A 56,322-nucleotide genomic window follows, 5' to 3' on the forward strand; every position below is an offset into this window, starting at 1 on the left:
GACGACGTCATTTTCGGTCAGGCGTACCCCTCAGCCGAGGCCGCGCCGGTAGCCCGCGTCGCTGCGTTGAATGCTGGCCTGCCCGTCACGGTCGGCGGTCTGCAGGTCGACCGGCGCTGCGGCAGTGGTCTGCAGGCTGTTCTCGACGCCGCCATGCAGGTACAGACCGGCGTGAGCGACCTGCTGATCGCTGGCGGCGTCGATGTGATGAGCCAGGCTCCGCTGTACACCGTCGATTCCCGTTGGGGCTTGGCCGGAACCGCCGGCGTGCTGCTGCGCGACGCCCTCGGCCGAGGCCGCGAAACGGCCGGCGGCCGCAACTATCCGGTGCCAGGCGGCATGCTCGAAACCGCCGAGAACCTGCGCCGCGACTATTCCCTCGACCGGGTCGAGCAAGACGAGCTCGCCGCCCGATCACAGCGCCGCGCCCTCGTCGCCGTCGCCGACGGCCGCTTCCTCGACGAGATCGTGCCGGTCACCGTGCCGGGACGCAAGGGCCCCGTGGTCGTCTCCGCCGACGAGACCCCCCGCGAAACGACGCTCGAGGCCCTCGCCGGCCTGAAGCCGATCATGGGAAGATCGGATGCCGCAGCCACCGTCACCGCCGGAAACGCCAGTGGGCAAAACGACGCGGCCGCCGCGTGCATCGTGACTACCCCGGAGCGGGCCGCCGCGCTCGGCCTGGTGCCGCTGGTGCGCCTCGCGGCATGGGCCCGCGCCGGCGTCGGACCCTCGCGCATGGGCCTCGGCCCGGTGCCCGCCACGAAACTCGCGCTCGAACGCGCCGGGCTCACCCTCGCCGACATGGACCTGATCGAACTCAACGAGGCCTTCGCCGCGCAGGTGCTCGCCGTCTCCCGGGAGTGGAACTTCACCCCGGAAGACTGGGCCCGCACCAACGTCAACGGCTCCGGGATCTCGCTCGGTCACCCGGTTGGCGCGACGGGCGCTCGCATCCTCGCCACCGCCAGCCGCCACCTGCAGCGCACCAACGGCCGGTACCTGCTCGAAACCATGTGTATCGGCGGCGGGCAGGGTCTCGCAGCGGTCTTCGAGCGCGCATAACAGCATCCGTCGCGAGGGCGGTGCCAGCTTCTCCCCATCCCGAGAGTTTGCACTACCGACCCGAGACTCTCGGCCCGAAAATCGCGAAGAATAACCTGAATCTCACGGCTCGGCGAAGAACGGGTACCCAGACGCACGGCTCGGCGAGCGGATGGCCGAGGACGAACGCTATTGAAACGCGGAGATGCCGGTGATGGCCCGGCCGACCACGAGGGTGTTGACCTCGTAGCTGCCCTCATAGGTATAGAGCGCTTCGGCGTCGGCGAAGACGCGGGCCATTCCGTAGTCTGTGGAGATGCCGTTGCCGCCGAGCACCGAGCGGCCGAGCGCCACGGACTCCCGCATGCGGGCGCTGCAGGAGGCTTTCGCCATCGCGGCGTGCTCAGGCCGCAGCGTGCCGGCCTGCTGCAACTGGGCGATGCGCACCATCAGGCCCAGCGAGGTGGTCGCGTTCTCCAGGATGCGCACGAGCTTCTCCTGCACCAGTTGAAACGACGCGATCGGCTTGCCGAACTGCCGGCGTTCGAGCGCGTAGCGCAACGCGTAGTCGTAAGCGGCGAACTGCAGCCCAACGCTCTGCCAACCGACCCAGACCCTCGAATTCGTGAGCAGACGGTTCGTGTCGCGAAAGCTCGTGGCGCCGGGCAGGCGATCGCGCTCGGCGACCACGACGTTGTCGAGGGTGATCGTGGCGTTCTGCACGATGCGCAGGGCGATCTTGTTCTCGATCGCCTCGGCGGTGAACCCAGCCAGGGCCGCACTGACGATGAAGCCCTTAATCTGGTCGTCGGCGGTGTCGCGCGCCCAGATGAGTACGTTGGCGGCGAAGGTTCCGCTGCCGATCCACCGTTTGACGCCGTTCAGGGTCCACGAGGAGCCGGTGCGGGTGGCCGTCGTCTCCATGTTGCGCGAGACATCGGAGCCGTGGTTTGGCTCGGTGAGCGCGAAAGCGCCGATTTTGCGCAGGGAGAGGGCATCGGCCAGGTAGCGTTCACGCTGATCGTCGGTGCCGAGCTGCGCAATGGCCGCCGCGAACAAGCCGCTGTGCACGCCGACGAAGGTGGAGATGGAGGCATCCACTCGGGAAAGTTCGAGGGTCATAAACCCGTGCAGCAGGTAGTTATTGCCGCGCGCGCACAGGTCAACGAGGTTGAGGGCGGCGAGAGCGGGGATGACCTCGAACGGAAACGTGGCGTTGTTCCAGTGTTCGGCGATGATGGGGCGCACGTCGCGCTCGAACACCGTGCGAGCGTTGGTGAGTAACTGCTGCTCCTCGGGAGTGAGGAGGTCCTGGTAGGAGAGGAAGTCGGCCGTGGGCCCGGTGAAGAATTCGGGGCTCGGTGCGTCCATATCGGTGCTGCCGGTTTGCGTGCTGTCAACGACAATGCTCATGGCTGGTCCTCTCTGACCTGGTACCCCTGAATTCTGCGCCAATGCGTGGAATTGCGCAATCTCTTGCAATAAAATCGTGCATAGTGCGGGTCGTGGGGTAAGGGTTACCTCCCAGATTGCTCTCAATGCACAAATGGGTTCGCGCTATCTGCCGAGGTAACGTCAGGCCTCAACTCGGCGAAGGCGGGTCGGAGAGTGAGCGCAGGCGGGTGCGGGGCTAACGCGTGGCGGACGTGTTCATGGTGAGCACGTCGGTTCCGTCCAGGTCATGCAGGGCGAGGGCTACGGTCACGACGCCGAGCGTGCCGAGCGATTCAACGTGGGTGCCGCCGCACGGGATACCTACGCTCGCTCCCGGCAGTTCGCAGACCCAGTAACGGCGATCGGTGAGCCGGTCGCCGTCGCGCTCGATCCGCACCGCGGCATCCCCTGTTGTCCATTCGAAGAGGGTTGCGTTGACGGTCGCGGTGATTGACTCGATCGCCTGGGCGAAGCCCTCGACGGAGAAGCCCTTCTTACGCAGCGACTTGCCGAGACGGTAGGTGTCGACGGAGGCGTTCTGGCCGATCAGCGACTCGTGGATGGCGAGAGCGTCGAAGTCGGGGTGGCCGAGGGCGTCGGGCCGTATCTCTTTCTTCCAGCGGTCGGCAAGGGCGCCGTTGAGGGCGAGCGCGGCCAGGTGGCAGCTGGTGTGCCCGGCGCTCGTGGCATCGCGCAGGCTTTCGTCGACCTCGACGGTGACCGTGTCGCCGGCGGAGAGTCCTGCCGCATCGACCACGTGCACCACGACGAAGGCCCAGCCGGGCGTTCCCTTGGCCACCGGAATGTCGTCGCCGATGTACAGCGCCGACCCATCGGTGGCTCCCACGATGCAATCCTCGACCGGCCAGAACGCGGCGCCGTGGTGCAGCAGGGCCAGATCGGGGCCCTGGTCGGGCCAGCCCGCATCGACCGGATGCACGCAGGTCACGTCGAGCAGCACGGCGAAGCGTCCGTCGCGCAGCGGCTCGGAGTGCACCACGATCGCCTGGGTGTCGACGGCGCCGCTCGGGTAGAGCACGCGGGTGTCGTCGGTGGGCAGGGTCATGGCTGGTCCTTTCAAACGGATGTTCTGTGGCGAGAAAAAAGGTGCCGCCACGATCGTGGCGGCACCTCACGTGCTTGCTGCTCCAGTGCATGGTACTGAATCAGTACCGAGAAGATGCAGAACCTAGCTCTTGCGGGCCCGAGAAGCGGTCTCTTCAGACTTGGCCTTCTTGTCGGCCCTCTTTTCCTTGAGGGACTTGTCGGCAACCTTCTTGGTTGCATCCTTTTTCGGTGATTTGTCAGCCATTATGTACTCCTTTGCGCCGAGCCGTAGGGCCCCGTCACCTTGAGAATACGCGGGTTTAGTGCAAACGGCATCTCCGTCCCCGACCGGGGAGCTGAACTGCAGAACACGGCACGAGTCGCCCTGTGCATGACAGCCGGTGTGTCGTATGCTGTCGCTGCACTGAACCCCTACCTCGTCGAAAGGTCACCGTCATGAGCCACAGCGCCACCTACCGGGCAGTACTCTTTGGTCCGAACCCGATTGCCGCCGGAACAGAGGTAGAGCTGGAATATACCGACGGTGCCTACCAGGACGTGATCGTGCTCGAGGCGGTCGAAGACACCGAGACCATCAGCCGCACCTACAAGCGCGGTCGCGAGACCGAAGAGCCCATCCCGTACCGCTTCGTCGAAGAAGACGTGGCCGAAGTCGACGGCGAGGCCGACGTTCCCAACTGACCGGTCGCATTGACCTCGGTACGTCGCGGCGGCGTCCGTTCGCCACCGTACCGAGGTCCGTATCGGGGTCCGTACCGAGGGCCCTGGCCAGGGCTGTTAGATGCGCTTGGTGGAATCCCGGCCGAGCCGCACCGGCAGAGCCATGAGCGGGCCGACGAAGCGTCGCTGCAGCCGGCGGGCCGGTCCCCACACGATCTGAACGACGTACTGTGACAGCAGGGCACCGGCCGCCAGGGCCATCGCGATACCCGCCGCTGTGAGCAGGGAGAGCAACCCGTTGATGTCGCCCTCCGAGAGCATGAGCAGCCCACGGAACAGGGTGAGTCCCGGCACCAGCGGCACGAGAGCCGTGACCATGATGACCAGCGGCGGGGTGCGCACGATGCGGGCGGTGACTGCGGCCAGCAGCCCGACGCCGAGGGCGCTCGCCGCCGAGGCCCACACCAGTCCGAATCCGCCGGCCAAGGCCGCGACGAACAGAAATTCGGCGAGGGCACCGAGCACGCAGACCACCCAGACCGCGCGCCACGGCACCTGCACGGCGAGCGCAAAGCCGATCACGATCACAATCGCTGCCACGAGCAGCACCGGCAGAACGCCCAGCGTCACAATCGGGTTCGAATCGATTTCAAGCAGCAGCCCGAACCGGGCCAAAAAGAGCGCGGAGCCGGACACCCCGGTGACCAGACCGGCAGTGATGAGCAGGGCCTCCACCATTCGGGCGGTGCCGGTGAGGTAAAACCCCGAGAGTGTGTCATGCACGGCGCCGAACGTGGTCACGCCGGCCAGGAGCATGATGATGGTCGCGACGACCACGAGCGAGGGATTCGCCGTGGGGTCGATCAGCCCGACGATCGCGGCGACGATCGGGCCGATCGCGCCCCCGACGACGGTCTGATAGAACAGCGGAACCTGGCGGTGGTCCAGCACCGAGGTGATCCAGTCGATGATCCAGGTGGCGATGAACGCGGCGATGATCACGGTGGGTCCGGCGCCGATGAGCACGGCGGCGCCCGTTCCGACCAGGCTCCAGCCGATGCGGCGCCACTGCTTGGGCACCTGCGGCTTCGAGCTCACGATCGTCGCCAGAATTTTTCGGGCTTCGGCGACCTCGATCGGCTTCTCGATGATGTCGGCGATGAGCTCCGACGTCGCGGTGAGCTTGGAATAGTCGAGAGTGCGGTACTTCACGTTGCGGCTGCGGATGATCGACTCGTGTGTAAACGCATCTTCCTGCGTCAGCGTGATGGTCGTGTGCGTGATATTCGCGTCGGTGCCCTTGAGCCCATACGCGCGGGTCAGCGCGATCATGGCGGCGGTCGCATCTTCGGCGCCGGCGCCGGCGGTGAAGATCACCTCGGCGAGGCGCATGGTGAGGTCGAGCACCGCCCGGGTGTAGCCGGCGTGGTCGAGGGAGATGGCGGTGGTTTTGCTAAAACTCATGAGGTGCGCACATCGAGGGGTCCCAAAACGGATGCTGCGGCGGTTGCGTGCGCGGAGTCCGCGTCGGAGGGGTGGAAGAAGCCCGCGAGCACGTCGCGGTAGAGCCGCGCCAGTTCGGAGCTTGCGGTGTAGGCGGAGCCGCCGACGACCTGCACGGCGGTGTCGACGACAAACTTGGCGTTCTGGATGGCCCGATACTTGAGCCCGGACAGCTGGGCGAACCAGGCGGGCCCGACTTCCCAGGTCTGCTCGTCGACCGCGCGCGCGAGGGCGTCGATCTGCGGGTAGATGCCGTCCATCGCGATGACGAGGTCGCCCACGCGCCAGCGTGCCACCGGATCCTGTGCGTGCGTGCGCCCGTCGTTCTTGCGTGACGTGCGCTGATGCGCCGCCAGGGCCGCGAGTTCGAGCGCGCGCTGGCCGATTCCGGTATAGACGGCACTGAGCAGAATTTCAAAGTTGGCGAAGATGCCGGCCACCAGCGGGTCGCCGTTCGGGCCAACCGGCAGCCGCCGCACGACCCGATCGGGGCCCGCCAGCGCACCGTCGAGCAGGGTGCTCTGGCTCTGGCTGGCACGCATGCCGAGGGTGTCCCAGTCATCTTTCGAGCGGATGCCGGCATCCGCTCGGTCGAGAAAAGCCCAGACGATCAAGGGTGCGGTCGGGTCCGAGCAGTCCAGACCGAGGGTGCCGAGCCTGGTCCAGACGGGGGAGAGGGAGGTGAAAACCTTGGTGCCGGTGAACCGGTAGCCGCCGCCGGGCTGGGGTCGGGCATCCGTGGTTGAACCGAACAGAACGAGGTCGTTGCCGGGTTCGCTCACGCCGAAGCCGAAGATTTCGCCGCGGCCGGCTTCCTCGAGCAGAAAATCGAGCGAGTGGTCGCCCTGAGCGTGCAGGCTCGCGGCGACGCCGGTCCAGATGAGGTGCATGTTCACGGCGAGGGCGGTGGCCGGGGCGTGCGCGGCGAGCCGCGTCTGCGCGCGCGCGGTCTGCTGCAGGGTGCGGCCGAGCCCGCCGAATTCTGCGGGCACGAGGGAGCGCAGGTAACCGGCCGCGACGAGCTCGTCGAGGTCGTCGGTGAAGAAAGTGTTGGCCTGGTCGTACCCGGCGGCCCGCGAGCGGATGCCCGCCAGCAGCTCCGCCGGCAGGAGATGGTCGGTCTGTGCCGGTGTTCTCACCGCCGCCTTTTCGTCGCCTCTGGGTACAAGAACGGACGCCGCCGGAAGCGTTTCGGGCAGGGCTGGGGCAGGGGAAAACTCGGTCACGTGGACAAGCCTATGCAGCCTTGCGCCGGCGCGCGAACACCCGAACGATCAGAGACACAATTGCTCCCAAAATCGCCAGCACGACTAGCCAGGGCAGCGCCACGCCGAGGGCAACCAGCACGCCGCCGAGCGCGGTCACGAGCGCGGTCCAGCCGGTGACGATTCCACTCCAGAAGTTATCGGGGCCGCCCGGCGCGACGGTGCCCTCCGCGACCAGCTCCAGCTGCACGGTCGAGTAGTCGATCTGGTCGGCAAGGAGGTCGCGCTGGGACTGCAGACTTTCACGCTCACCCTGCCGACTCGACAGCGCACTTTCGATGCTGATCAGGTCGGTCGTGCTCGTGGCTGAGGCCATCAACGCGAGCAGTCGGTCGACCGAGGTTGTCAGCGCGGTGATCCGGGCGTCGAGGTCCTGGCTTTGCTGGGTGACGTCCTGCGCGGTGAGCGTGACGAAGTTGAGCCGGCCGAGCGTCTTCAACTCGGCGAGGGTGCGGTCGAGTTCGTCAGAGGGAATGCGCAGGGAGAGATTCGCGCTCGCCGGTTGAATCCCGGTGGCCGGGTTCTCGCTGCGACTGTCCACCCGTCCGCCGGCTTGTTCGGTGATCGTGACGGCCGACTCGCTCGCCGCGACCGGGTCGGTGGCCGTGATCGAGAGGGATCCGGTGGTGACGACGTCGCGGTTCGCGGTGTTCACGTCGCTGGTGGTGCCGGTGACGCGGTCCTCGGCAACGCGGTCGCCCTCGGCCGGAACGACGCCGCCGGAGCTGCTCCCCGACGAATCGGTGCTCACCGAGTCGCTGGAACCCGTGCACCCGGCCAACAGCACAGCCGTCAGCACAGCCGTCAGCAGAACCGCGGTCACACCCCAAGTTCGTCTCATGACTCACCGTACCGGCGCGCATGCGGCCACTGTCTGGAGGCAGTCTGGGAGTCGGATCACAATTGAGACTCGATGGCTGACCGCACAGTGCGGGTCGACGGTTCACCCCGCCGATCCGGTGCAGCAGACGATAATTACGTATGACCTGGTGGATGGAGCGGATGCGCAAGGCGCGTCGGTCGCGCCCGCCGCTGTTGCATATCGCAACGGATTCCGGCACCGGCCCGGTCGTGATTCTGGTGCACGGTATCGCGTCGTCGTCGGTCACCTTTTACGCGGTCATCCCGCTGCTGACTCCGCACCACCGGGTGATCGCGGTCGACATTCTCGGGTTCGGGCAGTCGCCGGCACCGGACGGATGCGAATACCGGCTGGAGGATCACGTCGGGGCCTTGGCCGCGACCATCCGCTCTCTGAAGTTGCGCGAGCCGTTTGTGCTCGTCGGCCACTCGCTTGGCAGCCTGATCAGCACGCGCTACGCGGCGATGGAGCGACAGGGCCTCGTCGCGACATTCTGGCGGCGTCTGGCCGGGCGCGGCGCGGTGTCGCGCATGGTCTTGGTCGGTCCGCCGGTCTACGTCTCACCGGGCGACATCGGCGATCCGCGGGTCAAGGCGCGGGTCAGCGCATACCTGCGCGCCTGCGACTTTCTGCGCGCGAACAAGGAATTCACGCTCGCCAACGCCGCGATCCTGTCGCGCCTGCTGCCCAAGGGCATCTTCGAACTGACCGAGAAGACCTGGACGCCGTTCATCAGGTCGATGGAGCACTGCATTGAATCGCAGACCGTGGTGAGCGACATTGCGAGCCTCACGGTGCCGGTCGACGTGATCTACGGAGCGCTCGACGCGTTCATCGCGCAGGGCAGCATGACCATTATCGAGCGGATGCGCCACGTCACCATGCACCGCGTCGAGGCCAACGACCACATCATTCGCAAACGGCTGGCCCGCGTGCTCGTGAAGGTCATCGACAGCTGATCTACCCGGTCGGGTACGTCATGTTCGTGAGTTCCTCCGAGATCGACCAGAGGCGGCGGCCATCCGCTTCATCGAGCGATCGCGGCGGCAACTTGGCGGGAGCGGGGGCGCCGGTGAGTTCGCCGAATCCGCCGGGTCCGTAATAGCCGCCGCCGGCCGCCGCCGGGCTCGTGGCCGCGTAGAGGGCCGGCAGGATGCCCTGGTCGATCTGCTGCCAGATCCAGCCGATACGGTGCGAGGCCGCGTTAGCGGCGAGAAAAACCCGGGCCGACGCGCCTTTGTGTGTGGGGCCGGTGATCTGCAGGTTGGTGACGGTCGCGCCCGGGTGTGCGGCGACGCTGCGCACGCCCCAAGCGCCGGCGATGCTGCGCCGGTTGAGTTCCCGAGCGAACATGAGCGTGGCGAGTTTGGAGAGTCCGTAGGCGCGGTGCGCCCGGTAGCGCAGGCCTTGCAGATCGTCGAAGTCGAGGCGCCCGGTGCGGGCGATCAGGCTCGAGAGGCTCACGACCCGGCTCGTTCCGGCTGCGCGCAGCAGCGGTAGGAGGTGGGCGGTGAGCGCGAAATGGCCGAGGTGGTTGGTGCCGAATTGCAGCTCAAACCCGTCTTCGGTTTCGTCGCGAACCGGCGGCATCATGAGTCCGGCGTTGTTGAGCAGAATGTCGATCGGGCGCGCCTCGCGCACGAGCTCGTCGCTGAAATCGGTGACGCTGGAGAGCGAGGCCAGATCGAGATGACGGATGGTGAGGGTCGACTCCGGGGTCTGCTCGCGAATGCGCGCCACGGCCTCGGCGCCCTTCTCCTCGTTGCGCACGGCGAGAATGACCTCGGCGCCCGCCCGCGCGAGGCGCCCGGTGAGACCGAATCCGAGGCCGCTGTTGGCCCCGGTGACGACGGCGACCTTGCCGTGCAGGTCGGGAATCTGGATGTCGGGGAGCGGTCTGTTGGTTCTGGCTCGGGTGGTCTTCGGCATGGGGCTCCCGGTTTGTCGTGGTGCTCCATCCAACCCGGTCGGCTTGGGGAAGTCACGCGGCGTCCCGCGGTCCGGGGCGGATTCACGGTTGTGGTGTGGCGCCCTCGCCAGCGGGTCGATCACAGGGGCGACCGTGTCCGGGCGGTGCAGCCAGACGTTTGCCGGGTTTCTCACGGTCCGTTCAGAGCGGCTCCGATATGCTGGGCGGGCGGTTGTAGTTCACACCCGCTACCGGCATCGAGGAGCTTGTTCGTATGACTTTAATCGAGGAATTCCTTATGCCTGGCGGCGGCACGAGCATAAACACCCTGCCCAAGGTGTCGCTGCACGACCATCTGGACGGCGGCCTGCGCCCGCAGTCCATCATCGAACTAGCCGATGCCATCGGGTTCGGGCTGCCCACAACGGATGCCGACGCGCTCGGTGAATGGTTTTCCGACCAGTCCAATGCCGGCTCGCTCGTGGAATACCTCAAGACCTTTGACGTCACCACCGCTGTTATGCAAACCCGCGAGGGCCTCAGCCGGGTCGCCCGCGAATTCGTCGAGGACCTCGCCGACGACGGCGTCATCTACGGCGAGATTCGTTGGGCTCCCGAGCAGCATCTGGCCCGCGGCCTCACCCTCAACGAGGTCGTCGAGGCCGTGCAGGACGGCATCGAAGCGGGCATCGAGAACGTCGAGCAGTCGGGCCGCAGCATCCGCATCGGCCAGCTCATCACCGCCATGCGCCATGCGAACCGCGGCCTCGAAATCGCCGAACTCGCCGTGCGTTACCGTTTCGACGGTGTCGTCGGCTTCGACATCGCCGGCGCTGAGGCCGGCTTCCCTGCCGGCAATCACAGCGCCGCCTTCGACCTGCTGGCGCGCGAATTCATGCCGGTCACCGTGCATGCCGGCGAGGCGGACGGCCTCGACAGTATCCGCGGCGCCCTGTTCGACGGCCGCGCGCTGCGCCTCGGCCACGGTGTACGTCTGGCTGAAGACGTCACCATCGAACGCCAGGACGACGACAACACCTTCGTCACCCTGGGCCCGGTGGCCCAGTGGGTGCGTGACCGCGAGATCACGCTCGAACTGAGCCCCTCCTCGAACCTGCAGACCGGAGCGGTCGCCGCCTGGGGCGAGGAACTCTTCGACCACCCGTTCGACCTGCTCTACCAGCTCGGGTTCAAGGTCACAGTCAACACCGACAATCGTCTGATGAGCGACACGACCCTCACCCAGGAACTCGCCCTGCTCTCCGACGCCTTCGGCTACGACCTCGGCGACCTCGAGACCTTCCAGCTCAACGCGGCCCACGCTGCGTTCCTGCCGCTGGAAGACCGCGAAGAACTCGTCGAGGCCATCGAAGCGGGCTTTGGCGAGGCCTGATCTCACCAGCACGACCCCACTTATCCGAAAGTGATCATGCCACTCCCGCACCTCCCGCTTGACGCCATCACAATCGGCGCGCACGTCGACGACTGGCCGACCGCCATTTCGGCCGCCGGTGACGCCCTCGTGCGCTCCGGTGCTGCGACCTCCGCGTACACCGAACGCATGATCGCGGTGATTCGCGAATTTGGCGCCTACATCGTCATCGCGCCCGGACTGGCGCTGGCCCATGCCCGCCCCGGAGCGGATGTCCTCGCCGACGGCCTCTGCGTGGTCACCCTCGCCGAGCCGGTCGCCTTCGGGCACCCACACAACGACCCGGTCAGCGTGATCGTCGGCCTGGCCGTGGCCGGCGCAGACGACCACCTGCAGTTCGTCGCCGAACTCGCCAACGTGTTCAACGACCCCGCGGTGATTCCAGCCCTGGTCGGCGCGACCACCGCCGAGTTCGTGCAGAGCGTGTTCGGACAGACCGCCTGATGAAGATCGTCGTGATGTGCGGCGTCGGCCTGGGTACCTCGGCCATCCTCAAGGTCAACGCCGAGCGCGCCCTGGAACGCCTCGACATCCAGGCGAGCGTGCAGGCCACGGATGTCGCCGGCGTGCGTGCCGCCGCGGCCGACGCCCAGGTCATTCTGACGTCGTCGGAGCTCGTCGACGCGATCGGCAAGACCAATGCCGACGTCATCGTCATCAACAACTACTTCGACCTCGACGAACTCGTCGCCAAACTTGAGATCTCGCTCGGATCCTAACCGCGTCGCCGGGCCGTGGGCCCGCCCGCCCGTGCGGAAGCGCGCTCCAGAGTCGCGCCAACTCACCGGTCCGCGCAGGGGACGGCCAGCCCCTACGCGATCAGGGCGCGCATGCCACGGTCGAGTTCGTCGAGGGCGGCCTGCGCGGCTGAACGACGCTCCACCAGGGTACCGACCGTGCAGCGGGTGTCGATGTACACCTTGAGCTTGGGTTCGGTTCCGCTCGGGCGCACCATCACACGTGATCCGTCGGTCAGGCGGATGCGCAAGACGTCACTCGGGGGCAGGTCACCAAACCCCCACCGAAAGTCATCGATCTCGTCAACCCGAATGCGGCCCACGTGCGTCGGCGGGGACTCCCGCAGCCGAGTCATGACCAGCGCAATGGTCGACAGTTCACTCACCCGCACCGAGATCTGCCCCGACGCGAAGTGTCCGAACTTCTCACTGAACAGGTCGAGATAGCCGGCGAGGGTCTTCCCCTCCGACTTGAGGTCGCTCACGAGCGAGAGCAGCACGACGGCGGCCGAGATGCCGTCCTTGTCGCGCACGGTGTCCGGGTTGACCAGGTAGCCGAGGGCCTCTTCGAAGCCGTAGATGAGGTCCGGCACCCGGGACACCCATTTGAACCCGGTGAGGGTTTCTACGAAACGCAGGCCGTAGGCATCCGCTACCGCGTGCAGCGCCGGCGACGACACGATCGAGCAGGCGAGCGTGCCGGTGTTCTCCGCGCGGCCGCCGTCGGTGTCGCCGTCGGGCGATGCGGCCAGCGCGGCGGCGCGCCAGCCGAGGATGGCGCCGACCTCGTTGCCGCTGAGGCGGCGGTATCCGCTCGCGCTGGACAGGTCGGGGATGGCGACGGCGAGGCGGTCGGCATCCGGATCATTGGCGATGATGAGCTCGGCGCTCACCTCGCGCGCGGTCTCGTAGGCGAGATCCATCGCGCCGGGTTCTTCCGGGTTCGGAAATGCCACGGTGGGGAAGGCGGCGTCCGGGGCGATCTGCGCGTCGACGAGGGTCGGCAGGTCGAATCCGGCCTTTTCGAGCACCCGGCGGGTGGTGTCCCAGCCGACGCCGTGCATGGCGGTGTACACCGCATTCACCTGCGCACGCGGTGTGTGGGCGAGGCCCGCGGTCTGAATGATGTAGGCCTGCACGACGTCTTCGTCGGCTGTTTCGTAACTGCCACGCGGCAGGTGCGGCACGTGCTCGTCGGCAGCCACACGCAGAATCTCGTCCGAGATGGCCTTATCGTCGGGGGAGACGATCTGGGCGCCGTTATTCGCGCCGCCCAGATAGACCTTGTATCCGTTGTCGTTGGGCGGGTTGTGCGAGGCCGTCACCATCACGCCGCAGCTCGCGTCAAGGTGTCGCACCGCGAAGGCAAGTACCGGCGTGGGAAGCAGACGCGGCAGGAGGATGGCGCGCACCCCGGCGCCGGCCATGAGCGCCGCCGTGTCCGTCGCAAAGATCTGCGAGTTCTTGCGTCCGTCGTAGCCGATGACCACCGACGGCGTCACGCCCGGCGCGGCATGACGCCGCAGGTAGGTGGCCAGGCCGGCCGCAGTCTGCGAGACCAGCACGCGGTTCATCCGGTTCGGTCCGGCAGCGATTTCGCCGCGCAGCCCGGCTGTGCCGAAGGCGAGCCGGGTGTCGAACCGTGAGTGCAGGTTGGAGAGGGCCACGGTGTCGCCGTCGTCGACGGCGTTGATGAGTGCGCGCAGCTGCGCTTGCGTCTCCGGGTCGGGATCCTGATTCAGCCAGGCCCGCGCGGCCTGCAGCAGCGCCGCGGTACGGTCGGTCGCAGTGTCCGAGGTCTTCGGGGTCTCCTGCGCGACCGGCGCGGTAGCAAGGTCGACGACGTCATCATCCACAACACCATCCGCGTTGCCGTCGGGCGTGATCGTTTGAATGGCCATCGTCGCTTCGTCGAGGTCGTCGTCGTTGTTCTGCACGATGGTCTCCCTGTTCTCCCTGGCAACCGTCGGCTCGGAGCCGGCGTCGTCGCTGTCCGGCACGATCGGCAGGGCGCGGGTGGGAGTGCGGATCTCGTCGGCCGCATCGGCGTCGGTGACGTCGTGCGCGATATTCGGGGTGGCCGGCAAGGCGTCATCCGCTGGTGGGCCGGAATGACGACCACCGGTGCGTTTTTCGGGCCGCTCGTCGCTCTCGTCGTGACGGTCGCTGCCGGTCACAGGGCAGCCACGATCCGCGCGAGGAGCGCGCTGATCACCGGTTCGGCCAGCGTGCCGGCCTCGATGACCTCGCCGTGACTGAGCGGTGTGGTCTGGATGCCGGCGGCGAGGTTGGTGATGAGCGAGAGGCCCAGAACCTCCATGCCGGCCTGCCGGGCGGCGATGGCCTCGAGCGCGGTCGACATGCCCACGATGTGGCCGCCGATGGCCTTGGCCATCTGCACCTCGGCCGGCGTCTCATAGTGCGGCCCGCGAAACTGGCAGTACACACCCTCGTCGAGGGTCGGGTCGATTCCGCGCGCGAGATCGCGCAGCCGCTTCGAGTACAAGTCGGTCAGGTCGACGAAGGTCGCGCCCTCAAGCGGGGAATCAAAGGTCAGGTTGATGTGGTCGCTGATCAGCACGGGGGTGCCCGGCTTCCAGGACTCACGGATTCCGCCGGCCCCGTTGGTCAGGATCATCGTCGTCGCTCCGGCCGCCGCCGCCGTGCGCACACTGTGCACGACCCGGCGCACGCCGTGGCCCTCGTAGTAATGCGTGCGGGCGCCGATCACGAGCGCGCGCTTACCGCCGGGCAACAAAATCGAGCGCAGCGTACCCGCGTGGCCGGCCAGTGCGGGAGCGCTGAACCCGGTGATGTCCGCGGCGGACACGGTGTGCGTCGTCTCGCCGATCAGGTCGGCGGCCTTGGCCCAGCCGCTGCCGAGTGTGAGAGCAATGTCGTGCCGGGGTACTCCCGTGATGCCGGCGATCTCCGCGGCGGCCGACCGTGCAGCCTCAAACGGATCTGTTTCGGGCAGGTCTAACGGGTTGATCTCGTTCGTGAACATTTCACTACTCTAGAACCCCCGCCAACGGCACGGAGATTCTGTGCGAATTCTGCTCATCGGCGCGCCGAGCGGCCGCCCTGATGGCCATTCGGCTCGATTTCGTCTTTTTCGAAGGACAGACTGGTCTGCCCGGCCGCTTGCGCGGTTTGGCGGGGGCTGCGTGGGTTGAGAGAATGGAGTACATGGCCTATGAGTTCGAACGCAAGCAGCGCATTGTAGTTTTAGGCGGTGGGCCCGGTGGATACGAAGCGGCCATCGCTGGAGCACAACAGGGTGCCGATGTCACTCTCATCGAGAGCGTCGGTGTCGGCGGTTCCGCGGTGATAACGGATGTCGTCCCCTCCAAATCCCTCATCGCGACGGCCGAGGCCGCGAACTCGATCGGAGAAGCCACCGATCTGGGTGTGCAGTTCTTCGTGCGCGGCGACACCGGAAAACCGCTGCGCCCGGAAGTGGCCATCAACCTGGCCGCCGTGAACAAACGCCTGCTTGCCCTCGCCCGCCAGCAGTCCGAAGATATGAAGGCGACGCTCATTCGGGCCGGCGTGCGCTACGTGCAGGGCCACGGACGTCTCGACGGCACCTCCGGCATCATCGTCGCCACCTCGGGTGACGCGACCGCCACCGACTTCGACCGCATCGACGCCGACACCCTCGTTGTCTCGGTGGGAGCGAGCCCGCGCGTGCTGGCCTCTGCGATGCCCGACGGTGAACGCATTCTCACCTGGACCCAGCTCTACAACCTCAAGGCTATTCCGGAACACCTCATCGTGGTCGGCTCCGGTGTCACCGGTGCCGAGTTCGCCTCGGCCTACCGCGCCCTGGGCGCGGAGGTCACCCTCATCTCCAGCCGCGACCAGGTTCTGCCCGGTGAAGACGCCGACGCCGCCAACGTGATCGAGAACGTCTTCAAGCGCAACGGCATGACCGTGCTCTCCAAGTCGCGGGCCTCCTCGGTCGAACGCACCACAACCGGCGTCGTCGCCGTCCTCGAAGACGGCCGCACGGTCGAGGGCAGCCACTGCCTCATCGCCGTCGGCTCCATTCCCAACACCGCCAACATCGGCCTTGAACAGGCCGGTGTCCAGGTCACCGACTCCGGGCATATCCAGGTCAACCGGGTTGCCCGCACCTCGATTCCAAACATTTATGCGGCCGGGGACTGCACGACCGAGATCCCGCTGGCATCGGTGGCGTCGATGATGGGTCGCACCGCGGTGTTCCACGCGATGGGCGACACCGTCAATCCGATCGAGATCCGTAACGTGGCCGCGAACATCTTCACCCAGCCCGAAATCGCGACCGTCGGCTATACCCAGAAGCAGATCGAAGACGGACTCGCCCAGGGTGAGATCTACAAGCTTCCGCTCTCGTCGAACCCGCGGGCCAAGATGATGGGGATCAAGGACGGCTTCGTCAAGCTGTTCGCCCGCACCGGCAGTGGCACGGTTATCGGCGGCGTCATCGTGGCCCCGAAAGCCAGCGAGCTCATTTTTCCGCTCGCGCTCGCGGTGGAGCATCGGCTCACCGTCGACGAGGTCGCGCGCACGTTCCCGGTCTACCCCTCGCTCACCGGATCGATTACCGATGCGGCCCGGGCGATGCACGTCGTGCTGTAGAAGAAGTTGTCGGGGTGGGCCGCGCGAACGGGTCATCCGCTGCTCGCTCAGGCAGTGCGGAAAACCCGCCCCGACGGCAGGTCACCTACCGGGTGTCGTGGGCCTAGACGGCGTCGGAGACCGTCAGTAGCACCGAGCCGGAGGAGACCGTCTCGCCGACGACGGCACTGACGTTACCGACGGTGCCGTCACGGTGGGCGACGAGCGGCTGCTCCATCTTCATGGCCTCGAGAACGAGCAGCAGGTCGCCCTTGATGACCGTGTCGCCCGCGGCAACGAGCAGCTTCACAATGGTCGCCTGCATCGGCGCCTTGATGGCGTCTCCGGTGGCCGTGTCGACGGCCGTCAGGCCGCCGCGGCGCCGCGGCGCTGGACCGACCGAACGGGCGCTCGCGCCGCCGGGCAGCAGCCGGGTGGGCAGGGTCACCTCGATGCGGCGTCCCTCCACCTCAACGACGATGCTGTGCCTTTTCTGCGGCCCCGTGGTGTCTTCCATGCTGCCGGTCCACGGTTCGATGTCGTTGTCGAACTCGGTTTCGATCCAACGGGTGAAGACGGTGAACGGCTTGCCGTCGGTCGGCGCGAACGCGGGATCCCGCACGACCTTCCGGTGAAAGGGCAGCACGGTTGGCAAGCCGGCCACCTCGAACTCGTCGAGTGCTCGACGTGAGCGCTCGAGGGCCTCTTCACGGGTCGCGCCGGTGACGATGAGCTTGGCGATGAGCGAGTCGAACGATCCGCTGATCACATCGCCGGACTGCACGCCGGTGTCGACGCGCACGCCGGGGCCCCCCGAGGGTTTGAACACGTGCACCGGGCCGGGTGCTGGCAGGAAGCCGCGGCCGGCATCCTCGCCGTTGATGCGAAATTCAAAGGAGTGAGCGGATGCGACCGGGTCGCCATAGGTCAGCTCGCCACCCTCGGCGAGGCGGAACTGTTCGCGTACCAGGTCGATGCCGGTGACCTCTTCGGAGACGGTGTGCTCAACCTGCAGGCGGGTATTGACCTCGAGGAACGACACCGTCCCGTCTTGGCCGATGAGAAACTCGCAAGTGCCGGCCCCGAGATAGCCGACCTCCTTCAAAATGGCCTTGGACGCCCGGTACATTTCCGTCGTCTGGGCTTCGGTCAGGAACGGCGCGGGCGCCTCCTCGACGAGCTTCTGGTGCCGGCGCTGCAGCGAGCAGTCGCGCGTCGACACGACGACGACGTTGCCGTACATGTCGGCAAGGCACTGGGTCTCAACGTGGCGGGGGGAATCGAGGTACTTCTCGACGAAGCATTCGCCGCGGCCGAAGGCGGTGATGGCCTCGCGGGTGGCGGAGTCGAACATCTCGGCAACCTCGTCACGGGTACGGGCAACCTTGAGGCCACGTCCGCCGCCACCGAAGGCGGCCTTGATCGCCACGGGCAGGCCGTGCACATCGACGAAGGCGAGCACCTCGGCCGCGTCAATGCAGGGGTTGAGGGTGCCGGGCGCCATCGGAGCGTTGACCTTTTCGGCGATATGCCGCGCGGAGACCTTATCGCCGAGTTGCTCGATCGCCTCGGGTGACGGCCCGATCCAGGTGAGTCCGGCGCCGATCACGGCGCGGGCGAAGTCCGCGTTCTCGGCGAGAAAGCCATAGCCGGGGTGCACGGCATCCGCGCCGCACCGCCGGGCAATCGAGAGAATCTTGTCGATGACGAGGTAGGTTTCTCCGCCGCTGGTGCCGTCGAGTCCGTACGCCTCGTCAGCGAGACGGGCGTGCAGGGAATCGCGGTCCTGGTCGGCGTAGACGGCAACAGAGAGAATTCCACTGTCCTTCGCGGCACGGATGACCCGAACGGCGATCTCGCCTCGGTTGGCGATGAGGACCTTCGTTATGAGTGACACAGTCACTTAGCCTATTGCCCACCGTCCTCTCCCTTTTGGTTCTGTCCCACAAAAGGCCCGGCAGAATATTGCGGATGCCTACAATTACAGCGCTCCCGGGCGATTCCACAGGGTGGGCCACTCGTGTCCCAGCCCGCGCACCAGGCGCCGCAGCGTCGGCAGCGACAAACCAACGACGGTCGACGGATCGCCGACAATGCTCGTGATAAAGGGAGCGCCCAGGCTGTCGATCGTGAACGCACCCGCCACGTACAGGGGTTCACCGGTGGCGACATAGGCGTCGAGCTCAGCGTCGTCGAGATCGTCGGCAAAGGTCACCTCGGCCTCAGCGACCGCGCCGATCGCCCGGCCGGGTACGCCCTCCTCGACCTCGATCAGCCAGTGGCCGGAATACAGTGTGCCGGTGCGCCCGCGCTGGCGCTCCCACCGCTCCCGCGCAGTCTGGGCCGTGTGCGGTTTGCCGTAAATGACGCCATCGAGCACGAACACCGAGTCGCCGCCCAGCAGCAGCCCGTTTAGCGGCTCCGTCAGTAGAGCGGATGCCGCCGCCTCCGCCTTCGCGCGCGCCAGCAACTCCACGAGAACGCGCGGCTCCAACGCATCGCCGCGCGACGCTTCGGTCTCGGCGACGACCCGCGCCTCGTCGACGGCGGGGTCGATCAGCACCGGTTCGATGCCGGCCGCCCGCAGCAGGGCGAGTCGGGCGGGAGACGTGGAGGCCAAGTAGAGGCGCATGCTTTCCTTCGTAAACGGGAGGGGAGCATCCATTCAAGCAGGCCAGAACGGGCAGTCGCGAAGCGGTGTGGGATCATCAAGAGATGAGCAACACGAGTTCCCAGCCCCAGGCCCCCGACCCGACCCCGTCTGCGAGCGTCGGTGACGAGCTCGAGCTGGACATCACCAACGTCGCGCACGGCGGAATCTTCGTCGCCCGCCACGAAGGTCGCGTGATTTTCGTCAGTGATACCCTGCCCGGCGAACGGGTGCGAGCCCGCCTCACCGAGGCCAATCACAAAAGCTTCTGGCGCGCGGAAACGGTCGCCGTCATCGACGCCGCCGGCGAACGGCAGCCGCACATCTGGAGCGCGGCATCCGTTGATCGCGCACCGGAAGACCGCGCCGGCGGCGCCGAGTTCGGCCACATCGAACTCAGTTTTCAGCGCGAACTCAAGCGTCAGGTTCTCGCCGACGCGCTGCAGCGCATGGCCGGTCTGGACACATCCGTTGTGGTTGAGCCGGTCGCGGTCAGCCCGAAAGCCAGCCCCGGCGATGCGATGGACGGCACCGGATGGCGCACCAGGGTGAGCCTGCACGTGGCAGCCGACGGAACCATCGGCCCGTACGCCGCGCGCAGTCATCGGGTGATTCCCATCGATGACCTGCCGCTCGCCGAGCACGAGCTCGAACTGCGCGCCCCGCTCGACACGCTCTTTCACAACGCGGCGAAAGTCGACCTGGTCGCGCCGAGCAAGGGCGACGTGCAGGTGCTCGTCTCGGCCAAAGATGCCAACGGCAAGCCCAAGAAGGTGCCGCACGGTCTCATTCACGAGATCGTCGCCGACCGCGAGTTCGAACTGGACCGGTCGGGCTTCTGGCAGGTGCACTCGATGGCCGCCGACACCCTGTACCACGCGGTGCAGAACATCATCGATCCCGCCATGTTCGACCCGCGCGCCTCCAACCTCGACCTCTACGGCGGTGTCGGCCTGCTCGCCGCGGCCGTCGGCGACAAGTTCGGCCAGTCGACCCGCATCACCTCGGTAGAAAGCGACCCCGAGGCGGTGGCTTTCGCTGCCCGCAACCTCAAGGAATGGGCCGGCGCCACCGCCGAGGCCGACCGCGTCGACCGCTTTCTGCAGCGCCTGCTGCGAGAAGCGGATGCTGCGGAGCGTGCCCGGCTCACCGCTGCCACCGTCGTACTCGACCCGCCGCGCTCCGGAGCGGGCAAGGTCGTCGTTGACCAGCTGGTCGCCCTCGCTCCGCAACAAATCGTCTACGTGGCCTGCGACCCGGTCGCCCTGGCCCGCGACGTCGCGCTGTTCCAGAAACAGGGATACCAGCTGCGCACACTGCGCGCCTTTGACCTGTTTCCTAATACTCATCACGTCGAAGCCGTCGCTTTGCTGTGTAAATAGCTATCGTTGAGATCAGACAAGCCGAAGGACAGCCCCGAGTGAGCCACGCAGCAACTGATCCCCTCCCCTCCGCACCCGAGAATCCCGTTCGCGTGGGAATCGTCGACGATCACGAGTCAGTGCGACTGGGGTTACAGGCCGCCTGCGAGAACGCCGGTTACGAGGTGCTCTTCGCGGCGGCAACCGCGCAGGCTCTCGTCGACGGCCTCGCCGGCCGCCAGTGCGACGTGATCGTGCTCGACCTGTCGCTCGGTGACGGGTCGCGCGTCACCGACAACGTGCATCTCGCAGCGTCCACCGGCTCGGCTGTGCTCGTGCACAGCATCGCCGACCGCGTCGCCTCGGTGCGCGAAGCGCTCGCCGCCGGAGCCGCCGGAGTGATTCCCAAGTCCTCGCCGACCACCACGGTCATGGCTGCCGTCGCGTCCGTCGCCCGCGGTGACGTGCTCAACAACCTCGAGTGGGCCACCGCCATCGACGCCGACCGGGACTTCGCCAAGGCGCAGCTCGGCCGCCGCGAGCGCGACGTGTTGCACCTGTACGCCTCGGGACTGCCGCTCAAGATGGTCGCCATGCAGCTCGGCATCGCGCACTCGACCGCCCGCGAATACCTCGACCGCATTCGGGTGAAATATGTGGAGGTCGGGCGCCCCGCGCCGACCAAGGTCGATCTGCTGCGTCGCGCCGTCGAAGACGGAATCCTGCCGGGGCTCGACGCCACGGAAGCTGACCGCGGTGTCTAAACGGGCCGTCCGCCTGGGCGACCGCAGCAGCCGAGGCGCCCTGGTCGCCACCGCCACCGGGCCGTCTGCGCTCATCGGGACGGATGGTCCCCGGGGCGAGAACAGCCTCTTCGGCCGCGGCCGGCAGCCGCGCAACCCGATCAGCCACGCCCAGATCGAGACTGTGCTGTCCCGATCGATTGCTGGAGTCGCGGTGATCTTCGCTGTGCAGACCCTGCCGGTCATGCTCGAACAGCTGCCGAGCCGCAAAACGGAAGCGGCCATCGTCGGTGCGGGCCTGCTCGCCCTGTCTCTTCTCGTGTTCGTGGTCAGCACGGTCATCCGGCGCGGCGTTCGCAGTTCCGCGGCCGCGGTGAGCGGCATCTACCTCGTCGCGCTCCTCCTCTGGCCGGTGCTCATGATCGATCCCACCGTGGTGTTCGCGAGCAAGCCGTGGCTCTGGTACCTCTGCACCGTCGCCACCTCGTGCGCGGCCATCGCACTGCCCCTCGTCTGGGCCGCCGCCTACACCGTGGTTACCCCGGTCGCCTTCGGACTTATCCGCGTGCTGCCGTCCGGTGGCGAGGCCGAAAATCTGCTCGCCGTGCTCGACACCTGCTATGCCATGTTGCTCGGCGGCGTCGTGCTCATCATCATCTACGTGCTGCGCGAGGCTACGGCCAAGGTCGACACCGCCCAGTCCAACGCCCTCTCCAAGTATTCCGTGGCGGTGCGCCATCACGCCACCGAAGTGGAGCGGGTCGAGGTCGACTCCATCGTGCACGACAGCGTGCTCGCGACGCTGCTCTCCGCTGCGGGGGTGCGCAATGCCAGGGGCGCTGAGCTGGCCGCGGCGATGGCGCACAGCGCGATCACCCGCTTGCAGCAAGCCAGCGGAGAACGCAGCATCGACGATGCCTCAACCGCGCTCAGCACGCTCGCCGCACGCCTACGCACCGCTGCGGCCGCGACCGGATTGTTCACCGTGACCGAGCTGTGCGTGGAGGGCCTCACCATTCCGGAGTACGCCGCCGAGGCGCTCTACTCGGCCAGCGTGCAGGCCATGGTCAACAGCGTGCAGCACGCCGGCCCGGCAAAATCGCGCCGGCTCACGGTGGGAGGCAATGACCAGAGCGGATGCACCATTGAAATCAGCGATACCGGTCGCGGTTTCGAGCCCGCCAGCGTCGCCAGCGCCCGTCTCGGCCTGCGCGTCTCGATCCACGATCGGGTTGCCACCGCCGGCGGCATAGCCGTACTGCGCACGAGCCCCGGCCACGGCACGGTCATCACCCTCACCTGGCCGCGACGCAATGGGCCCGGTGACGCGGACGAGGCGGCCCAGGTCGAGAACACGCTGTCCGGGCGCGATATGGGCGGTCGATGATGGCCGGCGTCGTGGTTGTTTCCCGTGCCCTTGCCCTCATCGTGGCGGCCTTCTTTTCCGGCTATCACGTGGTCCTCGGCCTGTATTCGATCAACCAACCGGCCTCCTCGGTGCCGATCTTGGTCGCCATGGGGCTGTACGTCGTGGCGACCGCCGCGAGCCTCTGGCCAGACAGCCCCATGCGCATGTCGCTGCCGCTGGCCCTGTTCAACGTGGCCGTCTGCATTGCGATTCCGCTGATCGTGGGCAGCCAGCTTGACGCGTCTGCCGGCTACCTCGGCTACGCCACCTGGTACGTCGCTGCCGTCGGCACACTGATGACCATCACGGCCACCCGCAAGCGCACGCAGCTGGCGCTGATCGGCGTGGGCGCGCTCGTGGTGCACAGCGTGCTCTGGGCTGGCGTCGGCGCGCTGGCACAGATGGGCGTCATCGGCAGCGTGGTCTGGGTGGTGGCCGCCGTGCTGCTGTCGCGTGCGCTCGTGAAGGCGAGCCGGGATGCCCGCCAGTATGCCCGGGCCGAACGTGAGGCTAGCGGATGGCACGCCGCCCAGGAGGCGCACCTCTACGAGCGCCAGGTGCGACTGACCCAGACCATGCGCCTCGCCATGCCCATGCTTCGACGCATCGTCGAGAGCAACGGGGAGCTCAGCGAGGCGGAACGTCAGGAATGCCGACTGCTCGAAGCGGCCATCCGTGATGAAATTCGGGGGCGGCGCCTACTCAACCCGGCGGTGCGCGAGCAGGTCATGACTGCCCGACGGCGAGGCGCGAGCGTGACCCTGCTCGACGAAGGCGGGATCGACGACCTGGATGGTTCCGAGTTGGAGGTTGTGCTCAACACCCTCGCGACCGCCATCGGCCGCACCAGCGCAGACAAGATCATTGCGCGTACGTCGGCCGACAGCGGGACCATCGCGGTCACGGTGGTGGGCCTGAGTAGCCCGGACCCGGCGGTGAGTGCTCTCGGACCCGACTCCTCCGGCGAAGAAGAAGTCGACCTGTGGATTGAAATCCCCCGGCAGGTAGCGCCCGCCGTCTCGGCCTGACGGGTACAAATGCGTTAGGGGACCAGCCGAAGCCGATCCCCTAACGAGCATTCGAGAAAGGACGACAACCCGAATGCCATCCGTTCTCGCCCCCAACACATTCGCCCGCTTACCCTAGTCAGCGAATGATTGGTGGTGGAACTCCAGGAGCCCCACCGAGCACTCCCTAGTCTGGACCACTGCTCCCACCGGCAAAAGTAGGCATTTAGGAGGACAGACCGACAGGTGGTTGCGCCCCTAGCCGGTAAAGCCGCGCCAGCGGCCGACGCCGGGGTGCAGCGGCCGGCGGATGGATCGTTGGTTCTGCTGCCACGCACTCTGGTGGTGTTCGGGCGCGGCCCGGCGCTCGTCGGTCTCCTCCCGCAACAAACCACGGATGACGGCGGTTACCGCCGATACTTCGGTGTCACTCACGCGGGTGGTCACGAAAATCAGCTCCGACGGATCAAACTCTGAGGGCTTGGGCATCGCGGTGTCAGTAGACATCGCGGTGTTAGACGTCCTCACAGCGGTATGTTCCCGTGCTTCTTGGCCGGCAGGGTCGCCCGTTTGGTACGCAGCGCCCGCAGCGCCTTGATGACGGACACGCGCGTCGCGGCCGGCTCGATGATGCCGTCGAGCTCTCCGCGTTCCGCGGCGAGGAACGGGCTGGCCACGTTGTAGGTGTATTCGTTGGCGAGGCGCGTGCGCACGGCGGCGACGTCTTCGCCGGCCTGTTCGGCCGCCTTGATCTCGGCGCGGTAGAGAATGTTCACGGCGCCCTGGCCGCCCATGACGGCGATCTCCGCGGTCGGCCAGGCCAGGTTGATGTCGGCGCCGAGCTGCTTGGACCCCATCACGATGTACGCGCCGCCGTAGGCCTTGCGCAGAATGACGGTGACGAGCGGCACGGTGGCCTCGGCGTAGGCGTAGAGCAGCTTGGCGCCACGACGGATGATGCCGGTCCACTCCTGGTCGGTGCCGGGCAGAAACCCGGGCACGTCGACGAGGGTGAGAATGGGGATGGAGAACGCGTCGCAGAACCGGACGAAGCGCGCGGCTTTCTCGCCGGCCTCAATGTTGAGCGTGCCGGCCATAGCGTTGGGCTGGTTGGCGACGATCCCGATGGAGCGACCCTCGACCCGGGCGAACCCGACGACGATGTTCGGCGCGTACAGCGGCTGCGTCTCGAGAAAGTCGCCATGGTCGACGATGTGCTCGATGACCGTTTTCACATCGTAGGGCTGGTTGGGCGAATCGGGGATGAGCGTGTTCAGGCCACGATCGGCATCCGTTGTTTCCAGCTCGACCTCGCTGTCGAACACGGGCAGCTCGGCCAGGTTGTTGTCGGGCAGGTAGCTCAGCAGGGCGCGGGCGAAGTCGAGCGCGTCGGGTTCATCGCTCGCGAGATAATGCGACACACCCGAGACCTTGTTGTGGGTGAGGGCGCCGCCGAGCTCTTCCATGCCGACGTCCTCGCCGGTGACGGTCTTGATGACGTCCGGGCCGGTGACGAACATCTGGCTGGTCTTGTCGACCATGATCACGAAGTCGGTCAGCGCGGGGGAGTAGACCGCGCCACCGGCGGCCGGGCCGCAGATGATCGAGATCTGCGGAATGACGCCGGACGCGGCCGTATTGCGTCGGAAGATCTCGCCGTACTTGCCGAGGGCCACGACGCCCTCCTGAATGCGCGCTCCGCCAGAGTCGAGAATGCCGATGATCGGCACTCCCGTTTTGAGGGCGAGATCCATCACCTTGATGATCTTCTCGCCGGCGACCTCACCGAGCGAGCCGCCGAAAATGGTGAAGTCCTGGGAGTACACGGCAACCTGGCGGCCGTGAATGGTGCCGGTCCCGGTGACGACCGCGTCACCATATGGCCGTTTCTTCTCCATGCCGAAAGCCACGGTGCGGTGCCGCACAAACTCGTCGAGCTCCACGAAGGAACCCTGGTCGAGCAGCAGGTCGACGCGCTCGCGGGCGGTCATCTTGCCCTTGGCGTGCTGCTTCTCGATGGCGGTGGCTCCGCTGGCGGTCACGGCTTCGTGATAGCGCAGCTTGAGGTCAGCGAGTTTTCCCGCCGTCGTATACAGGTCCGGTGCCGCGGCGGGCGTCTTGTCAATCACCATTTCACTCTACCGGCACCCCTGGGCCGCTCCCCGTTGACGATAATCCACAACTTTGCCGCGCAACACTGGTCGTTTCCCCTCCGGCCGGCCCTCCCAGCGGCGCAACTCGTGCAATCTGGCCAGAACCAGGTGCTCTACGGCCATATTCTAAAGAATTGCAGGAGTCCTGCCAACGAGAGGGTAGCCACAATGGAGTTTTCGCTCAGCCGCACCGAGGTGAGCCGGTTCGAGTACCGTTCCGAGGCCGCCTCCACCAATGACGTGCTCAGGGAACACGCCACAGCAGATGCCGCCGCCTGGCCCGACCTGTCGGTGGTCGTCACCGACAACCAGACTCAGGGGCGTGGCCGGCTCGGCCGCGTCTGGCTGGCCCCGACCGGCAAAGCCCTGGCCATCTCCGTGCTCATCCGCCCGCGCACCACAACCGGGGAAACGCTGCCACAGCACAGCCTCGGCTGGTTTCCCCTCCTGGCCGGCGCCGCCATGACCCGGGCTGTGCGCGGCGTGGTCGAGGCCGGCATGCAGCCGGTCGCCGGAGTCAAAGAGGCCGAGGATCCCCGCCACGAAGTCACCCTCAAGTGGCCCAACGACGTGCTCATCGACGGCTACAAGGTGTGCGGCATTCTCTGTGAGCTGCTGCCCGACGCCTCCGGCATCATCATCGGTGCTGGCCTCAACCTCTCGCTCGACGAGCATGACCTGCCCACCCTCACCTCCACCTCGCTGCTGCTGGTCACCCGCAGCAAGCCCGACCCCGACGCGGTGCTCGCCGCCTACCTGCGGGAGCTCGTCACGCTGTACCGGGTCTTTCTCGCCGCCCACGGCGACGCGCTCCGAAGCGGCCTGCACGCGGACGTCTCCGCGCTTTGCGGTACCCTCGGCAGCGTCGTGCGGGTGGAGCTGCCCGGCGATAGCGACCTGATCGGCACCGCCACTGCCATCGACTCCGGGGGCCGGCTGACGGTCGTCAACCAGACCGATGGCGAAGAACGGTCTGTCGCCGCTGGCGATGTCACCCACCTGAGGTATTAATAGAAGTAATGAAAGAGAAGAAGAAAGCGCCGGACGAGCCAGCCGATACCGAATCCTCCGGCTACGCCCGCGAGAGCCGGCCCGAGACAGTCGTCGCCCGCCTACGTCCGCACGTCCGGATCCTGCTCTGGCCCACCGTGGTCCTGTTCGCCCTGGCCGGCGCTACCGGTTACTTCTTCGGCAACATGCCCGAGCCCTGGCAGAACGCGGCCGTGCTCGCCGGATCCATCGTGCTCGCCGTGTTCGGCTGGCTGCTGCCGCTCGCCGCCTGGCTCACCAAGCGCTATACCATCACCACCCGCCGCATCATCTTTCGCCACGGATTCTTCGTGCGCACCCGCCAGGAGCTGCTGCACAGCCGCGGCTACGACGTGAGCGTGCGGCAGAACTGGGTGCAAGCCGGGTTTCACTCCGGCACCGTGCTGATCAATTCGGGGCTGGAGCATCCACTCGTCCTGAAGGACGTTCCCAACGTCGACCTCGTGCAGAGCGTGCTGCACGACCTCATGGAAAAAGCGAGCACCGTCATGGGTTCGCGCCGGCAGGAGCACTCGGCGATCTCCGAGGAGTCAGCGTTCTGGGGTCGCCGCTAGACCGGCTGCCACGGTCATGGAGCCGGTGCGCGTCGCAACAACGGATGCCCCCGCTCCGGCAGGCGCATCGGCCCGTCCCGGCGCAAACACCCAGTAGCGGTACAGCGTGAAACGAAACACCGCTCCGAGGAAGAGGCCCACGACGTTGCCCGAGATGTTGTCGGCGAGAACGCTCGTGTAACCGAGTACGTAGTGGCTGAACCACAGGCAGGCGATGCCGATGCCCATGCCGACCAGGCTCACCGCAAGAAATTCTGTGCCTTCGCGCATGGTGCGGTTCTGACGGTTCTCTCTGAAGGTCCAGTAGCGGTTACCAAGCCAGTTCACCAGAATAGCCAGCACGGTCGAGATGACCTTGGCGTAGATCGGGCCGGCATGCACGTCGGCCGAGTCCAGCACGGTGGTGCGCAGCAGGTTGAAGACGGTGAAGTCCACCACGAAGCCCAGTGCACCGACGGCGCCGAACTTGAGGCCCTGACTCACAAAGCTGAGCAGGCGCTGCTGCAGGGTGATCGACATGCATCCGTCCGACGTTCGGTAAAGTAGGAAAGCACTGAAGTCTCGCAGTCTACGGCGTGCTGAAATCCCCGGGCTGAGTATCCACTTGCGTTTACCTGAACGCTCGCATAGAAATTGGTGAACAGATGGCTTTAACCGTCGGTGTAATTGGCGCGGGCCAGCTGGCCCGCATGATGATTCCCGCGGCCGTGAACCTCGGCATCGAGTTGAAGGTGCTCGCCGAAGCCGACGGTATGTCCGCCGAGCTCGCCGCCGTCAGCGTGGGCGACTACCGCGACCTGCCCACCGTTCTCGCCTTCGCGAAGACCGTCGACGTGCTCACCTTCGATCACGAACACGTGCCGCAGGAGATCCTGCGCGAGCTCGTGCGCGAAGGCATCATCGTGCGCCCCGGCCCCGACGCCCTGCTCTACGCCCAGGACAAGCTGCTGATGCGCGAAAAACTCGCCGAACTGGGCCTGCCGATACCCGACTGGGCCCGCATCACCGACGTCGCCGGTCTGGCAGACTTTCTGCAGGCCCACGGCGGCCGCGCCGTCGTCAAGACCGCCAGGGGCGGCTACGACGGCAAGGGCGTGCGGGTGGTCAGCCACGAGCACGACGTCGATGACTGGTTTCTGGCGCTCGCCGAAGACGGCAACGATGGCGCACTGCTGGTCGAGGAGCTCGTGCACTTCAGCCGTGAGCTGGCTCAGGTCGTCGCGCGCCGTCCGAACGGTGAGATCGCGGTCTGGCCGGTCGTGGAGACCGTGCAGAAAGACGGTGTCTGCGCCGAGGTCATCGCGCCGGCCCCGCAGTCCGCCGGCCGACTTGCCGACGTCGCCACCGACATCGCCGTGGCCGTGGCCGAGGGTATCGGTGTCACCGGCGTGCTCGCCGTCGAGCTGTTCCAGACAACGGATGAGCGCCTCCTCATCAACGAGCTGGCGATGCGACCGCACAACAGCGGTCACTGGTCGATTGACGGGTCCACGACGAGCCAGTTCGAGCAGCACCTGCGGGCGGTGCTGGACCTGCCGCTCGGGGCGACCGGCGCCCGAGACCCGTGGACGGTCATGGTGAACATCTTCGGCGGGCCCGCGTCCGGCTCGCTCGGTGACCGTTATGCAGGTGCGCTCGCGCAGCATCCGCTTGTGAAGGTACACAATTACGGCAAGGCCAGCCGGCCCGGTCGCAAGGTGGGCCACGTCACCGTTGGCGGCGACGATCTCGACGAAGTTGCCTACCAAGCGCGTGCCACAGCGCAGTTATTTCAGGACACTGCACCAATAAATGAGTAATAGGATCGTCTGCGTGCCAGAGAACACCGGAAGTATCAGCGTGCCCCAGACGTCGACCGCGCCGCTCGTGGGTCTGGTCATGGGCAGCGACTCCGACTTCAGTGTGATGAGCGCCGCCGCACAGACTCTCAGGGACTTCGGGGTGGCGCACGAGGTGCAGGTTATCTCGGCGCACCGCACTCCCGAGAAGATGCTCGACTATGGGCGCAGCGCCCAGTCCCGCGGTCTCAAGGTGATCATCGCCGGAGCCGGGGGAGCCGCACACCTGCCCGGCATGCTCGCCGCCATGACCACGCTGCCCGTGGTCGGGGTGCCCGTGCCGCTGGGCCTGCTCGACGGCCTCGACTCGCTATTGTCAATCGTGCAGATGCCGGCCGGGGTGCCGGTCGCGACCGTCTCGATCGGCGGGGCGAAGAACGCCGCGCTGATCGCGATCAAGATCCTCGCCACGAGCGATGACACGCTGCGCCGCAGGCTCGAAGACTATTCCGTGCAGCTCGCCGACCTGGTCGAGCAGAAGAACCGGGACCTCCAAACGCGATTATGACCAGTGTGACAAACCCGGGCAGTGTGACAGAGCCGATCCGGCACCCCAATTCCGGCTCCGCACGCGTGATGACGACGCGTGCATGGTGGCTTGTCGTACTCAATTTCGTTCTTCCCGGTTCTGCCCAGGTGCTGGCCGGCAACCGCCGGCTCGGCCGGTTCGGCCTCGGCGCCACCCTCACCCTCGTGACGATCGTGATCATCGCCGGAGCCGTCTACCTGCTCTGGCCCGCGGTCGTACTCACCGTGTTCACGAGCACCATCGGCCTGTGGGCCGCCGCCGCGGTGCTCGCGTTCTACGCGGTCACCTGGCTCGTGCTCACGCTCAACACCCTCAGCCTGATCAGGTTGGGTCGAGCCGCGCCGGGCGCCCGCCCGATCATCGCCGCGTTCTCGACGGTGCTCATGCTCCTCGTGACCGGTACCGCCGGCTACGGCGCCTTCGTCGCCACCTCCGCGAGCGGATTCCTCTCCTCCGTCTTCGTCGCCGGTCCGAGCCAACCGCCCGTTGACGGACGATACAACATCCTGCTGCTCGGCGGTGACGCCGGTGCCGACCGTGCGGGCCTCCGTCCCGACAGCCTGTCGGTGATCAGCATCGACGCCACGACCGGCCAGGCAACAACCATCAGCCTGCCGCGCAACCTCGAGCACGTGCCGTTCTCGGCCGGGTCCTCACTCGGCGCTCTCTACCCGAAGGGCTACGGTTCCATCGACGGATGCGACGTGTCGGCCTGCATGCTCAACTCCATTTTCACCGAGGCGGAGGTGAAACGCCCGGAGTACTATCCGAACGCCGGGTCCGAGGGTAGTTCCCCGGGTATCGAAGCCACCCGCGAGGCGGCGCAGGGCATCACGGGCTTGACCATCCAGTACTACGTGCTCATCGACATGCTCGGATTCTCCGACCTCATCGACGCCCTCGGCGGCGTCGACATCACGGTCACCGAGCGACTACCGATTGGTGGCGACGAGCAGCTCAAAGAGGTCGAGGGCTGGATCGAGCCGGGGGCTCAGCACATGGACGGAACCACGGCCACCTGGTATGCGCGCTCACGGCATACCACGAGCGATTACGACCGGATGGGGCGCCAAGCACAATTGCAGGAGGCCGTTCTCAACCAGTTCAGTCCCGCAAACGTGCTGACGAAATTCCAGGGAATCGCCGCGTCCAGTTCTCAGGTCATCAAGACCGACATTCCGCAGGGCATGCTCGGATACTTCACCAACCTTGGTGCGAAAACCAAGCAACTCCCGATCAGTCGCGTGGCATTGACCCCGCCGACCGTCGACCCCGCAGACCCTGACTACGCCCGCATCCACGACCTAATCGCCACCGCCCTCGCCCCGGCGCCCACCACCACGCCCTGAAGCGTCACAGCCGACCGCAGGCTGGTCGAGCCCGCTGCGTTCGCCCTCAACCACCGCAGGGTGGTCGAGCCTGCTGCGTTCGCCCTCGACCGCCGCAGGCTGACTGAAAACACCCAGCCACCGACTGCTACAAATCGGCGTGCAGTTGCCAGACCTGCTCGGCGGAGTCGCGCCAGCTGTAGGCCCTGGAACGATCCAGGCCGTGCAGGCGCATCCGTGCAGTGAGTGCCTGGTCGCCGAGAACGGTCGAAATCGCGGCCGTGAGCCGCTCCGGATAGCCGGCTGCATCCTCGAGCGCGACGACGTACCCGGCATCTCCCGCCACCTCAACGAGTGCGGGAGCGTCGGAGTGCACGACCGGCGTGCCGAAGCTCAGCGCCTCGAGCAGGGGCAGGCCGAATCCCTCGGCCTGACTGGGATACACGAAGACTGTCGCGCGGGAGAGCATCAGGGCAAGGTCACTGTCGCTCACGAAGCCGAGTGCACGTACGCGTCCCTCCGGTAGGCCGGCTTCGTCGGCGACCGCGGCCACGTCGAGGTCGCCCCAGCCCTGTGGGCCAACGATCAACAGCGGCAGGTCCGGGGCACCGGGCAGGCCGAGGCCGGTAATGAGCGGTGTCAGCCCCTTGCGCGGTTCCAGCGTGCCGACGGTGAGGATGAATTCGCTCGGAAGCCCGAGTTCGGCCGCCCGGGCATCCGCATCGAGTGGAAGCTCCAGGGTGCTGCTGACCGCGCCGCCGATCACGCGCACCCGGTCGCCAAAGTCAATGATGTTCGTCAGCGCCTCGGCTACGGCGTGAGTGGGCACGACGATGACATCCGCATGTTTTCTGGCCCGTTTCGTCATGGCCTTGTGCCAGGTGACCCCGCGTGGAGTGAGAGTTTCCGGATGCGTCCAGGGCACGACATCATGAATAGTGACTGCGACCTGGGTGCGATCGCGCACCCGATCATGCTTGCGCAGGGGAGCCAACAGGCTCGGGGCGTGAACCATGCCGCCACCCGTTGACGCGGTCAGGCCCAACTGCCACGCGGCGGCCAGCTCGCGTCTCGGGAGAGTGGTCTTGTGCAGGCCGGCCAACCCCGGGAGTCGTGCCAGAATCGAGTCGTATTTGTCGGGTGAGGACGCCGACACGATCCCCTCCACATCACAATCGGCCGGGGCCGTCAGTATGAGCTGGCGGGTGAGTTCCTCGGTGTAGCGGCCGATCCCGCCCGGAACGGCCGCGATCATCTGATCGACTATCACGCGCAGGGTTGTCATCGTTTGTCCGCTCCCGGGTGCAGGTTTCGTTGGACCGAGCGCAGCGGCCGGGTGAGACGCCAGGACAGGGTCTGCCGCGTGCGGACGAGTTCGGCAGCGACCCGGGCCAGCTCGGCCGCCTCGTCGCGGAGCTCAGCCGTCGCAGTGTCGGCACGGAGCACCGCGTCGCGGAGCTCAGCGGTTACAGTGTCGGCACGGAGCGCCTCGTCGCGCACTGCGTTGTGCAGGCGCTCAGTCTCCTCCTCGGCGCGTACGCCGGCCACGGTCGTGTAGCGGTCAAAGACGCAGGCCGGATAGTCAAGCAGTGGCTGGAGCTGGGCGCTGTGTTCAGCGGCCACATAAAACCGGGACAGCCCGTCAAACAGGCAGAAGATGTAACCGGCCGCTAACAGGGCAGGTTCCCAGTCTCCGTGCGTGCGCTTCGTGCTGCGCGGTGCGGTGGCCTCGACAACCAGCACCCAGGGGCGGAACCGGGTGAAGTCGATGGAGCCGAGCACCGCCCTTTCGGCGCCCTCGGTGTCGATCAACAGGAAGTGGATGTCGCCGTCGCCGAGCCCCGAAGCCTCGATCACGTCGTCGAGGCGTCGAGTTTCGACGACCACATCGGTGATCGCGAACCCGGTTTGGGAGTGTGTGGCACCGATGGAGTCGACGATCGTCGACAGCCCGGTACCGTCGATCACATGGAGCGTGATCGAGGCGTCGGGGCTGTCGGTCACGACGGCCTCCACCACCTGATCCCGGGGACGTTCCGCTCGGAAATTGGCCGCGAACGCAGAATTCGGCTCTACGGCGATGCCAGTCCAGCCACGGTCATAGAAGCTGCGGGTGACGGAATCGTCGGAGGGATCATTGGCGCCCACGTCGATATAGACGCCGTGTTCGATGTGCCCCAGCGCGCGCCACAACACCACGTCTTCGCCATTCTGGGCGTGGGACAGGAACGTGTCGGGCTCATTCATCAGGATACCGCGCCGGCCGAGTGGGCGCCCGAGAGGGCGGCACGCCAGTCGCGCATCGGAACGAGGCCGGCACTCGCCCACGATTCATGCCCGAGCACGGAGTATGCGGGCCGAGGGGCCGGGAGAACGAAGGCCGAGCTGTCCGTGGGCAGTACGCGCTCCGCGTCAAGACCGGCCGAGGTAAACACGGCCTGGGCCATGTCGAACTTGGACGCGACGCCGGAGTTGGTGCCGTGGTAAATGCCAGCCGGGGCATCCGCGTGCAGCAGTAACACAATCTGCGCGGCGAGATCGACGGTCCAGGTGGGCTGGCCGAGCTGGTCGTTGACGACGCTCACCGTGTCGTGGTTGGCGGCCAGGCGCAGCATGGTACGGGCGAAGTTGGGGCCATGTCGACCGTAGAGCCAGGCAGTGCGCACGATGAAGCTGCGGTCGCCGTTCTCGGCGAGCACGAATTCCTCGCCGGCAGCCTTCGTACGGCCGTAAGCCGAGATCGGGTGGCGCGGAGTGTCCTCCGGGTACGGCGTGGTGGCCGTACCGTCGAAGACGTAGTCGGTGGAGACTTGAACGAGGCGGACCGAGGAAGCGGACGCCGCTACCGCCAGATTTCGAGCGCCCACGCCGTTCACGAGGTAGGCCGTGTCTTCGTTCGATTCGGCATCGTCAACCTTGGTATAGGCGGCGCAATTGATGACCACGTCGTGCCCGGCGACGGCATCGGTGACGGCCGACAGATCGGTCACGTCGAGGTCGATCCGGCCAAGTGCGGTCACGTTCTGGCCCGCCAAAGCCGCCTGCAGATCGCGGCCGAGCATGCCGTTGGCTCCGGTAATCAGGTAACGGGTCATGCTATCCCAGCGCCGCTATCGCTTTGAGCGGCTCCCACCATTGGCGGTTGTCGCGGTACCACTGCACCACGTCGGCCAGGCCCTGCTCAAACGGAACCTCGGGAGAATAGCCCAGCTCGGCTTGAATCTTCGAGATGTCCACCGAGTAGCGCAGGTCGTGACCGAGACGGTCGGCGACCCGGTCGACGTACGACCAGTCCTTGCCAGTGGAGTCCAGCAGCAGCTGGGTGAGCTCCGTGTTGGTCAGCTCGGTGCCGCCGCCGATGTTGTAGATCTCACCGGCGCGACCGCCGACGAGCACCATGGCGATCGCACGGGTGTGGTCGTCAACGTGCAGCCAATCGCGAATGTTGTTGCCCTCGCCGTACAGGGGAACGTGCCGGTCATCGATCAGGTTGCTGACGAACAGCGGAATAACTTTTTCGGGAAAATGGTACGGCCCGTAGTTGTTCGAGCAGCGCGTGATCGACACGTTCAGGCCATGCGTGCGGTGGTAGCTGCGGGCGAGCAGGTCACTGCCGGCCTTTGATGCGGAGTAGGGGGAGTTGGGCTCGAGCGCCCGCTCTTCGTTCCAGGACCCCTCGGCGATGGAGCCGTACACCTCGTCGGTGGAGACGTGCACGAAACGGGCCAGGTCATGGCGCAGCGCCGCGTCGAGCAGCTGCTGGGTGCCGAGCACGTTGGTCTCGACGAAAATCGAGGCGTCCCGCACCGATCGGTCGACATGGGACTCAGCGGCGAAGTGCACGACAGCGTCGAGGCCGGGGAACAGCGTATCGAGTAGGGCGGCGTCACGGATGTCGCCGTGTACGAAGGAGTAGCGCGGCGAATGCGCGATGGGTGCGAGGTTCTCCCGGTTGCCGGAATAGGTCAGTGCGTCAAGAACGACAACCTCAGCGCCTTCGAGGCCTGGGTAGGCGTCTTCAATGGTGCGGCGAACAAAGTTGGAGCCGATAAAGCCGGCTCCACCGGTGACAAGGATCTTCATAAGGAGGTACCGTTTCGTTGGCTGAGGGGACCCGCCGATTCTACTGGAACGTCGGTGGAAGTTCCGGCGGCAGGGTCAGTGCGTGCCGCGACGCTGCTGGAACCGAGAACGCACCCACAGGCCGACCGCAATCGCTTGTCGCAAGGGCCACAGCAGAACACCGTGGTACTTGCGGGAGAGGAACCTATTGGCGCTCTCGTGATGCGCAGCGAGCATACGTGCCGACTCGGCCTGCGTGGAGTGGGCGCCGGTATGGGTAACGGCGGCGAGGGGCTCGTACACGCATCGATGTCCCGCCTTCTGCATTCGATAGCCCAGGTCGACATCCTCGAAATACATGAAATAGCTGTCGTCGAAACCGTTCAGCTCCACGAAGGTCGACCCGCGAATCAGCAGGCACGCCCCGGACAACCACCCGCTGTCTCGCCGGTGTGGTTCTCCGCCGTTGCCTTGGAGATAACGGCGGGTCCAGGGATTGGAGGTCCACACGTTGGCGAACAGGGCATGCCCCACTCCGGTGCGGATTGAGGGCAGCGCGCGTGCCGATGCGTACGTGGTCCCGTCCGCGTTCAGGATTCGTGGTCCGACAGCGCCGATGGACGGATCAGACTCCCCGATGGCGCGAAGAATGTCGATGGACTCGGGCGCCAGCACGAGGTCAGGATTGCAGATGAGAACCCAGGCTGGCGTTTCATGCAGGCTGGCGACACCGGTGTTGATGCCGTAGCCGTAACCACGGTTCGTATCGCTCAGGTATTCGGCGCCGAATTCGGCGGCGATTGCACGCGCCTCGCTTCCGAGCGGCTTGTTGTCGACCACGACGACCCGAAGCGGCTGGCGGCTGGCGCCTGCCACACTTGCCAGGAACGGTCGCAGGACCTCGTCGGACCCGTGACTCACAGTGACCACGGCGATCATGGGCGTGTGGTTTCGCGGGCGGGCGCGGTAACGCGATCGCCGGTGCGTTCATGTGTCATGCGTGCTGGTACCGTTCCGATCGAGAAGAAGACCTCCCGATTCTACCGGGACGGCCCCTGTGTAGACTTCTGGGCGTGCAGATTCGCGAACTGAAGATTCCAGATGCCTACGAGTTGACCCCAAAGCAACACGCCGATGACCGGGGGGTTTTCCTGGAATGGTACCGCTTTGACCGGCTAGAAGAAACGATCGGCCACGCGCTTGATCTTCGCCAGGCGAACCTGTCGGTTTCGCGAAAAGGCGTGGTGCGGGGCATTCATTTCGCCAGCGTTCCTCGGGGCCAGGCCAAGTATGTGACTGCCGTTCGCGGCGCCGTACTCGATTACGTCATCGATATCCGGGTCGGATCGCCCACCTTCGGCCAATGGGATTCCGTGCTGCTCGATGACGTCGACCGTCGCAGCGTGTATCTGGCCGAAGGCCTCGGGCACGCCTTCGTGTCGTTGACGGACGACGCGATCGTCACGTATCTGGTCTCCGATACGTTCAACCCGACCCGCGAACACGGCATCAACCCGCTGGACGCCGACATCGACCTCGTCTTCCCGCCCGAAGCCGGAGTGCCGCTGCTGTCCCCGAAGGACACCGACGGGCCCTCGCTGGAACACGCGGCAGCCTCGGGCCTGCTGCCAACCTGGGACGAATCGCGAGCCTTCTACGACTCGCTCACGACATCATCGACGGGGAAGGCCTGACATGCGGGGGATTATTCTGGCTGGAGGGTCGGGAACCCGACTTTGGCCAATCACCAAAGGCATCTCCAAGCAGCTCATGCCGATCTATGACAAGCCAATGGTCTATTATCCGCTATCGACGCTCATGATGGCCGGTATCCGCGAGATACTCATCATCACGACGCCAGAGTATGCCAGCCAATTCCGGGCACTGTTCGGGGACGGATCCGATCTGGGCCTGTCCATCGAGTACGCCGTGCAGGCGTCGCCTGACGGACTCGCCCAGGCATTCACGATTGGCGAGGAATTCATCGGCGACGACAGCGTCGCGCTCGTTCTGGGTGACAATATCTTCCACGGTGCCGGCCTCGGAACCGCCCTGCGGGGTAATTCGCAGATCGAGGGCGCCGTCATTTTCGCGTATCACGTCGCGGATCCGGCTGCCTACGGAGTCGTGGAGTTCGACGGTGATTTCCGGGCCGTATCGATCGAAGAGAAACCGGCGGTTCCGAAGAGCAACTATGCCGTGCCGGGACTCTACTTCTATGACAACGATGTCGTTGAGATCGCGAAAACGATCAAGCCAAGCGCCCGCGGTGAGCTCGAAATCTCAACCGTCAACCAGGAATATCTCGATCGCGGCAAGCTCCGCGTGCAGGTCCTCGACCGTGGAACGGCCTGGCTTGACACTGGCACCTTTGAATCCATGATGCAGGCAAGCGAATACGTGCGCGTCATCGAAGACCGTCAGGGTTTCAAGATCGGCTGCATCGAGGAAATCGCCTGGCGTGCGGGCTGGATTGATGACGACCGTCTGGCCGAGCTCGCTGAGCCGCTCCAGAAGAGTGGCTACGGGCGGTACCTCGCGGGCTTGCTGTCGGGCACGCCCGCCTGAGCTGATGGGGCAGCCGTTCCCCGCTGGATGCCGGCGAGGATGTCCGTCATGGTCGCCATGATACCGGCGGGCAGGGTTTCCTGCTCCCGGTCGTCGAGATCGGGCCAGACCACGGTTTTCAGGCGCAGGTCGAGCGCCTGGAACGCGGCCGACGACGACGTTCCGAGCATGACCCGCGCATTCCCCTTCGCCAGGATGCGGAAATAGCCGAGCAAGGAACTAATCGTGACCGCGTGCCCCGAGATCAGGTTCTTCGTGGCCGCCACGGTTCCCGTCGACCGGGCCACGTCGAGGGCACGCCCGGTGGAATCCACGATGAGGGCGGCACAGTCGGTAACGAAGATGTAGTCGCGCAGGGTATCCAGGGGAACATAGATCGAGGTGGGCGCCCCGGTGAACTGCGCTCGAGCGACATGAGAGATCAGGCCCTGCATCTTGTCGAGGCTCTGGCCGGGCCCATAAAGGTTGGAGATGCGCCCGGAGAGTGCAGAGATCCCCGTGCGCCGCGAGAAATCGGCGAGGACGGCCTCCGCGTCGAGTTTGAACCGGCCGTAGGGCGAGATCGGTACCGGCACCGTGTGCTCGGTGAACGGCGGATCGACCGATCCGCCGTACACGCCACCGGCCGACGACGCGAAGAACACGCAGCCTTGTGCCGAGAGCGGATGCCCGTGCGCCTCCCGCGCGATCACGTCGAGTGCCAAGCGGAACTGGTGCAGTTGGCCCTGCATGTCCGTGGCCGGGCTCGAGGTCACGACGGTCCCGGCCGTCCAGAACACGGCCCAGTCGCCGCCCAGCCCGTCCCTGTTGCCGGAAGCAGCGCACGCGAGAAGCTCCCGCATCGACCGGGCTACCGAGGCCTCAAGGGCCGCGTCGTCCTGCCAGCACACCGGAGCAGCGTCGATGAGCGACCAACCGGCGCTCTCCCGCAGCCGGGTCGAGGTGGCCCGTCCGAGCATTCCCCTCGCGCCGATGACCCACGCAGTCTTTGTCACGGCACGCGCGGGTGACGACGCCCGAGCGGCCCATGAGCCGGATCGGTGGTGATGAGATAGGGCGGCTTGCCCATGGCCATATTCACGTTGATGCCGATGTACTCGGCGATAACGCCAAGCGAGAACAGCACGGCACCGAAGCCCAGCAGCACGATCACGATCGTCGACGCCCACCCCTGGGGGACCTCGTTGCCCGCCAGGCGCGAAACGAGAATGAAGAGAGCCACCGCCGCGCCCGCCGCGCCGACGACGACGCCCAAAATACTCACGAAGCGCAGGGCGCGCGTGCCGCTCGACAAGATCATTCGCCAAAAGTGGGAGAACAGGCGTCGGGTGGAGTATCCGGAGCGTCGGTCGCCCTCGTCACGCAGTCGAACCGGCGACGTGACGACGGTGCCGGCCACCCATCCCATGGCCACGTCGAGGTATACGCCGGAACCGGAATAAGCGGCGACGCTTCGACCGATGCTGCCGAGGATGAGGCGGAAGCTCTGGTAATCCGGTGCATTCGATCCGGAGAAAAGCTTGGTGAGTAGCCATTTCGCTGTGCTGCTCGCCGAATTGCGCAGGTAACCGTGCGGCGCCGGATTTGTGGGCTTCGCGTAGACCACCGAGGCCTGCTCGCGCATGGCTGTGTCGAGGAGTCCACCGATGTCGCCGGGGTCGTGCTGGCCGTCCTCGTCGAGAGTGACGATCCACTCGTTTCCGGACGACGCCATTCCGGCGAGGGTTGCCGCATGCTGGCCGTAGTTACGGCTCAACCAGACGGCGCGCACGAAACCGTACTGGGCATCCAGTTCGCGCATGACGCGGGCGGAGTCATCCGGGCCGTTGTCGCACACGAGGAGCACCTCGCGCACGACGAAGGGGTAGCCGTCGGGGGAGACGGTCACCGTGGTGAGGCATTCGATTTCGGCCATGATGGCGGGCAGCGTGCCCTCGCCCTGGTACACGGGGATGACCACGGACAGTTCGTGCGGACGCTCCACGGGTTCAGCCGTCGTGCCTGGTTCGATCTCTGGTGTTGTCACAATCAGGTTTCATGCTCGGGAGGCCGGGATTGCCCGACTTCGGATGGAGGGGGTCAGCGTGTCGACCCACTGAGGTATGTGGACAGCGCATCCTGTGTCACGGTCAGGTGCACCACTTTTGCGCTCCTGACAGGGCCGCCGACGGCATCGACGACCGCGATGTCGACCGTTGCGGTGTCCGGCGGTGCTGTGAAGGCGAGGGTGAACGTTGCCGTGTGATCCGTATACTGCTGTACCTGTCGTCCGCCGCCCGGGAACGACACCGTCGTGCTTCCGCTCTCGACCTCGCTCACCACGTCGAACGTGACGGTGACCGGCACGGGCTGGGCACCGGCGTTGGCAACCACGAAGGAGGCCGGCAGGCGACGGCTCACGAGGATGGACACCTCATCCTCGTCGAAGGCAGAACCGAGCGACGGGGTGGGATAGGCGGTCACGGGGATGGTGATGAGCTCGGCGGCAGCCCCAAGCGTGGTCGACGACTTCGTGTCGGCAAGGTCGGTCCGGATGCCCTGCAGATCGACGAACGCATACTGCCCGTCGGCGCTCACCCGAGCGGCGTGTCCGGTAGAGGCCGCGAGCGCGGTTTCGACCGCAGCACCGCCGTCGGTGAAGGCCGCGCGCTGGATCATGATCCCGGCCATGTCGGCCGTTGCAGCGAGCGTCGCGAGGTCGGCGTGTGAATAGTTCGACAGCTGCCCAGGCCAGTCGGCCGTCGGCCTGCCCTTGATGCCGCCGTTCGACCAGCGCAGGTTTGTGGTCTGCAGGTAGGGCACAAGTTGGTTGGAGGCGATGAAACCGTTCCCAGCCTGAGTTTCCGGGAACGGGAGATAGGGAAGGAGCAATACCGCGGAACCCTCCGGCAAGCTCGCTTCTACCGCGCTGAACCACAGGTGGTCCGCGGCGAACTGCTTCTCGGTCGAAGCGTAGGTGGCCGAAGCGTCGCTCGGCGTCTGATCAACGAACGCCACGCCGAGCAGCCCGACGCAGAGCATGCCCACGGTCACGCGCCGGGCGCCCGGCCGCCATTCGTGCCGGGTGAACCAGTGGGCGAGCGCCTTGTCGAGCAGGAGGCCGAGTACGCCGAGGCTGAGCAATGCAAGCACGATCGACATCCGGTTCCAGCCACGCAAGCTGCTGGTGGCAAAGGAGATGAACGTGGACAGGCCCCCGATCGTGGAGAACAGGAAGCCTACGAGGATGAGCGCTGCCAGACCGGAGACGAGATCCCAGGAGGGTGCGCTGTTCCAGGGGCGGCGGCGAGTCACGAGAAGAAGCAACAGGATAATGACGGCCCCGATGAAGCCGACGGCCGCGATGAGGCCGAGGGCTGGCAGCTCGCTCGCGAGCGGATAGCTCGAGTCATACTGTTGGCGAAAGGCGCGCAGGAACCCGATGCGGTGGTCTGACCATGGCAAGAGAAGCGCCGCGAGCTTGAGGGCGTAGCCCTCCGTTTCGGCGTGCCCGCGATCAAGCCCGCCCGGATTGGCGCCGTTCTGCCAGCCGTAAACCAGGTCGGGAAGCATGTTGGCGAGCATCACCAGCACTGTGACGACGCCCGCGGTGGCTGCGGCCCAGAACGGACGCCAGGCACGGTCGCGCACCAGCACAGAGAGGCCGGTGAAGGCCAACAGCACAAGGAAGAAGATGGCATAGTACGACGACGATGTGGCGAGGATTCCGATCCACAAGAGTGTGCGGGCGGTGGGTGAGAACAGCCAAGAGAGAACCGGGTTCGGCGACGTGCCCCTGCCCCAGAGCGAAACGCCGCGCAGCAGCAGCACGAGCAGCCCCAGGCCGAGCGGAATGCCGTAGTAGGAGGCGAGCCAGAGGTGTGCCTCGCCGCGGAGGAAATGGTACGGCGCGAGCGCGAAGACCGTTGCGAGCACACCGCTCAGCGCAAGCGACACCCCGCACGTGCGCAGGAACCAGACCGCGGCGATGGCCGTGAGCACGAAACCCACGAGATAATAGGTGTTCAGGGCGACGGCCCAGTCCTGGGTGAAGAGGCCGAGGATCTTCGCTGCTACCAGGTGCAGGTTGTCGGCGGTGGGGAAGTCGTTGTAGAACTGGCCGAAGGGGGCGCCGAGGCGTGGCTGGTATTCGTACCAGCCCTCCTCGATGACCGTCTTGAAATGCGCACTCGTGGAGACCGCATCCCCCGAATAATTGAGCGGAACCGCAAGGTTCGCCTTCCACAGCTGGAGCGACACGACGGTCAGCATGGCCGTGATCGCCGCCGTCGCCAGATAGAGCAGGAGCTCCGTGTGAGAGCTCGCCCGGCGCACCCACCGGGCGAGCGTCATTCGGTGACCCCGGTCATCCGCTGCCCGAGGAGCGCGTAGACGGCCCGGCGGCTCACGGCGTTGACCCGGGCCCGCAGATTCCCGATGCGCACGTCGCTGCGGGAGACGACGTCGGGCCTGCGCGCGAGCAAGGCACGGTGGAACGCGGTGGCTTGGGACGCCTGGTCGCGTCCGAGGCGCACGCTCCACTGCTCCGCGCTCAGGCGGAATGCGGCGAGAGCGACGGGGATGCCCACGAAGTCGCCTTCGAAGAGTACCTTCACGTAGGTCGCCTCGTCGATGAGGTACTGCTCATCGTGGGCCCAGCCGCCGACGGACTGGAGCACAGACCGGCGGATCATCACGCAGGCAGGCTCACCGAAACTGTTGAGGCCGTCGCGAACAGTGCGCCGCACGGCGAATCCGCCGCGACGCCGGCCGGCGAGGCCGTTGATCCCGCGATTGCGGAATACGGGTTTGGCGCGGGCATCAACGATGTCCCGGCCCGACGCGACGAGCACGACGCCGTCGTCGAAAGCCGCAACCTGTCGAGCCACGATGTCGGGGTACAGAAGGTCGTCGCCGCAGACGAGCTTGAGCAACGGGGCCGTGGCTGCGTCCGTCACCCGGTTCCAGTTGCGCGCCGCGCCGCCGCCGGCCTCTGTCTGAAGCAGAGTCACCCGCGGGTCGGCCAGAAACTGCTGCAGGCGCGCTACCGTGGCGTCGGTGGACCCATGGTCGGCCACGATGATCTCAAGGTCGGTGAAGCTCTGGGCAATGATCGATCGCATCGTCGCCTCGATGTGCTCCGCATTGTTAAATGCCGGGACGACGATCGATACTCTCGCAGTCATGTGTTCCTGTCTCTGGCAGGGGCTGCACGAACCCGGCCCCCGATGAATTATACCGGGGTGATTGCACGAGCCCGCGTGCGCCGGCGCGCAGGGGCATTCATCGCACCTGTCGCGGCCGGACACCCAGTCATGCGACGTAGGATGGTCGATCGTCGGGATGATGCCGACCGCAGACCCGCGCCGCAGGTGCAGAAGGAGCACGGATGGCCTCGTCAGCGAGTGCAGAACCGGAGCCGACCAGGTCGCCCGGGCGGGGCCTCCGTGGTGTGTTGAACGACGAACGCATACGATTCATCCTCATTGGCGGGCTCAACACGTCGATCGGCTACCTGATTTTCGTGATCCTCGAGCTGAGCTTCGGGAGCCGACTCGGCTACTTTTTCAGCCTGTACGGATCTTTTCTACTGTCGAGCGTGTCAGCGTTCTTACTGCACCGGAAGGTCACCTTCCGGGTGAGCGGATCCGAACGCATCCTGCTCGATTTCCTGCGTTTTCTGAGCGTCTACACGTTCGCGCTCGTCATCAACTCCATCGCCCTCCCGCTCCTCGTGGAGGTCGGCGCCGTGCCGCCACTCCTCGCACAGGCGCTCATCGTGGCAGCCACCACGCTCGTAAGCTACTTCGGGCACAAGTTCTTCTCGTTCCGTCGCCGTCCGGACCTGGTCGCCGACGACGCCTAAGGGCCTCAGCCCCGAGCGGTGTTCGCCATGCGGTAGGCGGCCTCGTGCACCTCGGCGCAGGAACGCCACGTGAAAGCCCTCGCCCGTTCTTCGCCCAAGCGTCCGAGCTCAGTGCGGCGTTCCGGGTCGTCCAGAAGCGCCATCAGCGCGTCCGCGATAGATGCGTCCGTCGTCTCACTGTAGGCGACTGCGGTGCCGCCCACCTCGGGTAGCGCGAGGCGCCGCGTTGTGAGCACAGCCACGCCGCACGCCATCGCCTCGAGGACCGGCAAACCGAACCCTTCCCCGAGACTCGGGTAGACCATGACGGCACTGCCGCCGAGGAGCGCGCGCAAGTGGGGCGCCGGAACATAGCCGAGCGATACGACCCGACCGGGTGCCTGGATAGAGCTGATCTCTTCGTCTAGCCGGGTGTCCCAGCCGCGTCCGCCGGCCAGGACGAGGGGCGGCACCGGCAGCCCGGCGGTGTGACGGTGCTCCACGAGACTCCCATAGGCGCGCACGAGCGCCGGCAGGTTCTTCCGGGGCTCGAGCGTTCCCAGGAAGGCAATCCAACCGGCCTCACCAAGTTTGTATTCGCGGGCGACGTCGTTGATTTCCGTCGCGGTCGGCCGGTGAAACAGGTCGAAGTCGACGCCGTGGTGGGCGACGACGAAGCGGTCGTGGCCGCCCGTGAACCGAGCGACCTCGGTCGCCGTTGCCGCGCTCGGAACGATGAGGACGCGTGCCAGCCGCACGGAGAGACGGGTCCACAGGCGGAAGAAGATCCCCTTGATCCGCGTGTGCACCTGCGGATCGCTGAAGAACGTGGCATCGTGCAGCGTCACGACCCGGACGCGCCGGGTGAACAGGGGGAGCGTGTAATGCGGGGAGTGGATGACGCGCACTCCGCGACGGCGGGCCAGGGCTGGAAGCGCCAGCTGCTCCCAGAGCAAGCGCACCACGGGGGACTCCAGGCGTCGGGACTGCGGCAATACCGTCATGCCCGGTGCCAGCGAACGAAAGTGTTCGGCATCCCGATGCTGGCAGGCGATCTCCACCCGACCATGCATTTGGGAGAGCAGACCGTCGACGTAACGACCCACTCCTCCTCGATTGGCCGGAACAGCTGTCGCGTCGAAAAGCACGCGGGGATCGTCGGGTGCCCGGGTGTGATTGTGGCGGAGCCGTGCAGTCACCCTAGCTGGACCGGAGTGCGAGGTCATGCTCGACCATTGCCTGCACGATCTCGTCGAAGGAGCGTGTCGGAACCCAGCCGAGCGTCGTGCGGATCTTCGTGTTGTCGCCCACCATGACGGGGGCGTCCACGGGGCGCGCGAACCGGGGGTCGAGTTCCACAAAACCTTCCCAGTCCGCGATACCGGCTGCGGCGAAGGCAGCCGCCACAAAGTCACGAACGCTGTGTTCCACCGCCGTGGCCACGATGAAGTCGTCGGCCGTGTCGGCCTGGGCAATGCGGAGCACGGCATCCACGTAGTCGGGAGCCCAGCCCCAGTCGCGGCGGGCGTCCAGATTACCGAGGAGAAGCTTGGGTTCGTCGCCGTTCACGATGCGCGCAACGCCACTCGTGATCTTGCGCGTCACAAAGGTCTCCGGTCGACGGGGCGACTCATGGTTGTAGAGAATCGCCGACGCCGCGAAGAGGCCCCGGCCGCGATATACGCCCACAAGGTGGTGGGCGTACGCCTTGGCCGCACCGTAGGGTGATACGGGTTTTAGAGGGGTGTTCTCGGTTTGAGGCCGTTCCGTGGCGGCTCCAAACATCTCCGAACTCGAGGCCTGTACGAAGCGTACGGGACGACCGAGCCGCTCCTGCAGCGCCCAGGCTCCGGCGAGGAGGCCGGACACTGCCAGCCCCGTTACCCGCGCGGTCAATTCTGGCTGAGTCCACGATTGGGCGACGCTGCTGATGCCGGCGAGGTTGATGATCAGGTCGGGTTCGACGGAATCGATGACCGCGCGGAGCGAATCGGTGTCGAGCAGGTCGCCGGCATGTACGGTCACCCCGGGGGTGACTTCCTGCTCGTCGGGACGCGTGCCCTCGCGCACTATCGCGTGCACGTCCCATCCGTCGCCGGTGAGGCGCTCAGCCAGGTACGACCCATCCTGGCCGGTGATGCCTGTTACGACGACGGATGCCATGCGCGGTTAGGCCAGGTTCAGCTTCTGCTCAGCAAGGTCGTTCTCGACCATCATTTGAACGAGCTGCGGGAAGCCGACCTTGGGCTCCCAGCCCAGCACGCTGCGGGCCTTGGTCGAGTCACCGATCAGCAGATCGACCTCGGCGGGGCGCATGAAGCGGGGGTCCTGCTTGACGTACGGCGCCCAGTCGTCGATACCGACCTGGCGGAAGGCGAGATCGAGAAATTCGCGTATTTCGTGGGTCTCGTTGGTGGAGATCACATAGTCGTCGGGAGTGTCCTGCTGCATCATGCGCCACATGGCGTCGACGTAGTCTCCGGCGAAGCCCCAGTCGCGGCGGGCATCGATGTTGCCGAGGGTGATGTGCTCCTGCAAGCCGAGAGAGATGCGAGCGACAGCCATGCTGATTTTGCGCGTGACGAACTCGGGGCCGCGGCGCGGTGATTCGTGGTTGAACAGAATGCCCGACGAGGCGTGCATTCCGTACGACTCGCGGTAGTTGATGGTCATGTAGTGGCCATACACCTTGGCGACGCCGTAGGGCGAGCGCGGCCAGAGCAGCGTGTCCTCCTTCTGCGGGACAGTCTGGACTTTTCCGAACATCTCCGAGCTGGACGCCTGGTAAAATCTCACTTTCTGCGCGTCATCGTGCGAGTACAGTCGCACGGCTTCGAGCGCGTTCAGCACTCCCAGGCCGGTGACCTCGCTGGTCATGTGCGCGTTCTCCCACGAGTAGGCGACGAAAGAAATAGCGCCGAGGTTGTAAAACTCGTCGGGCTGGGCGGTTTCCAGCGCACGAAGAATGCTGGACAGGTCAGTGAGGTCACCGGTGAGGATCTTCACTCCCGGGACAGTCGCTTCGACCAGTTCACGCTTGGGGTTGTTCTGGCCACGCATGAAGCCGAAGACTTCATAGCCCTTGGAGAGGAGCAATTCTGCGAGGTACAAGCCGTCCTGGCCAGTTATTCCGGTGATGAGTGCGCGGGGCATAGTCCTCTTCGTTTCCGTTGGTTGCAATTCGACCCCAAGCCTAGCTGCTGTGACCAGAGCAAGCACCGAGGGCGAGGCCATCCCCAGTATGCGGCTATCTGGTGAACACGAATGTTGCAAACGTGCCCAGCCAGATCGCTGCGAGGATGAGTAGCTGTTTATCGGCGAGCACGACATCTTCGGGTGCGCCAGCGACCCCTTTGTCGATGCTATAGGCGTAGCGAAGAACGGCCATGCTGAACGGAACGATGGATAGTGCGGGGATCACGTTCTCAAGAACGGTGTCGAGTTCAAACGCCCAGAGAGAGTATGCAACCAGCGTGAGTCCGGCTGAGACGGACCAGACGAATCTGAGATACGAAAGTGAATACTCTTCGAGTGATTTTCGCGTTGCACCGCCGGTATCTTCGAATTCGCGTTTTTCGGAGTACCGCTTTCCAGCCACCATGAACAGCGAACCGAACGAGGCCACAAGTAGGAACCATTGCGACGGCACAATTCCTACGGCCACGGCACCGGCAATGGCACGCAGTAGAAAGCCGCTCGAAACGAGGACCAGATCGACGACAGGAAGGTGCTTGAACCAGACGCAGTAGGCGATCTGCAGTACTTCATAGATGAGGATCACGACTGCCAGGGCGGGAGAGACAAAGTACGCACCCAGCGGTGCGGAGACAAGCAGGACTATTCCGGCTGCAAGCGCTGCCCTCGCTGATAAGGCACCGGATGCGATCGGCCGGTTCATCTTGATTGGATGCGCCCGATCTGCGGCGACATCAAGGAGATCGTTGACCAGATAGACACCGGCAGACGCGCCGCAAAAAATGATGAAAGTGAGTGCGGTATCGAGCGCGATCATAGGTACGAAAAGAACACCCGCAGCCAACGGCGCAGCGCCTACGAGAACGTTCTTCAACCACTGTCGGGGACGAACAGCTTGAACCAGAGCTGGCATTTGCACGGGTGGATCCTTTAGATTATGCGAGCACTGTTATGGTGTTGCATCGACTTTCTTTATCTTTCCCTTAGGACTGTACAGTGCGAACTCGTGTGACCTGTGGTGCAGTCGCACGCGTTGGCATCATCGGAATGGCGGCATTGTTTTCCGGCGTAGGCAGCTACGTTTTCCTCGTCATCGTCGCCCGAAACACGAGTGTCGCTGACTACTCGGACTTCGCCGTTTTTTGGTCGATGACCGTAGTCGTGGGCCTGGGGCTGTTTTACCCGCTGGAGCAGGAGACTGCCCGGGAGGTTGCTGGAACACCCGGCTCCGCTGCTCGAGGGCTGGCCGGGACTGTTTGGAGTGTGGCGGGTGTCGTTGTCGTGCTTCTCTCCGTGCTCTCTCTTGTCTTCCTGACCCCGTATGGTCAGGAATATATCGGGTCGGCGCTGCTCATTTGCGCCTTGCTGGTGTCCTTCGCCGGGTACGCCGTGCAATTTCCGATTAGGGGATTCCTTTCGGGGGCTGGGCGAACCACCTCGTACTCCCTGCTCGTGGCGCTCGAGGGTCTCATGCGCATCACCCTGCCAGTGGTTCTCGTGGTCGCCGGAGTGACTGGCAGCGTCGGGTTTGCCTACGTTGTCGGGGCAGCTGCGAGCGTCTCAGCAGTGCCTTTTCTGTTCGGTCGCGATCGCAGGTGGCTCGCACGTGAACAACCACCGTTTGGCCTGTTTATTGGTCGACTCGGCCGCCTCATCGTGGCTGCGGTGTCGATCCAACTTCTGCTCAATAGCGGCGTGCTCGTCGCCAAGGCGCTGGGGGAGGGTGCCGACGCGGTTCTGGCCGCGCAGATTTTGACTTGTATTTCCATCGCGCGCATCCCCATTTTCGGATACCAGGTGCTGCAGATCCTTTATCTCCCTCGGCTGGCTGCACAGTGGAAAAATGGCCAGATTGCGGCCGCCCGCGTCACCATTGGCTTCGCCATCCGCGCCTCTGTGGTGGTCGCAATTGTGATCGTGGTCGGCATGCTCACGCTGGGGGCTTTGGCGACAGCGCTTCTGTTCGGGGCGGATCTGGTATTGCACCAAGACGGTGTACTTTTTGTGAGTGTCGGGGTTGCCGTTTTCCTGATCGCCTTGGTGGCATCTGATGGTGCCCTCGCGGTTGGCCTGCACACTGTGGTTTTGAGATCATGGATGTTGGCGCTCGTGTTCGGTGCCGCTGCCGCTGCCACTGCCGCTCTCGTGGCTGCAGGGACCCTCGTGACGTCGACGCTGCCTCTGGTTGCCGGGTCAATCGTCGCTCTTCTCAGCCTGGCTCACGGACTGAAATGCAGATTTTCACAGGAGCAGAGAAAGGCCACAGGATTATTGAAGTAATTGGAATCGGTATCGGATCGATTCTGATCCTTTCGGTCTTCGGATTCGCCGTACTCGTGCACTTGAGACAAGAATTGCGCGTCGTTCTCGTGCCGGCAGTGCCCTTGATCGGCGCCGCATACCTCGTGGTGGTGCTGCACCTCACCGGGCTGTTCCTACCCGTGCGCGTCGGGATCTGGGTTGCGGTCGGCGTCGCAACCGTCGGTATGCTGCTGCAATTTTGGCGCGGCAGAACCGCATTCGTCGACTGGTTCTCGGCATTGCCGAACCTGGTGACTGTGTCGGCGGTGGGGCTACTCGGGGCGCTTTTGGCGTGGCTGCCATCGCTCCTGGCGGGGTCGTCGCTGCCAATGCAGGCTGCTGGAAGCAACGACGCGTTCTACTATATTTCCGTTTCCCAGTGGGGCCTCGACCATACGATCACTGCGCTTCCGCACATCGGCATAAGCCCTCTCACCGGGGCAGATTCGCCCGCCTTCGGGCCAGCCTATGAAAGTGTGCATTACTCGCTACGGGTTGGACAAGAAATCCTACAAGCGGGCCTCGGCGTTCTCACGACCGTTCCCATTGTCAATGGATTCAGTCCTCTGCTCGGGGTATGGGTCTTTCTTATCTCCGGAGGCGCCTGGACGCTCGGCGCAGCGTTTGGAATCTCCCGTGTCGCCCGACTCGTGATGGGTGGCATGCTCATGGCGTCTTTCTCGGTTCAGAGCCAGGTTCTCCAACAAAACGCGGATTCGCTCCTGGGCATCAGCTTTCTGCCCCTCGTGGTCGGGCTCGTGTCAATGGTGGTGCGGCCGACGCCAGACCACCCCCGCCCGCCCCTGTGGCTCCCCGCGCTGGCACTTGCCGCAATTCTCGGGACGTACAGCGAGTACCTTCCTCTGCTCGGAGTGACACTCGCCACACTCACGCTGATCGGACCGCTCGTCGGGTTGCGGTCGGCCCTGCTCCGAGCGGGAGGATTGATCGGGCTGAGCATTGCGATGGGACCACTCATTTGGTTCAAGACCGTGAGTGCACTCCTCTTCATTGGCGCCCTGACGGCAGGCGGGAACGGTCAAGGTGCAACTGTCAGTGCAATCGCCCGCCAAATCACCGAGCCTTGGCGCCCGTTCCTGAGCGTCGTTTGGCCGGCCAAACTCAGTTTCCTGGCGATCGCGACGTTGGCGGTTTTGGTAGTTGTGGGCTTGGTCGCTGCACTTGCAACCCTCTTTTTCCGGCGCACTCGGCCGTACGCGGTAGGTGGACTCGTGCTGGCCTCAGTAATCGTGCTTTTCATCGGCAGTCGTGGCAACGAATACATCACGCGCCGTGCCGCCGATATGCTCTCCCCTTTACTTATCATTGCGGCAGTACTCGGCGCCAGCGCCGTCATCCAGGTGATTGGCCGCGAACGCAGGAGGACGATTCGGCGGGCACTTACCATCGGTGTCCTGGCACTCTCCGTCGGCGGGATTGGGTCGTCAACTTACTTGACCGCACGGATGATTATTCACGAACGGAAAGACGATCGCGTGGTAAGCCCACAGGTGGCCGAAGCCGCCACCTGGGTGACCCGTGTGGATGGCCATGAGAACGGTAACGACGTTACTGCTGCCGTGGCGACCATGTATGACCAGCTTTGGCTCAGCGATGCCCTCGCGGGTACCCCAGATGTTAGCTACGTCAATTTGCGCGGCGACCTCGGCTATCGCGGCAATTTGGAACTCACGAGTTATTGGGACGGTGAGCTCGACCCCTACGTCCTCGTCGGTCCCGGTAGCTACTTCGCAGCGGGCAACCATTCCGTCGTCGAGGAAAACGGGATTTTCAGCCTGCTGGACCTTTCAGCCGGTCCCACAACCGTCGTTGTACCGTACCAGCGGGACGATCTGCCGCAGGACGGCCGGGGAAGCTGGTCCTGGAAGCTGAACCCGGACGGAAGTATCTCCGGCGGCTCGGGGAGTGGACTGCAAATCCTTTCCAGCGCCGCAAGCCTGGACGAGACTTTTCTCCTTCTGACGGGCGTGGCGCCGGGCGCAACCGTGAATCTGTTCCAAGGGCAAGTCCTGATCGGCACGCAGACCGTTGAGAAAGAAGACTTCCGGCTGTCCCTCGATGGCGTCCATCTAGATGGCGGAACGGCCCAGGTCGAAGTTCGCGTATCCGAGCAAGATACTTCTCCGCTCACCCTGAAAGGGATCGTCAATGGCTAATAAGCTGCAGAAATCTCACGACGTCATGATGGCGCTCAACTATTACGCCCCGTATGTGAGTGGGCTGACCGATGCGGCGCGACTCGTCGCCGAGGAGCTCGTACGCCGGGGACTGAGTGTAATAGTCGTTGCAGGCCAACATGATGCGACTCTCCCACGCTCGGAACGAATCAACGGTGTCGATGTCGTCAGAACTCCGGTGGTAGCGCGAATCGGGAAAGGATTGATCAGTCCGACGTTCGTGTCCACAGCCATTCACTTCGGCCGGCGGGCCCGGATCGTGAATCTCCATCTCCCCATGATCGAAAGTGGTCCCATCGCGGCCGGGCTTCGATCAACGCCCGTTGTTGTGACCTATCAATGCGACATCAGCCTGCCTGCAGGCATCCTCAACCGGCTGCAGACGGTGGTCATGGATATTTCCAACGCGATCGCCATGCGCTGTTCGAATGCTATTTGCCCGTCCAGCGCTGACTATGCGGCGTCATCGCGGCTCCAGCGATCGATGTCCGGCATGAGGACTCGGCCCATCGCGCCGCCTACAAGGACCTATCCGGCCGCAACGCCATCCTTCCGGACGTCCGGGGGGTTGCATGTTGGATTCTTGGGGCGACTGGTGGAGGAAAAGGGGCTTGAATTCCTCGTTGACGGGTTTCGACAACTCGAGGATCCGGAAGCACGGCTCTTGATCGGCGGTGACTTCTCCAAAGTTGCGGGCGGCAGCGTTGTGGAAAAGGTCCGCACGCACATCGGTGGCGACGAACGAATCCGGTTGCTCGGGTTCCTGAGAGACGACGAGTTGCCCAATTTTTACGCCTCGTTGGACGTTTTCGCGCTGCCCTCGGTGAACTCGTTAGAAGCATTCGGTATAGTCCAGGTCGAAGCAATGAAAACGGGGGTCGCCGCCCTCGCTTCTGACCTGCCCGGCGTTAGAACGCCCGTCCAAAGAACAGGGTTCGGTTCAATCGTCGCGCCCCGCGATTCACTCGCCATCGAGCAAGAGTTGCGACGCCTGTCGACCAAGCCACTCGATCGCGTTCTCGGCGCTGAACGAGCGAATGCGGAATATTCGCTCGAGCAGACGGTCGACGAGTATCAAACCCTCTTCGAATCATTGGTCTAGTTCACATTAGTGCGCGTGAAACCCCAAGTGCGTCGGTCCGATAACCCAAGGTCATAGACGCGTGAGAGCCCCCATCCCCGCACGGGGATGGGGGCTCGACAGTTCTGGCCTGCGGCCGCGCCTGATTTATGGTTGTGGGTACCGGGCCCGCGCCTGGAGCAGGTATTCAAGGCTGCTGACGATGGTCGTGCGGGCTGCCTGATCGCCCCGCGCGGTGATGAGCGGCACCCAGCTGGATACTCCGCTGGCATCGACGCCACGCTTCAGGTACGTCGTGTAGATGGCGTTGAGTCTGATCGTTCCCGATTCGTAGGAATTCCAGATGGAACTCACCACGTATCCTCCGCCGCGGAGCGATGCTTGGGAGGCCCAGTAGTCCAGATCGCCCTGCGCCGCCGGGCGTCCAAGGAGCGTGGAGTAGAGCACGCCCACATAGGCGTGGTCGTTACCACCCGCCGCCATGTAATATTCCATACTCGAAGTGAAGGTCATTCGAATCTCGTCAACGCTCGTTTGACCCGATCGCATGCGACTGAGCCAGTCGTACCGGCCGTTCTCGTCTGGTTCGCGGCCCAAGACCTCACGGTATGCGGCGTCAATCCGCTGCAAAAAGTACTCGTCACTGTAAAGGATCCCATTTGCCACGGAAACGGTGGGCCAGCCCCGACCGATCAGGTAGCCGTGCCAGGTGCTGACGCCGCCAGCGTCCGGCTCGCGAATCAGGATGTCGTTGTAAAGCGCGCGCACGAGTGACGTTGCGTCTTTGGAATCCAGCCCGGTAAGCGTCGAGCCGAACCACTCTGAATACATGCGCCAGAAATTACGGTTGCCGTACGAGGAGCACGCATCACCCCAGCCATAGAGATTGGCCACGGCAGCAGTGTTCGGCTGGTACGGCGTGTAGTTGTAGAGGTTAGCCGTCGCTTGGTTTTGAATGTTGACGACCGATGACCCACACCCTGCATTCGGATTGAATCCAACGGCGATGTTGCCAATCTTGAACCGACGATCGGGGTAATTCGTGTATTGACGGAACTGCCAGGCCGCCATGTACACCTGGTTGTAAAAGCCGTAGTAGGCCGCATCGCAGCTGCTGGTATCGGGGCAGCCGTAACCCGCCGCTTTGCGGTACGTGCCGGCCGTTGGGGAGGTACTCGTGATCAGCGACGTTTCTTTCTGCAGAAGCACAAGCAGAACTTTCGGGCTTATTCCACAGGCTTGGGAGGCCTTGGCAATAATCGTGCTCGCGCTCTCATTGGCTGCACCAGAGTAGGCGGTGCAGTGCCCTGGTTCTACCGCTGCCCGGTCAAAGGTATCCATGCGGAAGTCCTTCAAGCACGTATATCCGCTCTTGCAGGCCGACAACTTCGAATTCAGGAATTCCTGGATTTGATTTGCATCCAGGGCTGCGGAGTCGTGGAACACCGAATCGCTTACGATTCGGCCGGGATCGAAATCGTTGCCGCTGAGCGCATTTGCCGGAACGACGCTGCCGACGACCATCATAAGAAGAGTAGTTAGGGCGCTCACGGAGATCAATAGCGCGGTGCGGATCGAATGGCGTTGAGTCGGGGAAGTGCTTCGGTCCGTAGGTACTTTCACGCTGTGTTCTCCGTTGCCTGTGGGACTGTTTGTCTAGCCAATAAGACCACACGGAGGTCGGTTTTGCCTACGCGACGGCCGAATTCCATCGATAGACGCTAAATTTATTGAAGGCGGGGAACAAGCTCACCTGCGCGAATACAAGAAAGAGGTCGGTGCTCGTCGTGAATGAACACGTAGTGCATTTCGTTCGGCATGGCGAGGTAGAAAACCCGACGGGTGTGCTTTATGGCCGCCTACCAGGCTTTCACCTGTCTGCTCGCGGTCAAGAAATGGCTGAGCTGGCAGCAAAGACCCTCGTTCCTAATCGGCCTTCTCGCCAGGACGCTGCGATTACCCGCATCGTTAGTTCACCGCTGGAGCGTGCGGTGGAGTCCGCGACACCGATTGCCCGGCGACTTGGACTTACCGTTGAAATCGACGACAGATTGCTGGAAGCCGAGAGCTATCTTGAGGGCGGCCAATTCGAGATGTCACTGTCAATATTGGCCAAGCCAGCAGCATGGCGTTTTCTTGTAAATCCCTTCCGCCCCAGCTGGGGAGAGCCCTTTGCCGCCGTGGCCGCTCGAATAGGAAGCCTGATAGCAGAGATTGATAGGAATTCGAAGGGCGACGTAGTGTTCGTTAGTCATCAATTGCCGATCTGGCTCGCCCACCGTCAAGCAATGGGGCGGAGCCTTGCCCACGACCCGCGAAAACGTCGGTGTGCCCTGTCGAGCATTACAACATTGAAAATTACAGCCACAGGTTACCGCGAAGTGTCTTACCGCCCGCCCGCCGCCGGATTATTAGGTGGGTCTGTCGACGTAGGAGCGGTGTAGAACCAGTCCAAAATTTCCCGGCAGCGTCGACCCGCTCTTCGTGCCGCAGCTGTGTCACGAAAGCTGCCGTACGATGTGTTAATGCCTGAAAGCGATGCGTCCGGCCTTTCCGCCGCAAATGAACCACAGCAACCATCCCTCTCGGCGCGTCTGGCTGCGGTCGAAGCGGAGCGGGACCGGCTCCAGGCGGAGCTGGACGCCCGCGAGAACGAAAGCCTGGCCTCTTGGCTCGAGGTTGTCGGTACGGAGTCCCGGGTGCTCGGGGATATGTACAACACCCTGTCCTGGCGGGTGACCAAGCCCCTGCGTTTCGTCCGAAAAGTTCAGATCAAGGCCGTGGAGCTGGGCCCCAGCCGATTCTCACAGCTGGCCGTGGCCGATCTCAAACGACGGTATCTGGGGCGCCGGCGTTGAGCCCGCGGAATTCTCGCTCGTCTCCCGATCTCAGTGCCGCCCTTCTCGGCCGTCTGACCGCAGTGGCTCCGTACTTCTTCGATGCGCCGGAAGAGATCGATGCTCTCGTGTCTCGGGGAAACGGCCCGCTGCTCGCCCGACTCATCGCTGTCGCACGTGAACGAAGGGGTGACGACCTATTTTGGCTGCTCATCGCCGGAGTGACTGCGGCGTACCCCAATCCGGACCAGCTGCAGATGACGCGGCGAGCGGTGGCTCTGGCCGACGAACGTCACGCCTCTTCCGCGTTCCTCCAGGCGTGCTTCGATGCCGCTGCCCGCTTCGACGACCTCGATAAGGGCATAGCGGTGATTTCCGCCGGCACCGTCATCGATGTCGACTTCTGCGCCAACCACCGGCATAACACCGGGATCCAGCGGGTGGTGCGCCAGACCATGTCGCGCTGGACGCGCAACCGGGACATGACGCTCGTTGCCTGGACCGCCGGGGGCGGTGCCATGCGCACCATGACGCCACTCGAGCGCAGCCGGGTCGTGGAATGGAACACCTACACGGAGCCCGAACCCGACCACTCACCGGTCGACCCGCCGGACTACCAGGTCATCATTCCCTTCAATTCAGAGGTGATCCTGCCCGAGGTGCCGCAGGCTGTGCTCTGTAACGCGCTCGCCGCCCTCGCGCAGTACTCGGGCAACCGGGTGGGACTCATCGGCTACGACACCATTCCGGTGGTGAGCGCCGATAGCCTCGACTCGCTCGAGACCGAACGGTTTGTGCGGTATCTCACCATCCTCAAGTACGCAAAGCGCGTCGTGGGAATCAGCGCCGCCGCCACGGAGGAGTTCGCCGGCTTCGTCGCCGCGCTTCCGGCGCAGGGCTTGTCCGGCCCCACCACGGTGGAAGTCAGCCTGCCCGTGGATTCGCCCGATGGCGACACGGGCCGGGACCAGGTCTCAGCAGATTCGCCGCTCGTGATCTGCATCGGCAGCCAGGAGCCGCGCAAGAACCATCTCGCCGTGTTGTTCGCCTCCGAGGTACTGTGGCGCGAGGGCATCGATTTTCGCCTGCGCTTCATCGGCGGTGGAAGTGTGATCT

The 56,322-nt window shown here is 65.1% G+C and carries 53 protein-coding genes (1 of these 53 only partly in view); 25 read left to right on the top strand and 28 right to left on the bottom strand.

Going from position 1 to position 56,322, the window contains the following annotated elements; translation table 11 throughout:
* The coding region (locus tag E3N85_RS08945; RefSeq protein WP_134462355.1) for an acetyl-CoA C-acetyltransferase at positions 1-1,065 on the top strand (1,065 nt) is incomplete at its 5' end.
* 168 nt (positions 1,066-1,233) lie between these two features.
* Here the strand turns inward: E3N85_RS08945 and E3N85_RS08950 are convergent.
* The 3 genes from E3N85_RS08950 to E3N85_RS16970 form a co-directional block, all read right to left on the bottom strand.
* Positions 1,234-2,457 carry an acyl-CoA dehydrogenase family protein gene (locus tag E3N85_RS08950; RefSeq protein ID WP_370289181.1) on the bottom strand — a complete coding sequence of 408 codons (1,224 nt, stop codon included), beginning with the start codon at positions 2,455-2,457 and terminating at the stop codon, positions 1,234-1,236.
* Between the two features lie 217 nt (positions 2,458-2,674).
* The gene (locus E3N85_RS08955; RefSeq protein ID WP_134462358.1) at positions 2,675-3,544 is read right to left on the bottom strand and encodes a metal-dependent hydrolase; all 870 of its coding nucleotides are present in this window, start codon (positions 3,542-3,544) and stop codon (positions 2,675-2,677) included.
* A 123-nt stretch (positions 3,545-3,667) separates the two neighbouring features.
* Positions 3,668-3,790, bottom strand: a complete 123-nt coding sequence (locus tag E3N85_RS16970; RefSeq protein WP_255408738.1) for a hypothetical protein — start codon at positions 3,788-3,790, stop codon at positions 3,668-3,670.
* 191 nt (positions 3,791-3,981) lie between these two features.
* Here E3N85_RS16970 and E3N85_RS08960 point away from each other — a divergent pair, with 191 nt between their 5' ends.
* Positions 3,982-4,227, top strand: a complete 246-nt coding sequence (locus tag E3N85_RS08960; protein WP_134462361.1) for a hypothetical protein — start codon at positions 3,982-3,984, stop codon at positions 4,225-4,227.
* Positions 4,228-4,323: 96 nt separating this feature from the next.
* Here E3N85_RS08960 and E3N85_RS08965 read toward each other — a convergent pair whose 3' ends face one another.
* The 3 genes from E3N85_RS08965 to E3N85_RS08975 form a co-directional block, all read right to left on the bottom strand.
* A complete protein-coding gene (locus E3N85_RS08965) occupies positions 4,324-5,670 on the bottom strand; it encodes a threonine/serine exporter ThrE family protein (protein WP_134462364.1) in 1,347 nt (448 codons plus the stop codon).
* Positions 5,667-6,848: an acyl-CoA dehydrogenase family protein gene (locus E3N85_RS08970; RefSeq protein ID WP_134462542.1), complete on the bottom strand. Its 1,182-nt coding sequence runs from the start codon at positions 6,846-6,848 to the stop codon at positions 5,667-5,669. The genes E3N85_RS08965 and E3N85_RS08970 overlap by 4 nt, the downstream gene beginning before the upstream one ends.
* 97 nt (positions 6,849-6,945) lie before the next feature.
* A complete protein-coding gene (locus E3N85_RS08975; RefSeq protein ID WP_134462367.1) occupies positions 6,946-7,815 on the bottom strand; it encodes a DUF4349 domain-containing protein in 870 nt (289 codons plus the stop codon).
* A 140-nt stretch (positions 7,816-7,955) separates the two neighbouring features.
* Between E3N85_RS08975 and E3N85_RS08980 the strand changes: the two genes are divergently transcribed.
* On the top strand, positions 7,956-8,795 hold the full coding sequence (locus E3N85_RS08980; protein WP_134462370.1) for an alpha/beta fold hydrolase: 840 nt from the start codon (positions 7,956-7,958) through the stop codon (positions 8,793-8,795).
* A gap of 1 nt (position 8,796) precedes the next feature.
* Here the strand turns inward: E3N85_RS08980 and E3N85_RS08985 are convergent, their stop codons facing one another.
* A complete protein-coding gene (locus E3N85_RS08985; RefSeq protein WP_134462373.1) occupies positions 8,797-9,765 on the bottom strand; it encodes an SDR family oxidoreductase in 969 nt (322 codons plus the stop codon).
* Positions 9,766-10,019: 254 nt separating this feature from the next.
* Here E3N85_RS08985 and E3N85_RS08990 point away from each other — a divergent pair, with 254 nt between their 5' ends.
* The 3 genes from E3N85_RS08990 to E3N85_RS09000 are packed head-to-tail and all read left to right on the top strand — an operon-like array spanning position 10,020 to position 11,896.
* The gene (locus E3N85_RS08990; protein ID WP_134462376.1) at positions 10,020-11,138 is read left to right on the top strand and encodes an adenosine deaminase; all 1,119 of its coding nucleotides are present in this window, start codon (positions 10,020-10,022) and stop codon (positions 11,136-11,138) included.
* A gap of 36 nt (positions 11,139-11,174) precedes the next feature.
* Positions 11,175-11,621 carry a PTS sugar transporter subunit IIA gene (locus E3N85_RS08995; RefSeq protein WP_134462379.1) on the top strand — a complete coding sequence of 149 codons (447 nt, stop codon included), beginning with the start codon at positions 11,175-11,177 and terminating at the stop codon, positions 11,619-11,621.
* Entirely contained in the window at positions 11,621-11,896 is a 276-nt protein-coding gene (locus tag E3N85_RS09000; protein ID WP_134462382.1) for a PTS sugar transporter subunit IIB, read from the top strand. The genes E3N85_RS08995 and E3N85_RS09000 overlap by 1 nt, the downstream gene beginning before the upstream one ends.
* Positions 11,897-11,988: 92 nt before the next feature.
* On the opposite strand, the gene E3N85_RS09005 is transcribed toward E3N85_RS09000, so the two are convergent.
* Complete coding sequence (locus E3N85_RS09005) at positions 11,989-14,091, bottom strand: phospho-sugar mutase (RefSeq protein ID WP_241978404.1); 2,103 nt, start codon at positions 14,089-14,091, stop codon at positions 11,989-11,991.
* Positions 14,088-14,921, bottom strand: a complete 834-nt coding sequence (locus E3N85_RS09010; RefSeq protein ID WP_134462385.1) for a purine-nucleoside phosphorylase — start codon at positions 14,919-14,921, stop codon at positions 14,088-14,090. Before E3N85_RS09010 ends, E3N85_RS09005 begins: the two co-directional genes overlap by 4 nt.
* Positions 14,922-15,103: 182 nt before the next feature.
* On the opposite strand from E3N85_RS09010, the gene E3N85_RS09015 reads away from it, so the two are divergent.
* Positions 15,104-16,540 (top strand): NAD(P)H-quinone dehydrogenase, encoded by a 1,437-nt coding sequence (locus tag E3N85_RS09015; RefSeq protein WP_134462388.1) that lies wholly within the window; start codon positions 15,104-15,106, stop codon positions 16,538-16,540.
* A 103-nt stretch (positions 16,541-16,643) separates the two neighbouring features.
* Here the strand turns inward: E3N85_RS09015 and E3N85_RS09020 are convergent, their stop codons facing one another.
* Together E3N85_RS09020 and E3N85_RS09025 are read right to left on the bottom strand one after the other, a co-directional pair.
* Positions 16,644-18,416: a biotin carboxylase N-terminal domain-containing protein gene (locus E3N85_RS09020; protein WP_134462391.1), complete on the bottom strand. Its 1,773-nt coding sequence runs from the start codon at positions 18,414-18,416 to the stop codon at positions 16,644-16,646.
* A gap of 84 nt (positions 18,417-18,500) precedes the next feature.
* Positions 18,501-19,151 (bottom strand): nucleoside triphosphate pyrophosphatase, encoded by a 651-nt coding sequence (locus E3N85_RS09025; RefSeq protein ID WP_134462546.1) that lies wholly within the window; start codon positions 19,149-19,151, stop codon positions 18,501-18,503.
* 83 nt (positions 19,152-19,234) lie between these two features.
* Between E3N85_RS09025 and E3N85_RS09030 the strand changes: the two genes are divergently transcribed.
* From E3N85_RS09030 to E3N85_RS09045, 4 genes are read left to right on the top strand one after another with little or no spacing between them, the layout of a single operon-like run.
* A complete protein-coding gene (locus E3N85_RS09030) occupies positions 19,235-20,551 on the top strand; it encodes a class I SAM-dependent RNA methyltransferase (protein ID WP_134462394.1) in 1,317 nt (438 codons plus the stop codon).
* Between the two features lie 38 nt (positions 20,552-20,589).
* Positions 20,590-21,294, top strand: a complete 705-nt coding sequence (locus E3N85_RS09035; protein WP_134462397.1) for a response regulator transcription factor — start codon at positions 20,590-20,592, stop codon at positions 21,292-21,294.
* On the top strand, positions 21,287-22,660 hold the full coding sequence (locus E3N85_RS09040) for a sensor histidine kinase (RefSeq protein WP_134462400.1): 1,374 nt from the start codon (positions 21,287-21,289) through the stop codon (positions 22,658-22,660). The genes E3N85_RS09035 and E3N85_RS09040 overlap by 8 nt, the downstream gene beginning before the upstream one ends.
* Positions 22,657-23,709, top strand: a complete 1,053-nt coding sequence (locus tag E3N85_RS09045) for a hypothetical protein (protein WP_241978405.1) — start codon at positions 22,657-22,659, stop codon at positions 23,707-23,709. The genes E3N85_RS09040 and E3N85_RS09045 overlap by 4 nt, the downstream gene beginning before the upstream one ends.
* A gap of 237 nt (positions 23,710-23,946) precedes the next feature.
* On the opposite strand, the gene E3N85_RS09050 is transcribed toward E3N85_RS09045, so the two are convergent.
* Complete coding sequence (locus tag E3N85_RS09050; RefSeq protein WP_134462402.1) at positions 23,947-24,195, bottom strand: acyl-CoA carboxylase subunit epsilon; 249 nt, start codon at positions 24,193-24,195, stop codon at positions 23,947-23,949.
* Between the two features lie 17 nt (positions 24,196-24,212).
* A complete protein-coding gene (locus tag E3N85_RS09055; RefSeq protein WP_134462405.1) occupies positions 24,213-25,820 on the bottom strand; it encodes an acyl-CoA carboxylase subunit beta in 1,608 nt (535 codons plus the stop codon).
* A 189-nt stretch (positions 25,821-26,009) separates the two neighbouring features.
* Here E3N85_RS09055 and E3N85_RS09060 point away from each other — a divergent pair, with 189 nt between their 5' ends.
* Together E3N85_RS09060 and E3N85_RS09065 are read left to right on the top strand one after the other, a co-directional pair.
* The gene (locus tag E3N85_RS09060; RefSeq protein WP_134462407.1) at positions 26,010-26,852 is read left to right on the top strand and encodes a biotin--[acetyl-CoA-carboxylase] ligase; all 843 of its coding nucleotides are present in this window, start codon (positions 26,010-26,012) and stop codon (positions 26,850-26,852) included.
* A gap of 8 nt (positions 26,853-26,860) precedes the next feature.
* Positions 26,861-27,445: a PH domain-containing protein gene (locus tag E3N85_RS09065; protein ID WP_134462410.1), complete on the top strand. Its 585-nt coding sequence runs from the start codon at positions 26,861-26,863 to the stop codon at positions 27,443-27,445.
* On the opposite strand, the gene E3N85_RS09070 is transcribed toward E3N85_RS09065, so the two are convergent.
* Complete coding sequence (locus tag E3N85_RS09070) at positions 27,422-27,964, bottom strand: GtrA family protein (protein ID WP_134462413.1); 543 nt, start codon at positions 27,962-27,964, stop codon at positions 27,422-27,424. The two genes, E3N85_RS09065 and E3N85_RS09070, sit on opposite strands and share 24 nt — an antisense overlap.
* A 125-nt stretch (positions 27,965-28,089) precedes the next feature.
* Between E3N85_RS09070 and E3N85_RS09075 the strand changes: the two genes are divergently transcribed.
* The 3 genes from E3N85_RS09075 to E3N85_RS09085 all read left to right on the top strand — a co-directional run bounded on the left by E3N85_RS09075 (position 28,090) and on the right by E3N85_RS09085 (position 31,161).
* Positions 28,090-29,244, top strand: coding sequence for a 5-(carboxyamino)imidazole ribonucleotide synthase (locus E3N85_RS09075; RefSeq protein ID WP_134462416.1), 1,155 nt, complete (start codon positions 28,090-28,092; stop codon positions 29,242-29,244).
* Between the two features lie 79 nt (positions 29,245-29,323).
* A complete protein-coding gene (gene purE / locus E3N85_RS09080; protein WP_241978410.1) occupies positions 29,324-29,791 on the top strand; it encodes a 5-(carboxyamino)imidazole ribonucleotide mutase in 468 nt (155 codons plus the stop codon).
* Positions 29,792-29,859: 68 nt separating this feature from the next.
* A complete protein-coding gene (locus tag E3N85_RS09085) occupies positions 29,860-31,161 on the top strand; it encodes an LCP family protein (RefSeq protein WP_134462550.1) in 1,302 nt (433 codons plus the stop codon).
* A 127-nt stretch (positions 31,162-31,288) separates the two neighbouring features.
* On the opposite strand, the gene E3N85_RS09090 is transcribed toward E3N85_RS09085, so the two are convergent.
* From E3N85_RS09090 to E3N85_RS09110, 5 genes are all read right to left on the bottom strand, one after another.
* Positions 31,289-32,425, bottom strand: a complete 1,137-nt coding sequence (locus E3N85_RS09090) for a glycosyltransferase family 1 protein (RefSeq protein ID WP_134462422.1) — start codon at positions 32,423-32,425, stop codon at positions 31,289-31,291.
* Positions 32,422-33,387, bottom strand: a complete 966-nt coding sequence (locus E3N85_RS09095; RefSeq protein ID WP_134462425.1) for an FkbM family methyltransferase — start codon at positions 33,385-33,387, stop codon at positions 32,422-32,424. Before E3N85_RS09095 ends, E3N85_RS09090 begins: the two co-directional genes overlap by 4 nt.
* Positions 33,387-34,235, bottom strand: coding sequence for a dTDP-4-dehydrorhamnose reductase (rfbD, locus tag E3N85_RS09100; RefSeq protein WP_134462428.1), 849 nt, complete (start codon positions 34,233-34,235; stop codon positions 33,387-33,389). Before rfbD ends, E3N85_RS09095 begins: the two co-directional genes overlap by 1 nt.
* Position 34,236: 1 nt before the next feature.
* Positions 34,237-35,223 carry a dTDP-glucose 4,6-dehydratase gene (rfbB, locus tag E3N85_RS09105; RefSeq protein WP_134462431.1) on the bottom strand — a complete coding sequence of 329 codons (987 nt, stop codon included), beginning with the start codon at positions 35,221-35,223 and terminating at the stop codon, positions 34,237-34,239.
* A gap of 75 nt (positions 35,224-35,298) precedes the next feature.
* Positions 35,299-36,141 carry a glycosyltransferase family 2 protein gene (locus E3N85_RS09110; RefSeq protein WP_134462434.1) on the bottom strand — a complete coding sequence of 281 codons (843 nt, stop codon included), beginning with the start codon at positions 36,139-36,141 and terminating at the stop codon, positions 35,299-35,301.
* 134 nt (positions 36,142-36,275) lie between these two features.
* Here E3N85_RS09110 and E3N85_RS09115 point away from each other — a divergent pair, with 134 nt between their 5' ends.
* Entirely contained in the window at positions 36,276-36,896 is a 621-nt protein-coding gene (locus tag E3N85_RS09115) for a dTDP-4-dehydrorhamnose 3,5-epimerase family protein (RefSeq protein WP_134462437.1), read from the top strand.
* Between the two features lies 1 nt (position 36,897).
* On the top strand, positions 36,898-37,770 hold the full coding sequence (gene rfbA / locus E3N85_RS09120; RefSeq protein ID WP_134462440.1) for a glucose-1-phosphate thymidylyltransferase RfbA: 873 nt from the start codon (positions 36,898-36,900) through the stop codon (positions 37,768-37,770).
* Here rfbA and E3N85_RS09125 read toward each other — a convergent pair.
* Genes E3N85_RS09125 through E3N85_RS09140 form a run of 4 tightly spaced genes read right to left on the bottom strand, consistent with a single transcriptional unit; the run spans position 37,725 to position 42,935 of the window.
* A complete protein-coding gene (locus E3N85_RS09125) occupies positions 37,725-38,765 on the bottom strand; it encodes an NAD-dependent epimerase/dehydratase family protein (RefSeq protein ID WP_134462443.1) in 1,041 nt (346 codons plus the stop codon). The genes rfbA and E3N85_RS09125 overlap by 46 nt on opposite strands.
* Positions 38,762-39,796 (bottom strand): glycosyltransferase, encoded by a 1,035-nt coding sequence (locus E3N85_RS09130; protein WP_241978406.1) that lies wholly within the window; start codon positions 39,794-39,796, stop codon positions 38,762-38,764. Before E3N85_RS09130 ends, E3N85_RS09125 begins: the two co-directional genes overlap by 4 nt.
* A 53-nt stretch (positions 39,797-39,849) precedes the next feature.
* A complete protein-coding gene (locus E3N85_RS09135; protein WP_134462446.1) occupies positions 39,850-42,102 on the bottom strand; it encodes a hypothetical protein in 2,253 nt (750 codons plus the stop codon).
* Positions 42,099-42,935, bottom strand: a complete 837-nt coding sequence (locus E3N85_RS09140; RefSeq protein WP_134462449.1) for a glycosyltransferase family 2 protein — start codon at positions 42,933-42,935, stop codon at positions 42,099-42,101. The genes E3N85_RS09135 and E3N85_RS09140 overlap by 4 nt, the downstream gene beginning before the upstream one ends.
* Positions 42,936-43,138: 203 nt before the next feature.
* Here E3N85_RS09140 and E3N85_RS09145 point away from each other — a divergent pair, with 203 nt between their 5' ends.
* Positions 43,139-43,615 (top strand): GtrA family protein, encoded by a 477-nt coding sequence (locus E3N85_RS09145; RefSeq protein WP_134462452.1) that lies wholly within the window; start codon positions 43,139-43,141, stop codon positions 43,613-43,615.
* Positions 43,616-43,620: 5 nt separating this feature from the next.
* On the opposite strand, the gene E3N85_RS09150 is transcribed toward E3N85_RS09145, so the two are convergent.
* The 4 genes from E3N85_RS09150 to E3N85_RS09165 form a co-directional block, all read right to left on the bottom strand.
* Positions 43,621-44,742, bottom strand: a complete 1,122-nt coding sequence (locus E3N85_RS09150; protein ID WP_166783912.1) for a glycosyltransferase family 1 protein — start codon at positions 44,740-44,742, stop codon at positions 43,621-43,623.
* Positions 44,743-44,794: 52 nt separating this feature from the next.
* Positions 44,795-45,757, bottom strand: a complete 963-nt coding sequence (locus tag E3N85_RS09155) for a GDP-mannose 4,6-dehydratase (protein ID WP_134462457.1) — start codon at positions 45,755-45,757, stop codon at positions 44,795-44,797.
* Between the two features lie 6 nt (positions 45,758-45,763).
* The gene (locus E3N85_RS09160; protein WP_134462459.1) at positions 45,764-46,747 is read right to left on the bottom strand and encodes a GDP-mannose 4,6-dehydratase; all 984 of its coding nucleotides are present in this window, start codon (positions 46,745-46,747) and stop codon (positions 45,764-45,766) included.
* 94 nt (positions 46,748-46,841) lie between these two features.
* Positions 46,842-47,702 carry a decaprenyl-phosphate phosphoribosyltransferase gene (locus tag E3N85_RS09165; RefSeq protein WP_134462554.1) on the bottom strand — a complete coding sequence of 287 codons (861 nt, stop codon included), beginning with the start codon at positions 47,700-47,702 and terminating at the stop codon, positions 46,842-46,844.
* Between the two features lie 83 nt (positions 47,703-47,785).
* Here E3N85_RS09165 and E3N85_RS09170 point away from each other — a divergent pair, with 83 nt between their 5' ends.
* The 3 genes from E3N85_RS09170 to E3N85_RS09180 are packed head-to-tail and all read left to right on the top strand — an operon-like array spanning position 47,786 to position 52,390.
* Positions 47,786-49,069 (top strand): hypothetical protein, encoded by a 1,284-nt coding sequence (locus E3N85_RS09170; protein ID WP_134462462.1) that lies wholly within the window; start codon positions 47,786-47,788, stop codon positions 49,067-49,069.
* The gene (locus tag E3N85_RS09175) at positions 49,021-51,267 is read left to right on the top strand and encodes a hypothetical protein (RefSeq protein ID WP_134462465.1); all 2,247 of its coding nucleotides are present in this window, start codon (positions 49,021-49,023) and stop codon (positions 51,265-51,267) included. Before E3N85_RS09170 ends, E3N85_RS09175 begins: the two co-directional genes overlap by 49 nt.
* A complete protein-coding gene (locus tag E3N85_RS09180; protein ID WP_134462467.1) occupies positions 51,260-52,390 on the top strand; it encodes a glycosyltransferase family 4 protein in 1,131 nt (376 codons plus the stop codon). The genes E3N85_RS09175 and E3N85_RS09180 overlap by 8 nt, the downstream gene beginning before the upstream one ends.
* A gap of 126 nt (positions 52,391-52,516) precedes the next feature.
* Here the strand turns inward: E3N85_RS09180 and E3N85_RS09185 are convergent, their stop codons facing one another.
* Complete coding sequence (locus E3N85_RS09185; RefSeq protein WP_134462470.1) at positions 52,517-53,896, bottom strand: DUF4214 domain-containing protein; 1,380 nt, start codon at positions 53,894-53,896, stop codon at positions 52,517-52,519.
* Between the two features lie 251 nt (positions 53,897-54,147).
* On the opposite strand from E3N85_RS09185, the gene E3N85_RS09190 reads away from it, so the two are divergent.
* The 3 genes from E3N85_RS09190 to E3N85_RS09200 all read left to right on the top strand — a co-directional run.
* A complete protein-coding gene (locus tag E3N85_RS09190; RefSeq protein ID WP_166783914.1) occupies positions 54,148-54,813 on the top strand; it encodes a histidine phosphatase family protein in 666 nt (221 codons plus the stop codon).
* Between the two features lie 81 nt (positions 54,814-54,894).
* Positions 54,895-55,227 (top strand): hypothetical protein, encoded by a 333-nt coding sequence (locus E3N85_RS09195; RefSeq protein ID WP_134462476.1) that lies wholly within the window; start codon positions 54,895-54,897, stop codon positions 55,225-55,227.
* A protein-coding gene (locus tag E3N85_RS09200; RefSeq protein ID WP_134462479.1) for a glycosyltransferase crosses the window boundary here: on the top strand, positions 55,224-56,322 show its 5' portion. It continues 425 nt past the right edge of the window; only the first 1,099 of its 1,524 coding nucleotides appear in the window; it begins with the start codon at positions 55,224-55,226; the stop codon falls past the right edge of the window. Before E3N85_RS09195 ends, E3N85_RS09200 begins: the two co-directional genes overlap by 4 nt.

Origin of the sequence: Cryobacterium sp. Hz9 (assembly GCF_004402825.1) — a bacterium.
GTDB lineage: Bacteria > Actinomycetota > Actinomycetes > Actinomycetales > Microbacteriaceae > Cryobacterium > Cryobacterium gelidum.

Coding starts and splice junctions, on each gene's coding strand:
- E3N85_RS08950 (WP_370289181.1), bottom strand. CDS start 2,457: ATGAGCATTGTCGTTGACAGCACGCAAACCGGCAGCACCGATATGGAC.
- E3N85_RS08955 (WP_134462358.1), bottom strand. CDS start 3,544: ATGACCCTGCCCACCGACGACACCCGCGTGCTCTACCCGAGCGGCGCC.
- E3N85_RS16970 (WP_255408738.1), bottom strand. CDS start 3,790: ATGGCTGACAAATCACCGAAAAAGGATGCAACCAAGAAGGTTGCCGAC.
- E3N85_RS08960 (WP_134462361.1), top strand. CDS start 3,982: ATGAGCCACAGCGCCACCTACCGGGCAGTACTCTTTGGTCCGAACCCG.
- E3N85_RS08965 (WP_134462364.1), bottom strand. CDS start 5,670: ATGAGTTTTAGCAAAACCACCGCCATCTCCCTCGACCACGCCGGCTAC.
- E3N85_RS08975 (WP_134462367.1), bottom strand. CDS start 7,815: ATGAGACGAACTTGGGGTGTGACCGCGGTTCTGCTGACGGCTGTGCTG.
- E3N85_RS08980 (WP_134462370.1), top strand. CDS start 7,956: ATGACCTGGTGGATGGAGCGGATGCGCAAGGCGCGTCGGTCGCGCCCG.
- E3N85_RS08985 (WP_134462373.1), bottom strand. CDS start 9,765: ATGCCGAAGACCACCCGAGCCAGAACCAACAGACCGCTCCCCGACATC.
- E3N85_RS08990 (WP_134462376.1), top strand. CDS start 10,020: ATGACTTTAATCGAGGAATTCCTTATGCCTGGCGGCGGCACGAGCATA.
- E3N85_RS08995 (WP_134462379.1), top strand. CDS start 11,175: ATGCCACTCCCGCACCTCCCGCTTGACGCCATCACAATCGGCGCGCAC.
- E3N85_RS09000 (WP_134462382.1), top strand. CDS start 11,621: ATGAAGATCGTCGTGATGTGCGGCGTCGGCCTGGGTACCTCGGCCATC.
- E3N85_RS09010 (WP_134462385.1), bottom strand. CDS start 14,921: ATGTTCACGAACGAGATCAACCCGTTAGACCTGCCCGAAACAGATCCG.
- E3N85_RS09015 (WP_134462388.1), top strand. CDS start 15,104: ATGGCCTATGAGTTCGAACGCAAGCAGCGCATTGTAGTTTTAGGCGGT.
- E3N85_RS09025 (WP_134462546.1), bottom strand. CDS start 19,151: ATGCGCCTCTACTTGGCCTCCACGTCTCCCGCCCGACTCGCCCTGCTG.
- E3N85_RS09030 (WP_134462394.1), top strand. CDS start 19,235: ATGAGCAACACGAGTTCCCAGCCCCAGGCCCCCGACCCGACCCCGTCT.
- E3N85_RS09045 (WP_241978405.1), top strand. CDS start 22,657: ATGATGGCCGGCGTCGTGGTTGTTTCCCGTGCCCTTGCCCTCATCGTG.
- E3N85_RS09050 (WP_134462402.1), bottom strand. CDS start 24,195: ATGTCTACTGACACCGCGATGCCCAAGCCCTCAGAGTTTGATCCGTCG.
- E3N85_RS09055 (WP_134462405.1), bottom strand. CDS start 25,820: ATGGTGATTGACAAGACGCCCGCCGCGGCACCGGACCTGTATACGACG.
- E3N85_RS09060 (WP_134462407.1), top strand. CDS start 26,010: ATGGAGTTTTCGCTCAGCCGCACCGAGGTGAGCCGGTTCGAGTACCGT.
- E3N85_RS09065 (WP_134462410.1), top strand. CDS start 26,861: ATGAAAGAGAAGAAGAAAGCGCCGGACGAGCCAGCCGATACCGAATCC.
- E3N85_RS09070 (WP_134462413.1), bottom strand. CDS start 27,964: ATGTCGATCACCCTGCAGCAGCGCCTGCTCAGCTTTGTGAGTCAGGGC.
- E3N85_RS09075 (WP_134462416.1), top strand. CDS start 28,090: ATGGCTTTAACCGTCGGTGTAATTGGCGCGGGCCAGCTGGCCCGCATG.
- purE (WP_241978410.1), top strand. CDS start 29,324: ATGGGCAGCGACTCCGACTTCAGTGTGATGAGCGCCGCCGCACAGACT.
- E3N85_RS09085 (WP_134462550.1), top strand. CDS start 29,860: ATGACGACGCGTGCATGGTGGCTTGTCGTACTCAATTTCGTTCTTCCC.
- E3N85_RS09090 (WP_134462422.1), bottom strand. CDS start 32,425: ATGACAACCCTGCGCGTGATAGTCGATCAGATGATCGCGGCCGTTCCG.
- E3N85_RS09095 (WP_134462425.1), bottom strand. CDS start 33,387: ATGAATGAGCCCGACACGTTCCTGTCCCACGCCCAGAATGGCGAAGAC.
- rfbD (WP_134462428.1), bottom strand. CDS start 34,235: ATGACCCGTTACCTGATTACCGGAGCCAACGGCATGCTCGGCCGCGAT.
- rfbB (WP_134462431.1), bottom strand. CDS start 35,223: ATGAAGATCCTTGTCACCGGTGGAGCCGGCTTTATCGGCTCCAACTTT.
- E3N85_RS09110 (WP_134462434.1), bottom strand. CDS start 36,141: ATGATCGCCGTGGTCACTGTGAGTCACGGGTCCGACGAGGTCCTGCGA.
- rfbA (WP_134462440.1), top strand. CDS start 36,898: ATGCGGGGGATTATTCTGGCTGGAGGGTCGGGAACCCGACTTTGGCCA.
- E3N85_RS09135 (WP_134462446.1), bottom strand. CDS start 42,102: ATGACGCTCGCCCGGTGGGTGCGCCGGGCGAGCTCTCACACGGAGCTC.
- E3N85_RS09140 (WP_134462449.1), bottom strand. CDS start 42,935: ATGACTGCGAGAGTATCGATCGTCGTCCCGGCATTTAACAATGCGGAG.
- E3N85_RS09145 (WP_134462452.1), top strand. CDS start 43,139: ATGGCCTCGTCAGCGAGTGCAGAACCGGAGCCGACCAGGTCGCCCGGG.
- E3N85_RS09155 (WP_134462457.1), bottom strand. CDS start 45,757: ATGGCATCCGTCGTCGTAACAGGCATCACCGGCCAGGATGGGTCGTAC.
- E3N85_RS09160 (WP_134462459.1), bottom strand. CDS start 46,747: ATGCCCCGCGCACTCATCACCGGAATAACTGGCCAGGACGGCTTGTAC.
- E3N85_RS09165 (WP_134462554.1), bottom strand. CDS start 47,702: ATGCCAGCTCTGGTTCAAGCTGTTCGTCCCCGACAGTGGTTGAAGAAC.
- E3N85_RS09175 (WP_134462465.1), top strand. CDS start 49,021: ATGCAGATTTTCACAGGAGCAGAGAAAGGCCACAGGATTATTGAAGTA.
- E3N85_RS09180 (WP_134462467.1), top strand. CDS start 51,260: ATGGCTAATAAGCTGCAGAAATCTCACGACGTCATGATGGCGCTCAAC.
- E3N85_RS09185 (WP_134462470.1), bottom strand. CDS start 53,896: ATGATGGTCGTCGGCAGCGTCGTTCCGGCAAATGCGCTCAGCGGCAAC.
- E3N85_RS09195 (WP_134462476.1), top strand. CDS start 54,895: ATGCCTGAAAGCGATGCGTCCGGCCTTTCCGCCGCAAATGAACCACAG.